The organism is Neobacillus muris (genome assembly GCF_943193175.1).
Lineage (GTDB): Bacteria > Bacillota > Bacilli > Bacillales > Cytobacillaceae > Neobacillus > Neobacillus muris.
In genome coordinates, this window is the sequence record NZ_CALPDF010000004.1 from 1 (window position 1) to 57671 (window position 57671).

General features: G+C 41.2%; 49 protein-coding genes, 1 tRNA gene, 1 rRNA gene and 1 pseudogene (1 of these 52 running past the window's edge). 15 read left to right on the forward strand and 37 right to left on the reverse strand.

All coding sequences use genetic code 11. The features are described from left to right. Positions 1-166 (reverse strand): 16S ribosomal RNA (locus NFS43_RS04035); the annotation flags it as partial. A gap of 480 nt (positions 167-646) precedes the next feature. Here NFS43_RS04035 and NFS43_RS04040 point away from each other — a divergent pair. The 4 genes from NFS43_RS04040 (at position 647) to NFS43_RS04055 (ending at position 3867) form a co-directional block, all read left to right on the forward strand. Next, positions 647-1342 carry an MgtC/SapB family protein gene (locus tag NFS43_RS04040; RefSeq protein ID WP_251549732.1) on the forward strand — a complete coding sequence of 232 codons (696 nt, stop codon included), beginning with the start codon at positions 647-649 and terminating at the stop codon, positions 1340-1342. A gap of 75 nt (positions 1343-1417) precedes the next feature. After that, positions 1418-1490, forward strand: a tRNA-Ala gene (locus tag NFS43_RS04045). Positions 1491-1995: 505 nt separating this feature from the next. Beyond that, complete coding sequence (locus tag NFS43_RS04050; protein ID WP_251549734.1) at positions 1996-2322, forward strand: DUF485 domain-containing protein; 327 nt, start codon at positions 1996-1998, stop codon at positions 2320-2322. Continuing rightward, positions 2323-3867 (forward strand): solute symporter family protein, encoded by a 1545-nt coding sequence (locus NFS43_RS04055; RefSeq protein ID WP_251549736.1) that lies wholly within the window; start codon positions 2323-2325, stop codon positions 3865-3867. A 44-nt stretch (positions 3868-3911) separates the two neighbouring features. Here the strand turns inward: NFS43_RS04055 and NFS43_RS04060 are convergent, their stop codons facing one another. Further along, a complete protein-coding gene (locus NFS43_RS04060; RefSeq protein WP_251550122.1) occupies positions 3912-5273 on the reverse strand; it encodes a DEAD/DEAH box helicase in 1362 nt (453 codons plus the stop codon). A gap of 124 nt (positions 5274-5397) precedes the next feature. On the opposite strand from NFS43_RS04060, the gene NFS43_RS04065 reads away from it, so the two are divergent. Next, positions 5398-5973 carry an RBBP9/YdeN family alpha/beta hydrolase gene (locus NFS43_RS04065; protein ID WP_251549738.1) on the forward strand — a complete coding sequence of 192 codons (576 nt, stop codon included), beginning with the start codon at positions 5398-5400 and terminating at the stop codon, positions 5971-5973. Positions 5974-6105: 132 nt separating this feature from the next. Continuing rightward, on the forward strand, positions 6106-6996 hold the full coding sequence (locus NFS43_RS04070) for a selenium metabolism-associated LysR family transcriptional regulator (protein ID WP_277613895.1): 891 nt from the start codon (positions 6106-6108) through the stop codon (positions 6994-6996). Between the two features lie 119 nt (positions 6997-7115). On the opposite strand, the gene NFS43_RS04075 is transcribed toward NFS43_RS04070, so the two are convergent. Next, positions 7116-7865 (reverse strand): glucose 1-dehydrogenase, encoded by a 750-nt coding sequence (locus NFS43_RS04075; RefSeq protein WP_251549743.1) that lies wholly within the window; start codon positions 7863-7865, stop codon positions 7116-7118. A 163-nt stretch (positions 7866-8028) separates the two neighbouring features. Here NFS43_RS04075 and NFS43_RS04080 point away from each other — a divergent pair, with 163 nt between their 5' ends. After that, positions 8029-10554, forward strand: coding sequence for an EAL domain-containing protein (locus NFS43_RS04080; RefSeq protein ID WP_251549745.1), 2526 nt, complete (start codon positions 8029-8031; stop codon positions 10552-10554). A 39-nt stretch (positions 10555-10593) separates the two neighbouring features. Here NFS43_RS04080 and thrB read toward each other — a convergent pair whose 3' ends face one another. The 5 genes from thrB to NFS43_RS04105 all read right to left on the reverse strand — a co-directional run bounded on the left by thrB (position 10594) and on the right by NFS43_RS04105 (position 15972). Continuing rightward, entirely contained in the window at positions 10594-11508 is a 915-nt protein-coding gene (thrB, locus tag NFS43_RS04085; protein WP_251549748.1) for a homoserine kinase, read from the reverse strand. Then, positions 11495-12568, reverse strand: a complete 1074-nt coding sequence (thrC, locus tag NFS43_RS04090; protein WP_251549750.1) for a threonine synthase — start codon at positions 12566-12568, stop codon at positions 11495-11497. Before thrC ends, thrB begins: the two co-directional genes overlap by 14 nt. Further along, a complete protein-coding gene (locus tag NFS43_RS04095; protein ID WP_420910293.1) occupies positions 12565-13827 on the reverse strand; it encodes a homoserine dehydrogenase in 1263 nt (420 codons plus the stop codon). Before NFS43_RS04095 ends, thrC begins: the two co-directional genes overlap by 4 nt. Positions 13828-14092: 265 nt before the next feature. Further along, entirely contained in the window at positions 14093-15217 is a 1125-nt protein-coding gene (locus NFS43_RS04100) for an HAD family hydrolase (RefSeq protein WP_251549754.1), read from the reverse strand. Between the two features lie 161 nt (positions 15218-15378). Continuing rightward, positions 15379-15972: a cell wall hydrolase gene (locus NFS43_RS04105; protein WP_420910288.1), complete on the reverse strand. Its 594-nt coding sequence runs from the start codon at positions 15970-15972 to the stop codon at positions 15379-15381. Between the two features lie 373 nt (positions 15973-16345). On the opposite strand from NFS43_RS04105, the gene NFS43_RS04110 reads away from it, so the two are divergent. Together NFS43_RS04110 and NFS43_RS04115 are read left to right on the forward strand one after the other, a co-directional pair. Next, the gene (locus tag NFS43_RS04110; RefSeq protein WP_251549756.1) at positions 16346-16792 is read left to right on the forward strand and encodes a Dps family protein; all 447 of its coding nucleotides are present in this window, start codon (positions 16346-16348) and stop codon (positions 16790-16792) included. Positions 16793-16895: 103 nt separating this feature from the next. Further along, entirely contained in the window at positions 16896-17141 is a 246-nt protein-coding gene (locus NFS43_RS04115; RefSeq protein WP_251549758.1) for a glutaredoxin family protein, read from the forward strand. 58 nt (positions 17142-17199) lie between these two features. On the opposite strand, the gene NFS43_RS04120 is transcribed toward NFS43_RS04115, so the two are convergent. From NFS43_RS04120 to NFS43_RS04135, 4 genes are all read right to left on the reverse strand, one after another. Next, a complete protein-coding gene (locus tag NFS43_RS04120) occupies positions 17200-18876 on the reverse strand; it encodes an ABC1 kinase family protein (RefSeq protein WP_251549760.1) in 1677 nt (558 codons plus the stop codon). 53 nt (positions 18877-18929) lie between these two features. After that, entirely contained in the window at positions 18930-19208 is a 279-nt protein-coding gene (locus NFS43_RS04125) for an AbrB/MazE/SpoVT family DNA-binding domain-containing protein (protein WP_251549763.1), read from the reverse strand. Positions 19209-19320: 112 nt separating this feature from the next. Next, positions 19321-19731 (reverse strand): disulfide oxidoreductase, encoded by a 411-nt coding sequence (locus NFS43_RS04130; protein WP_251549765.1) that lies wholly within the window; start codon positions 19729-19731, stop codon positions 19321-19323. A gap of 1 nt (position 19732) precedes the next feature. Further along, entirely contained in the window at positions 19733-20449 is a 717-nt protein-coding gene (locus NFS43_RS04135) for a DsbA family protein (protein WP_251549767.1), read from the reverse strand. A gap of 291 nt (positions 20450-20740) precedes the next feature. On the opposite strand from NFS43_RS04135, the gene NFS43_RS04140 reads away from it, so the two are divergent. Further along, positions 20741-22297 (forward strand): response regulator transcription factor, encoded by a 1557-nt coding sequence (locus NFS43_RS04140; RefSeq protein ID WP_251549769.1) that lies wholly within the window; start codon positions 20741-20743, stop codon positions 22295-22297. 58 nt (positions 22298-22355) lie between these two features. Here NFS43_RS04140 and NFS43_RS04145 read toward each other — a convergent pair whose 3' ends face one another. From NFS43_RS04145 to NFS43_RS04155, 3 genes are read right to left on the reverse strand one after another with little or no spacing between them, the layout of a single operon-like run. Then, on the reverse strand, positions 22356-22781 hold the full coding sequence (locus NFS43_RS04145; RefSeq protein WP_251549771.1) for a hypothetical protein: 426 nt from the start codon (positions 22779-22781) through the stop codon (positions 22356-22358). A 30-nt stretch (positions 22782-22811) separates the two neighbouring features. Continuing rightward, the gene (locus NFS43_RS04150) at positions 22812-24566 is read right to left on the reverse strand and encodes an ABC1 kinase family protein (RefSeq protein ID WP_251549772.1); all 1755 of its coding nucleotides are present in this window, start codon (positions 24564-24566) and stop codon (positions 22812-22814) included. Between the two features lie 27 nt (positions 24567-24593). Further along, positions 24594-25028 carry a hypothetical protein gene (locus NFS43_RS04155; RefSeq protein ID WP_251549774.1) on the reverse strand — a complete coding sequence of 145 codons (435 nt, stop codon included), beginning with the start codon at positions 25026-25028 and terminating at the stop codon, positions 24594-24596. Between the two features lie 229 nt (positions 25029-25257). On the opposite strand from NFS43_RS04155, the gene NFS43_RS04160 reads away from it, so the two are divergent. Continuing rightward, on the forward strand, positions 25258-26160 hold the full coding sequence (locus NFS43_RS04160; RefSeq protein ID WP_251549776.1) for a R2-like ligand-binding oxidase: 903 nt from the start codon (positions 25258-25260) through the stop codon (positions 26158-26160). A gap of 194 nt (positions 26161-26354) precedes the next feature. Here NFS43_RS04160 and NFS43_RS04165 read toward each other — a convergent pair. From NFS43_RS04165 to NFS43_RS04250, 18 genes and pseudogenes are all read right to left on the reverse strand, one after another. Beyond that, positions 26355-26909, reverse strand: a pseudogene (locus NFS43_RS04165) (aldose epimerase family protein). A gap of 111 nt (positions 26910-27020) precedes the next feature. After that, positions 27021-27683, reverse strand: coding sequence for an SGNH/GDSL hydrolase family protein (locus NFS43_RS04170; RefSeq protein WP_251549779.1), 663 nt, complete (start codon positions 27681-27683; stop codon positions 27021-27023). Positions 27684-27709: 26 nt separating this feature from the next. Further along, on the reverse strand, positions 27710-31150 hold the full coding sequence (locus NFS43_RS04175) for a glycoside hydrolase family 2 TIM barrel-domain containing protein (RefSeq protein ID WP_251549781.1): 3441 nt from the start codon (positions 31148-31150) through the stop codon (positions 27710-27712). Continuing rightward, positions 31128-31403 (reverse strand): MATE family efflux transporter, encoded by a 276-nt coding sequence (locus NFS43_RS04180; RefSeq protein WP_251549783.1) that lies wholly within the window; start codon positions 31401-31403, stop codon positions 31128-31130. Before NFS43_RS04180 ends, NFS43_RS04175 begins: the two co-directional genes overlap by 23 nt. Positions 31404-31558: 155 nt before the next feature. Then, positions 31559-33634, reverse strand: a complete 2076-nt coding sequence (locus NFS43_RS04185) for an alpha-glucuronidase family glycosyl hydrolase (protein ID WP_420910294.1) — start codon at positions 33632-33634, stop codon at positions 31559-31561. A 54-nt stretch (positions 33635-33688) separates the two neighbouring features. Further along, positions 33689-34789 (reverse strand): mannonate dehydratase, encoded by a 1101-nt coding sequence (uxuA, locus tag NFS43_RS04190; RefSeq protein WP_251550126.1) that lies wholly within the window; start codon positions 34787-34789, stop codon positions 33689-33691. Between the two features lie 160 nt (positions 34790-34949). Next, positions 34950-35660, reverse strand: coding sequence for a YesL family protein (locus NFS43_RS04195; RefSeq protein WP_251549787.1), 711 nt, complete (start codon positions 35658-35660; stop codon positions 34950-34952). A 182-nt stretch (positions 35661-35842) separates the two neighbouring features. Further along, entirely contained in the window at positions 35843-37510 is a 1668-nt protein-coding gene (locus NFS43_RS04200; protein WP_251549789.1) for an ABC transporter substrate-binding protein, read from the reverse strand. A 62-nt stretch (positions 37511-37572) separates the two neighbouring features. After that, positions 37573-38445 (reverse strand): carbohydrate ABC transporter permease, encoded by an 873-nt coding sequence (locus tag NFS43_RS04205; protein WP_251549790.1) that lies wholly within the window; start codon positions 38443-38445, stop codon positions 37573-37575. 14 nt (positions 38446-38459) lie between these two features. Continuing rightward, positions 38460-39434: an ABC transporter permease gene (locus tag NFS43_RS04210; protein ID WP_251549792.1), complete on the reverse strand. Its 975-nt coding sequence runs from the start codon at positions 39432-39434 to the stop codon at positions 38460-38462. 244 nt (positions 39435-39678) lie between these two features. Next, positions 39679-40473, reverse strand: coding sequence for a Nif3-like dinuclear metal center hexameric protein (locus NFS43_RS04215; protein WP_251549794.1), 795 nt, complete (start codon positions 40471-40473; stop codon positions 39679-39681). A gap of 140 nt (positions 40474-40613) precedes the next feature. Further along, a complete protein-coding gene (locus tag NFS43_RS04220; RefSeq protein WP_251549796.1) occupies positions 40614-41621 on the reverse strand; it encodes an endo-1,4-beta-xylanase in 1008 nt (335 codons plus the stop codon). A gap of 200 nt (positions 41622-41821) precedes the next feature. Further along, positions 41822-42973, reverse strand: coding sequence for a family 8 glycosyl hydrolase (locus NFS43_RS04225; RefSeq protein ID WP_251549798.1), 1152 nt, complete (start codon positions 42971-42973; stop codon positions 41822-41824). Positions 42974-43002: 29 nt separating this feature from the next. Then, entirely contained in the window at positions 43003-44508 is a 1506-nt protein-coding gene (locus tag NFS43_RS04230) for a GH39 family glycosyl hydrolase (RefSeq protein WP_251549801.1), read from the reverse strand. Between the two features lie 29 nt (positions 44509-44537). Beyond that, a complete protein-coding gene (gene xylB, locus NFS43_RS04235) occupies positions 44538-46037 on the reverse strand; it encodes a xylulokinase (RefSeq protein WP_251549803.1) in 1500 nt (499 codons plus the stop codon). Between the two features lie 74 nt (positions 46038-46111). Next, positions 46112-47443, reverse strand: coding sequence for a xylose isomerase (xylA, locus tag NFS43_RS04240; RefSeq protein WP_251549806.1), 1332 nt, complete (start codon positions 47441-47443; stop codon positions 46112-46114). Positions 47444-47602: 159 nt separating this feature from the next. Beyond that, positions 47603-49753 carry a glycoside hydrolase family 52 protein gene (locus NFS43_RS04245; RefSeq protein WP_251549809.1) on the reverse strand — a complete coding sequence of 717 codons (2151 nt, stop codon included), beginning with the start codon at positions 49751-49753 and terminating at the stop codon, positions 47603-47605. 67 nt (positions 49754-49820) lie between these two features. Further along, positions 49821-50816, reverse strand: a complete 996-nt coding sequence (locus tag NFS43_RS04250) for a Gfo/Idh/MocA family protein (RefSeq protein ID WP_251549811.1) — start codon at positions 50814-50816, stop codon at positions 49821-49823. A gap of 131 nt (positions 50817-50947) precedes the next feature. On the opposite strand from NFS43_RS04250, the gene NFS43_RS04255 reads away from it, so the two are divergent. Beyond that, entirely contained in the window at positions 50948-52114 is a 1167-nt protein-coding gene (locus tag NFS43_RS04255) for an ROK family protein (protein ID WP_251549813.1), read from the forward strand. A 55-nt stretch (positions 52115-52169) separates the two neighbouring features. Here NFS43_RS04255 and mgrA read toward each other — a convergent pair whose 3' ends face one another. Next, the gene (gene mgrA / locus NFS43_RS04260) at positions 52170-53126 is read right to left on the reverse strand and encodes an L-glyceraldehyde 3-phosphate reductase (RefSeq protein WP_420910289.1); all 957 of its coding nucleotides are present in this window, start codon (positions 53124-53126) and stop codon (positions 52170-52172) included. On the opposite strand from mgrA, the gene NFS43_RS04265 reads away from it, so the two are divergent. The 3 genes from NFS43_RS04265 (at position 53126) to NFS43_RS04275 (ending at position 55433) form a co-directional block, all read left to right on the forward strand. Further along, the gene (locus NFS43_RS04265) at positions 53126-53338 is read left to right on the forward strand and encodes a hypothetical protein (RefSeq protein WP_251550147.1); all 213 of its coding nucleotides are present in this window, start codon (positions 53126-53128) and stop codon (positions 53336-53338) included. The genes mgrA and NFS43_RS04265 overlap by 1 nt on opposite strands. Before the next feature lie 38 nt (positions 53339-53376). Then, on the forward strand, positions 53377-54435 hold the full coding sequence (locus NFS43_RS04270; RefSeq protein WP_251549818.1) for a lactonase family protein: 1059 nt from the start codon (positions 53377-53379) through the stop codon (positions 54433-54435). A gap of 131 nt (positions 54436-54566) precedes the next feature. Next, positions 54567-55433: a metallophosphoesterase gene (locus NFS43_RS04275; protein WP_251549819.1), complete on the forward strand. Its 867-nt coding sequence runs from the start codon at positions 54567-54569 to the stop codon at positions 55431-55433. 82 nt (positions 55434-55515) lie between these two features. Here the strand turns inward: NFS43_RS04275 and NFS43_RS04280 are convergent, their stop codons facing one another. The 3 genes in view from NFS43_RS04280 to NFS43_RS04290 are tightly spaced (at most 44 nt apart) and all read right to left on the reverse strand, a layout consistent with a single transcriptional unit that may run on beyond the window. Further along, entirely contained in the window at positions 55516-56232 is a 717-nt protein-coding gene (locus tag NFS43_RS04280; protein ID WP_251549821.1) for a metallophosphoesterase family protein, read from the reverse strand. A 17-nt stretch (positions 56233-56249) separates the two neighbouring features. Next, the gene (locus NFS43_RS04285; protein WP_251549823.1) at positions 56250-57146 is read right to left on the reverse strand and encodes a beta-1,6-N-acetylglucosaminyltransferase; all 897 of its coding nucleotides are present in this window, start codon (positions 57144-57146) and stop codon (positions 56250-56252) included. A gap of 44 nt (positions 57147-57190) precedes the next feature. Then, a protein-coding gene (locus NFS43_RS04290; RefSeq protein WP_251549826.1) for a right-handed parallel beta-helix repeat-containing protein crosses the window boundary here: on the reverse strand, positions 57191-57671 show its 3' portion. Its footprint extends 1313 nt past the window's final position; 481 of the gene's 1794 nt are visible here — the last part of the coding sequence; its start codon lies off the right edge, out of view; its stop codon occupies positions 57191-57193.

The following is a 57671-nucleotide window of genomic DNA, read 5'->3' on the forward strand; positions in this document are numbered from 1 at the left end:
GCATCGGTTTCCCGATGTTATCCCAGTCTTACAGGCAGGTTGCCCACGTGTTACTCACCCGTCCGCCGCTAATCTTCGGGAGCAAGCTCCTAAAGATCCGCTCGACTTGCATGTATTAGGCACGCCGCCAGCGTTCGTCCTGAGCCAGGATCAAACTCTCCAAGAAAGTTGATATAGCTCATAAAAAATAACGTTGGCTTCATTTCAAAAAGAAACGAATATTTTATTGTTGACGTTTTTGTTTGTTTAGTTTTCAAAGAACAATTATTGCTTGTCCAACATTTTTTGTCGTTCAAAGGCGACCTCATTAATATATCATATCGCTCGTTAGAAAGTCAATAACATTTTTAAATAATTTTTATCGTTTCTGACGTTCCAAAAGAGGACGAAAACTAATATAACACGATTAAAAAATGATTGCAATATAATTTCAAAAAAGTTTTGTAGAACAAACATTAATTTTCCCCATTTCTTCGGATCAGGAAGCAAAGCATATAATGAAATCATGATAAAAAATCATAAACAAACCTCTGTCTGTATATGAATAAGATATTATTATTTAAATTAGTTATATTGTTTCTTTCTTAGTACACTCATTTGTGTAAGAATTTAATTTAATATTGATAAAAGATAGGCGTGAGGAAATATGACAGGCATAGAAGAAAATATTTTAATTAAACTAGGGATTTCCGCTATATTCGGACTGGTTATCGGGCTGGAACGAGAATTAAAAAGGAAACCGGTTGGACTTAAGACCAGTTTGGTCATTTCAGTGGTAAGCTGCTTACTAACAATTGTCTCTATAGAGTCAGCCTATACGTTTCCTGCTCCAGAGAATGTCACCATTACGATGGATCCGCTTCGTTTAGCTGCTCAAATTATTTCGGGAATTGGTTTTTTGGGTGCAGGTGTCATCCTTAGGCGTGGTAATGACAGCATTTCAGGTTTAACGACTGCCGCCATGATTTGGGGGGCAGCGGGAATTGGCGTCGCAGTAGGAGCTGGATTTTATATAGAAGCTTTCGCCGGCGTCGCATTACTGATTATTAGTGTCGAGTTTGTCCCATTCTTAATGAAAGTCTTTGGCCCTAAACAATTGCGCGAAAAAGAAATCATGCTGCACCTGCACATTAGAGATAAAGAGCAAATTGAAAAAGCCATTTCTTATTTGATGGAAAAACAGTATATAATCCGCCGTTTAAAAATTAAAGATTTGGATAATGGCGATCATCTAGTTCAAATACTTGTGGCTGTGGATTATCGCGAAAAGCCAACAGAGGTTTATGCAGCGGTTTCCAGTCTGGATGGGGTTCAAAAAGTTGAAATCGAAAGTATCGGATAATTTGGGATTATATTTTTTAAAAATTCCTCTTGCAATCTCAAAATAATCGTTATATAATTTCGAATGTACTCAATTGGGGGCTTAGCTCAGCTGGGAGAGCGCTTGCATGGCATGCAAGAGGTCGTCGGTTCGATCCCGATAGTCTCCATAATAAAAAAACCTTTGCGGCTGCAAAGGTTTTTTTATTTTTAAGTCTCTATTATAACTGAACGGTGATTTACAGTCCTTGAAAAATAAACGGAAAAATTCCGCTTAAATTAGGAAATATGGGTATTTCCTTAAAAATAAGAGAGCATTTTCCGTTTATTGTATCGAAAACAATGAATTTTGGCTTATTTAAAGTCGTTAAGCGGAAATTCTCCGCCTATTAATTCCTATACCTACACGACAATCAACACTGAACCCTAACAGAGCCATTTTTAAAAGCCGCCTATTACCTTCCTATAAAAATTTTTCTGTTTTATTAACATTTCCTCTTGCAACCAATATCCACTTAAAACTATAATTAAAATCGTAAAATTCCAAATTTTAACAACAACAAATGAAAGGAGGGTATCTAAAAAGCCAGTATCCACATTTTCTACACTCGCGATTCTCCAGCATTTATTTTTTCTTTTTTTAATATGGGTTTATTTGAAAGGGGGAACTTCAGCATGGAAGCTGAAGAAATGAACAAAAGTTTTGAAAACGATTACAATTCTATTGTACAGTCCGCTTCGTTCCAGACATTACTCTCAGAAAAGAAAAAATTTATTATCCCTTTTACCATCTTCTTCTTTTGTTTCTACTTTGCATTGCCAATTCTAACTTCCTATTCTAAGGTGCTAAATACAAAATTTATAGGTGAAATCACTTGGGCATGGGTGTTTGCCTTTCTACAATTCATTATGACATGGGGATTATGCATGCTTTATTCTAAAAAAGCGGCAAAATTTGATGACTTAACCAAACAAATTAAATCCGAAAGGGGGATGGAATAATTGAACACCCCTGCGTTCCTCATGTTCCTTGCCATCGTATTCGTTACACTCATCATCACCTACTATGCTTCGAAAAAAACGAAAAATGCAAGCGAGTTTTACACGGCTGGCGGAGGCCTGACCGGCTGGCAAAACGGTTTAGCCATTGCCGGTGACTACATGTCGGCTGCTTCCTTTCTTGGTATCGCAGGAGCAGTTGCCTTAACAGGCTTTGACGGTTTCTTTTACAGCATCGGCTTTCTGGTGGCCTACCTCGTTGTTCTCTATTTAGTCGCTGAGCCTCTTCGGAATCTTGGAAAATACACATTTGCTGATATGATTGCTGCGCGTTTTAATGCTAAAAAAATCCGGGGTTTTGCTGCCATGAATACAGTAGCCATCTCCATCTTTTATATGATTGCACAGCTTGTCGGTGCAGGTGCGCTTATCAAATTATTATTGGGTCTGGAATATACTACATCCGTTTTAATTGTAGGGGTTTTAATGACTGTTTATGTCATTTTTGGCGGAATGCACGCAACAAGCTGGGTACAAATTATTAAAGCAATCCTGTTAATGGGAGGCACGCTGGTTATTTCCATTATTGTATTTGCCAAATTCAACTTCAGTGTTACGGATATGTTTGCCCAAATGAAGACAGCCACTCCGTTAAAGAATGCGTTTCTAAATCCGGGAGTTAAGTATAAAGATGGCATTGATACACTGTCCCTAAATATGGGGCTGGTTCTTGGAACTGCTGGTTTGCCGCATATCTTAGTCCGGTTCTTTACTGTAAAAGATGCAAAAATGGCACGTTCCTCGGTCGTATATGCTACATGGATCATCGGTATTTTTTACGTTATGACCATTTTTCTAGGCTTTGGCGCTGCGGCATTTGTTGGGACAGACAAAATTGTGGCAGCCAACCCGGCCGGCAACATGGCTGCACCACTGCTCGCGAAAGCACTGGGAGGCAATATGTTATTTGCCTTTATTTCGGCAGTTGCTTTTGCGACAATCTTAGCTGTGGTAGCCGGCCTTGTTTTAACGGCGGCTTCTGCTTTCGCCCATGATTTTTATAACGAAATCCTGAAGAAAGGCAAAGCAACAGAAAAACAGCAGGTCAATATGGCACGCTGGGCTGCGATTGGCGTTTCTGTCCTTTCGATTATCCTGGCATTAGGAGCACAAACCTTGAATGTGGCTTTCCTTGTTTCCCTTGCTTTTGCAGTGGCTGCAAGTGCTAATTTACCGGTTATCATTTATACGATTTACTGGAAGCGCTTTAATACAACTGGAGCCGTCTGGGCAATGATTATTGGATTGATTTCTTCTGTTGGTTTAGTTATTTTCAGCCCCAATGTTTTCAGTCCCGAGGCTGGTGCCGCCATATTTGTCGGAGAACCATTATTCCCATATACGACTCCTGGCATCGTTTCGATTCCGCTCGGATTTATTGCCGGATACCTAGGAACCATTTTCTCCCGCCAAAGGGCTGATGTGAAAAAATACGAGGAGGTTCTTGTAAAATCGAACACAGGAATAAGTTTATCTGATAACTCCTAAAGTAAAGAGAGGGTGACTCCATAGCAGATGTCCCCCTCTCTCATTTATTTCTTGGTTATTTTCCGATTACTTCCTAAAGTTTGCTTGCCTTTCATAGAGCTTTTTTGAGGCCGGCCTTGGGATACTTGCCCCCTTTTTCCCTCCTGTTTTTTACCCGCCGGCTTCTGATTTTTATTGTTCCTGCTTTGGAAAGCACGATTAGAGGAAGTCTGTTTTTTCTTTGCTGCAGCTTTATTTTGTGTCCTGCCGACCCCTTCGCTGTTCTCCTGACTCCCTTCACGTTCCTTTTTTGTATTTCCTAAATTCTGTTTTTGGATGGTGGTTTGGGTGGATTTTTCGATTAAATCCAATGCGGCGCGGTCAGCGGAGGAGTATAGTGTAATCGCTAACCCTCTCATTCCAGCCCTGCCTGTACGCCCAATCCGGTGAATATAGCTCTCCGCATCCTGAGGGATATCATAATTAAACACATGCGTAACTCCCTCAACATCCAGTCCTCTTGCTGCAACATCTGTCGCAATTAACAACTGGGTTTTAGCCTCTCTAAATCGCTTGATTGCCTGTTCCCTCTTTGCCTGAGACAAATCGCCATGCAGCTCGTCACAAGAATATCCTTGGGCTTTCAGCGCATCATAAAGTTTACTGACCCTCCGTTTTGTCCGGCAGAAAATCACGGCTAAAAATGGACGGTACATTTCAATTAATTCAATTAATGTGGCTTGTTTTGCCCGGTCAGTAGTGTGAATGGCAATCTGTTTAACATTTTCGGCTGGTCTTTGTACGCTTTCAATTTGAATATTTTTCGGTTCCTGCATATACCTCGTTGCTAAATTTCGTATCTCAGAAGGAAGGGTGGCTGAGAATAACATTGTCTGCCGGCTTTCAGGAGTCACCTTGATGATGTCCTCTACCTCAGCTAAAAAGCCAATATGCAGCATTTGATCCGCTTCATCCAGTACAAGAAAGGAAATTTCCGATAAATCGATTGTTCCTCTTCTAATATGGTCTAACAGCCGTCCCGGTGTCCCTACCACAATTTTCCTGCCTGCTTTCAATTTATTTAACTGCTTATCAAAATCCTGTCCCCCATAAACAGCTAAAACATTTACATCTTCCCATTTTTCAATTAATTTATTAAATTCATGTGTGATCTGAATCGCCAATTCTCTTGTGGGAGTTACGATCAGTGCTTGTACAGCATCTATATTTCGGTTTATTTTTTCTAATAGCGGAAGGACGAATGCAAATGTTTTTCCTGTACCGGTCTGTGCCTGGGCCATGATATCTTTCCCTGCCAGAATAGCAGGAATCGCCTGTTCTTGTATAGGTGTGGGGCTGGCTACTCCAAACTTTCGCAGATCCTCCGTAACTGTTTGTGAAATGCCTAAGGATAAAAAGTCTGACATGGGATCTCCAACTTTCATTATATTTTTTATTGATAAAAACTAACAATTGCCTTTTTTATTCATTAACGCTATAATTCCTATAAAACCAATTAAATTAATCGGAATTAGAAAGAAGGGATAAACGTTGATCAAGCAAAGTTTCCTCATCCTTCATGGATTAGGCGGGAGCGGACTAGACCATTGGCAAACCTGGTTAGCGCATGAACTGCAAATAAGAAATGGTGATGTTTTTTACCCTGCTTTTTCAAACTTTGATTCACCAAATAAGCAGGTTTGGCTAGAAGAACTGGATACTGTCATGAATACGATACCTAAGAATCAGCCGTTAACTGTTATTGCTCATAGCTTAGGCTGCATTCTATGGCTTCATTATACTGCCAGCCAAAATCGAAAATTGGCAAATCGTGTCATTCTTGTTGCCCCTCCTTCTCCAAACATCGTCCTTAATGCTGCAATAACTTTCTACCCAGTTCCGTTAAGTGGCACAAATCTAACACGCACCGCTGAAGATACCTTATTTGTCCATTCAACCAATGATCCTTATTGCAGTATGGAAGATGCAAAGTGCTTTAAAAAATTAGGTCTTCCTTCCATGATTTTTCCTCAATCGGGCCATATCAATACTGAATCTGGACATGGAAAATGGCCGTGGATCCTGCAACAATGTCTGGCAGAAGATAGTCAGACTGTTATTATATAACATTTTAGCTGAAGAGTAAGGGAAACCTTGCTCTTTTTTGATTGTTATTTCTAATCATTGCATGTATGATTATTTCATCGATTTTAGCGATAGTGATCAATCCATTTTATCTATAATGAGAGGGGAAAGACATTGGATTTACACCAACTTTACGTGTTCACGAAAGTAGTGGAGCATAAAAGCTTTTCAAAAGCAGCAGAAGATATTTACTTGAGCCAATCAACGGTGAGTTCGCATATACAAGCATTAGAAAAAACATTGGAAACCAAACTGTTTGACCGGATTGGCAGAGAACCCGTTTTAACCCCCCAAGGAGAAAGGCTCTATCAATGGGCCCTCAAATTATTGTATATTAAAGACCAAGCATTATTTGATTTAAAAAAAGGAATGACAGACCTTCGGGGTATCATTCGAATTGCGGCAAGCTCTGTTCCAGGACAATTTATGATTCCCAAAATGGTCAAACAGTTTCGGGAAAAGTATCCCTCTGCTATCTTTCATATCGACCAATCTTCATCGAAATTAGCTGTTGAAAAAGTGCTTAAAGGCACAGCAGATTTAGGTGTTATTGGTGAAAAATTCGAAAGCGACAAACTTAACTATATCCCATTATTGAAAGAAAAGCTCGTTCTCATTACATCCAGCCAAACAAATTTGCCAGACGAAGTGAATATGAACGATATTCTGCAGTACCCGTTTATCATGAGGAATTCCGATTCGGGGACAAACGCCTTGTTGGAAAAATTATTAAGGAAAAACGGCATTAAGAAAGAGCAAATGAATATCATTGCCTACACAGATTCATCCCAAAGTCTCATGCAATTTGTCATGGAGGGTATCGGAATCTCCATCATATCTGAATTAGCGGCAAAGAGCTATACAAACTTAAATCTGCTAAAACTGCACAACATCAGTGGGTTTGATGAAGAAAGATTCTTTTATCTTGTCTATAACACTGAGAAAACTCATTCTATGATTGCCAAGTTATTCATCGACACCGCATCAAATCAAAATAATGCATAAGAAAAGCAGAAGCTCCCTGGTCAGCGCCGTATGGTCGCCTCCAAAAAGCTGACGCTTTCAAAGTCTTTAACTTTATGCTTATCTAAAAATAAAAAACCCAACATCGTTGGGCATCCCTTTTATTCATCATACATCATTTTTCTGGTCATTCCGCCGTCAATCACTAAATTAATCCCTGTGACAAAATTATTATCCGGTGCGGTTAAATACAGGCAGGCTTGGGCAATGTCATTCGGCTTCCCCACCCTCTTTGAAAAATGCTGCTCATGGTCGGCGTCTGTCAGCTTTGTATAGTCTCCCGTATGGATCCAACCCGGTGAAATGGCATTAACCGTAATCCGATCCTCACTTAATGTGGCAGCCAATGCATGGGTAATCGCCACAATCCCCCCCTTAGCTGCCGCATAGCTTTCCGAGTTCGGTTCAGACATGATCGCCCTTGTGGAAGCAATATTTACAATCGAACCTCCTGCTGGATTCCCGCGCATAAGCTTTGCCGCTTCTCTCGAACAAAGGAACACGCTTCTTAAGTTGGTTTGGATGACATCGTCCCATTGCTCAACGGTCAATTCATAAAATGGAAAGAATCCGCCTTTCCCTGCATTGTTAATTAAAATGTCGACTGTTCCGAAGCGCTGTTTTACCTCCTTAAATAAAAGAACAATGTCCTGTTCCCTTCGGACATCTGTTTTGATGAATACTGAATCTCCTCCAAGCTCCTTAATTTGGCGCCGGGTTTTTTCTCCTGCGTCAGCATCTATATCGGCAATGACGACCTTTCCTCCACTATAGGCAAAAGCTTCCGCTATCCCGCGGCCAATTCCATTTCCTGCCCCTGTTACCACGATGACCTTACCTGTAAATTTCATCTTTCACGCTCCTTAAAGGTAATGACATAAATATAGATTCATTTTATCAAGGCTAGGATTGGAATAAAAGGCTGCCCCCTAGAAAAAACTAAAGAGTAATGTAGCCCGTCGATTCCTCTTGCCTTTAGCTGGGATTAATTCGGTATATTGGAGTGTGGATTCATTGTCCATTAAGAAAAAGCTCCCGCTTATTTTTTGCCTGATCGTTTTTTTTATATTAGTGGTAAACAATGCGATTCATTATGTTCGATCCAAGAGTCAACTATTAAAATACAATAATCAAGAAATTTCCATCATCATCAAGGAAGTTTCCCTGGAAGTTGAGAATACCAGAAATGGGGCACTTTTTGTTGAGGACATTCTTGCCAGGGACTTGCGAACGGCAGCAATTGCCGCTAAACAGTTTCTTCCGGCGGACTATCATGATGTCACAAATGAACAACTGAAGCAGCTAGCAAAAGAAACAGGAGTTGCGCATATTACCTTGTTAGCAAAAACTGAGGATGACATCATAGGCGTCAAATCCTCCGACCCTGAGGAAATCAATATGGGAACAAAAGATTGGGGATACTGGTTTGATGCCTATCAACAGCTTTTCCAATTAACTCCCGTATCAGTTGGCGAGGGGTTGACCCTGCCCCATTATTGGTCCGGCCCGATTGAAGTGGCCTCTTCTAATCCTGACCATATAGATAAATGGGGTTATTACTATGATGGAACGACGAACTATATTATTGACCCTTACTTTCGGGATAAAGTATTAGAGTATGAAAAAAAGTTCGGACCCATGAAGATTATCGAGGATTTTACAAGTCAACGTGAAATTCTCGAGCTATCCGTTTTTAATCCACAAAAGTTTGGAAAGAAAAAAGAAGTCGTTCATCTAAACGGGAATACCTATACCCGGATTTCAGCAGAACCCATATGGTATGGCACTTATAATTACACAAATAGTAATCAGGATGCAAGCTATATAGCCAAAGCAATCCAAACAAAAAAACAGCAAAGCTATATTGCTGACCTCAATAATAAAAGTGTCATGAAGACCTTTGTTCCGGTCTTCCCGGCCAATCAAGAACCCTATGTCATTGGCCTTGTGTATAACTATGGATTAATTAAACAGGAACTCGCCCAAGAATTAAAGGAGCATATTTTGCTTTCCATTGCCATTATGATCATCGTACTGATCATCAGCTTTGTGTTTTCTCAATCAATCACAAAGCCGATTGGATATATTGTTGATCAGGTAAATGATATTGCTAAGGGCAATTTTGGAAAAAAACTAGTAGTTAAGCGAAAAGATGAATTAGGGCGGCTCGCTGATAACGTGAATGCACTCTCTAGTGATTTACAAAATTATGTAAACGACATTGAGCAAAGCCGCAAGGTCATTGAATATCAAGCCTATCATGATTCACTGACCGGTCTGACGAATCGAAGATTTTTCCATGAACGTTTGGATTCCATGATCAACGGTCGCACCCCCAAAAAAGAACGGCTATCGATTATTTTTATTGACATCGATCGGTTTAAGCAGGTCAATGATACTTTTGGCCATAACAAAGGGGATGAAATCCTAAAAGTGATAGCAGACCGGCTGAGGGAATGTTTCCCTGATAGCAATCATCCGCTTATCACTAGGCAGGGCGGCGATGAATTTCTGCTTTTATTCATCCAATATAGCTTAGAGGAAACAAAGGCAGCAGCCGAACAAATTATCAATAAATTACGGCACCCCTACTGCATTGGCGGGAACGAGATTTTTCTAGGAGCGAGCTGCGGCATCAGTCTATATCCAGAACACAACCAAGACCTTGATACGCTTATCTCTTATGCCGACATGGCTATGTATGAGGCTAAGAAAGCAGGTGGAAACAGGGCGGTTGTCTATTCCAACCAACTATTAAAAGCGAATCTTAAAAGAACCCAAATCGAGTCACGATTAAGAAAGGCATTAGAATTTAAAAAATTGGAGGTATTCTTTCAGCCTCTCATGAATGCTGCCTCCCAATCCATATACGGGGCCGAAGCCTTAATCAGGTGGAATGATGAGGAACTAGGGCTGGTATCTCCAGAAATATTTATTCCCATTGCGGAGGAGGCGGGCTTAATTCAGCCATTATGGCAGTTTGTGATGAAGCAGGCCTGCCGCCAGGTAAGTCAATGGAATAAGGGCCTAACCCGTCCATTAACGGTTTCGGTCAATTTTTCGGCACGCCAATTCGAGGATGCAGGCCTTATGGTCCAGCAAGTAAAGGAGATTTTATCAGAATGCCAGCTTTCGCCGCATCAATTTGAAATAGAAATTACTGAAAGTATACTCATGAATTATTCAAAGGAGATCTTGGAATCATTGTCTACGTTTCAAGCTTTAGGGATTTCGATTTCAATTGACGATTTTGGAACCGGTTTTTCTTCTTTAAGTTATTTGAAAAATCTCCCTATTTCTACTTTAAAGATTGATAAATCCTTTATACAGGATATACAAGAGAATTTGGCCAATTCAGAAATTGTGGAGGCGATCATTAATTTAGCAAAAAGTCTTCGTTTGAATGTGATTGCCGAAGGGGTAGAAAAGGAACATCAGAAAGAATTCCTGCTTTCAAAAAATTGCTGGCAAATGCAGGGGTATTTGTTTAGCAAGCCGCTAAACAAGGATGAATTTGAAGAGTTTTTAAAAAAAGGATAACCAGTTTAAGAAGCTGGTTATCCTTTTTTAGGCTGCTCATTAGCCAACGATGCTGTCTATTTTTACACAGCTCCCGTGTGGGGCTATATTTAGGTGCTTTACCATCATATCTGGAAATTCTTTTTGCAAGGATTGAGCGAGCTGCTTTCCGTTTCCCTTTTCCGTGAAGCAGATAATCGTTGGGCCGGCTCCGCTTAGTGCAGCTCCAAAAGCACCATTGTCCTTAGCTGCTTTTTCAATTTCCTGATAGTTCCGTATAAGCGGTTTACGGTATGGCTGATGGAATAAATCGCTGCTCATCATCTTTCCAGCCGTTTCCCAATCTTGGCTGAGCAGAGCGGCAACAAGCAGATTGCCTGCTGCGGAAGCCTGAACCGCCTCTTCTCTTGAAAAGGACTTTGGCAGCACTTCGCGTGCATCCTTAGTAAACAGAACCTCGTTAGGGATTACCACAGCCAAATCAAAGTTAAGATTGGCAAAGGAAAGCATATCGACTTCATTTTGCTGATAACAGCCAATCACGAGTCCACCCAGCAGGGAGGCGCCAACATTATCTGGATGCCCCTCCCACTCTGTTGCCAGCTGCAGTTTCTCCTGCTTGGATAACTCGAGTCTGCCAATGGCATCTGCCAGTTCAATTCCTGCAATAATCGCAGAAGCACTCGAACCTAAACCACGAGCCAAAGGAATCTCACTGTCGATGGCTACCTTGCATGGCGGTAAAACTTTTCCATACCTTTTGGCAGTCGAAATGGCAACCTGTCCGATGAAATGCTTTTCATCAGCAGGAAATTCCTGCAATTCATCATTAAGGGCCGAAAACGCCCAGTGGCTGCTTTGTTCCACCTCTAATGTCAAAAACAAATCCACCGCCAATCCCACCGAATCAAATCCAGGACCAAGATTGGCCGTGCTTGCCGGTACTTTTATGATAAAGCGATTATTTAGCGGCATGGAGCATGACTCCCCTAATATGATCCGCAACAGCCCCTTCATCATTCGGCAATTGGACGGGCTTAACCAAACTGCTTTGGATCGCTGTATCTGGATCTTTTAGGCCATTGCCAGTGAGAACAGCCACAATTTTTGTTCCTTTTTTGATTTTTCCATTTTGAAGGGCTTTATACACTCCAGCAATCGAGGCACAAGAAGCCGGTTCGGCAAAAACACCTTCAGACGAAGCCAGTTTTTTATAGGCAGCAACAATTTCCTCATCAGTGAGTTCATCAAATTGCCCATTCGATTCCTCGACGGCAGCTACTGCCAAATTCCAGCTTGCCGGATTGCCAATTCGGATCGCTGTCGCAATCGTTTCTGGATTCTCAAATACTCGCTTATGGACAAGGGCGGCAGCACCGGCAGCTTCAAAGCCAAACATTCTTGGCAATCCTGTCCCTAATTTATCTGCATACTCTTTAAACCCTTTCCAATAGGCACTGATATTCCCTGCATTTCCAACCGGAATGGCCAAGACCTCCGGTGCTTCGCCTAATTGGTCACATACTTCGAACGCAGCCGTTTTTTGCCCTTCAAGCCGGAAGGGATTGACTGAATTGACAAGGGTAATTGGCTCCGTTTCACTGATATTACGGACCATTTGTAACGCTTGGTCGAAATTGCCCTCAATGGAGATGATTTCTGCACCATACATCATCGCCTGAGCCAGCTTTCCTAGAGCAATTTTTCCTTCTGGAATCACGATGATGCATTTTATGCCGGCACGCGCGGCATAGGCGGCGGCGGAAGCTGACGTATTTCCGGTCGAAGCGCAAATGACCGTTTTACTTCCTTCTTCTATGGCTTTTGCCACAGCCATGACCATCCCGCGGTCCTTAAAGGAACCCGTTGGATTGGCTCCTTCAACTTTCACATATAGTTCAACATCCCACTCCTTGGAAAGCTGTTCCAGCTTGATTAATGGAGTGTTTCCTTCATTTAAAGTTAATTTAGGAGTTTCTTGATTGATTGGTAAATACTCTTTATATGCTTCTAATAATCCTGGCCATCTTTTCATGATTTTCTCACAACCCTATACGCACTTTTTACTTCCTTCACTGCTGATAAATCATATAATTCTTGGATAATTCGATCATAACTTGTCAATGACGCTTCATGGGTGACTAATACAATTTCCGATGTTTCATTTTTCTTAATCGGCAGCTGTAAAATCTTTTCAAAGCTGACTCCATTCTTAGCAAAAATACTGGTAATATCAGCAAACACACCAATTTCATCCTGAACATGGATCCGAAGAAAATACTTGGAGTATTTTTCGCCATCGCCTTTTAGCTGTTTTGGAAATTGGGGTGTAACCGCACTCTTGCCGTTTACACCAAGCCGTAAATTTTTTATGACAGCGGCAAGGTCCGAAACAACCGAAGTGGCAGTCGGGAGGCTGCCGGCGCCGGGGCCGTAGAACATGGTCTCGCCAACGGCTTCCCCATATACATAAACGGCATTATACTCATTTTGCACAGAGGCAAGCGGATGGCTATTCGATAAGAATGTCGGTGCCACGCTTACTTCTACTTTATCCCCATCCCGATGCGCATAGCCGATCAGTTTCATGGTATAATCCAACTGTTTTCCATAATTGATGTCTTCTTCGGACACATTCGAAATGCCAGTCACTAGCACATCTTCTAAATCAATATGCATTGAAAAGCCTAAAGTGGCTAAAATGGCCATCTTCCTGGCTGCATCGAGACCTTCCACATCTGCCGTTGGGTCAGACTCAGCAAAGCCCAGCTCCTGCGCTTCCTTCAGAACTTCCTCATAGGACCGGCCCTCATTCGTCATTTTGGTTAAAATATAGTTGGTTGTTCCGTTAACAATACCCATCATTTGGGTAATTCGGTCTGAGGCAAGTCCATCTACTAAACTCCTTAAAATCGGAATTCCTCCAGCCACACTGGCTTCATAAAATAAATCACAGCCATATTCTGAAGCGACAGTCAATAGCTCGGATCCATGCAAAGCCATCAAATCCTTATTTGCTGTTACAACATGCTTGCCTTGACGAAGGGCAGTTATCAGATAATCTTTTGTATCTTCAACGCCGCCCATTACCTCAATGATGACGTCAATCTCCTCGTCAAAAAGGATTTCATCAGCGTTGTCCGTCAACGATTCAGTTTCAAGGCTAATCGGTCTTAGTTTATTCAAATCCCGCACAAGGATTTTTTTGATCACCACCGGACAGCCCACTTGATGCATTAATTTATCCTGATTTCTCTTGATGATTTGCACGACACCAGAACCAACGGTGCCCATACCCAATAACCCAATCGAGATTGCTTTCACATACTTCCCCTCCTGTCGATGTCCTCACAGGGTAAACATTTGTATTTGTATTGTAGACATTATATGACTCTCTTCGTTTTTTTACAATAGAAAAATTTTTCAGTCTTCTAAATTGTAAACGTTTAACCCTGCGTCACTCAAGGAATTTTTTATAAATAAAAAATTTTTGATAAAGACAGAAAATAAGCAATATAAGAATGGCCGGAACAAATTTCTCTGGTTCCAGCCAATAGGTTTATACAATATCCTTTAAATGAATAACAGAATCCAAAATAAAATCCGCCTGATGCTCTTCAAATTCCTTCCTGGCCGCCTTTCCAGAAAGACCGGTTAACACAGCAGCAAATTTTGCTCCCAAGCTTCTGGCAGCCAGCAGGTCTGCCAATGAATCACCGACAATCAACACCTGTTCGGCCCCTGCCATTGGCAATGACAGACTTACACATTCTTCTGCAGATATTGCCTTTTTATGAATAGCCATGATGTATGTAAATGGATGCGGTTTGGACAGGGACATTTTTTCAGCCAGACAGTTTTCTGCTGCCAATACATCATCTGCCGTTACTATTCGCTTCACATCAAAATATTTCAACCAATCTAAATGCCTGAACGGCTGAATCGTCTCCAATTCTGGGCGCCCCGTGCCAATACCTATTTGGTACTGGGCATGAACAAGATATTGAAACAGATCAGCTATTTCACTCTGGGGGGCCAAAGTAGTTTCGTTTGCTAAAAATCCCTGTTTCCCTGTTTGGACAGAAGGCCTTCCGGTAGAAGCCAGAACATGCTCATCCCCCACATACCATTCCTGGCAGACATGCTCACAGACTGACCAAAGTTCCCCCTTGCTGAAAGCATGGGTCTTCATCCCGAGTTTCTCATTCGCCAGCTCGTTTAAGTACTCCAGCATTTCTTGTTTTACGGCAGATGACCCTTGGAAGTCTTTTCTAAAAGTTGAAAAATCCATTTTGACAGGATAATTGTTCAATATCCTCCCAATGTCTAATAGTGTTTCTCGAGTAATCGGGGTTTGCAGCCATTGGCTGATTCTTTCATTTTCCACGTCTTTTATTTGTGCTAATAAATGGATTAGCTGGTGGCTGAAAACTAAATAAATCATATCCCAGTTGGCATTTAGGCCGCGTGATTTTTGAAACTTAAGAATGCGGTCCTCCTCAAATACCCGATTTCTTATTTGCTTGATTTCAAATTCAGAATAATCCGGTTTGAATAATTCGGGTGAAAGGCCTAAATAGTTATAACTAATCAACATCTCCCAGACGGACAAAGCCGAAGCATCAAAATAATGCTCCTCACTTAACAAGACTCCATCCACATCAAATAAAATCGTTTTAACCAATGATGACAACCTCATTTCCGTACCACTTTTGTACGTTATCGTAACATATCAAACGTTAGGATAGGAAGGATATTTTCCCGATTGAACATAAAAAAGCGGAAAATTCCAATCAGGAATCTCCCGCTTTTTTCATATAAACCTTTTATTTGGAGATAATAAAATTATCTTGCGAAAACATGATTGCCAATTCTGACTGTCACTTGGCGTGATAGGATCCATGAGCTTGTCGAGATTTTCGGATTATAGAAAAATAGTGAACCATTTCCTTTACCCATTAGCGCTATAGCTTCATTAACGGCTTTTTTAGATTCAGCATCTGCAGGCTGATTAATCTGGCCATTGGCAACAGGCGTAAAGGCATAATATCCATTAGAAATTTGATAAATCACTTCACGGACAGTATTGGGGAAATCAGGACTCTTTACCCGGTTTAAAATAACCGCCGCAACGGCTACTTTCCCTGCATAAGGTTCCCCGACTGCTTCAGCCCGGACAAGACGTGCCATAAGGTCTTCATCTGCTGCTGAAATAGGTGAGTTTGGCAGTGTAATAGTTTGCCCTGCAATAAGGGGTTTATTGTTATTTGCATTCATTAAGCTATTAATGGGGATACCGAATCCTTTTGCTATTTTCCAATAGGTTTCACCATATTGTACGGTATGGGCTGTTGCAGCCTCTGTTTGATTGGTTAAAGTAAATGCTGAAATAGAAATCATTAGTCCAGCGGCTACTATTAGTTTTTTTAATTTGTTCATGTATAGAACCTCCTAGTAGTCGTTTTGTTTGACAACTATAAGGCTATCAAATGTAATCTCTCTATTCATGGGACAAAATTTGCCAGATTGCTATAATCCTTGCTGGCAAACTATTAAAACCGAATCAGTAAAATTTATCCATTCTGAAATCAGCATCAAATCTATCCATTATTGGAAAAACCATGTTGTTCTTTTACAAAAAGTTTCAATAGTGTAACACGGTTTGACCTGAGCCAATAAGACTGCAAATGATGGGAGAGAACAAGTCATCAAGACAGTTTTCACGAAATTGACAACAAATCCCCCAAATCCGGCAGGAATATCGCAAAATAAATGGGTAAAATATATATGTACAATAAAGGAGGCTATTAAAATGAACACTCAGTTAGTGAATGTACTTAACAAGCAAATCGCAAACTGGTCGGTGCTGTATATTAAGTTACATAACTATCACTGGTATGTGAAGGGCGATCAATTCTTCACTTTACATGCAAAATTTGAAGAACTTTATAACGAAGCAGGCCTGCACGTAGACGAATTGGCGGAGCGCCTGCTGGCTGTTGGCGGACAGCCTGTAGCCACAATGAAAGCATGTTTGGAACTTTCCTCTATTGAAGAAGCTGCCGGTACTGAAACAGCGCAGGAAATGGTGCAGTCCGTTGTTAATGACTTCTCCCTTATCATTGGTGAACTGAAAGAAGGAATGAGCTTTACTGATGAAATCAATGATGAAACAACTGGGGATATGCTTTTGGCCATCCATTCTGCTTTAGAAAAGCATGTTTGGATGCTAAAAGCCTTTCTGGGAAAAACAGTTTAAATTCCTAAGTCCAACGAACTTCAACGTTGGACTTTTTTTATTGATATGATTACAATATTCCCAAACAGATCGGTCCATTGAATGAAAGAAATTAGGAGGAGCAATGTCTAAACCTGAAGTTATAGTTTATAGCAGCACGGGCTGCACCTACTGTGAACAAGTAAAAGCCTACTTAAAGGGGCATGGGGTAGGATTTGAGGAGCGGAATGTGTCCTTAAATAAGGATGATCTCAGCTACTTAAAGGAACGGAAAATTTGTGCGACACCTGCTACATTTATCAACGGCTCCTTGGTTCTAGGCTTTCAAGAAAAAAAGCTAAATAGGCTGCTCGAAATCTCCGAAAATTAGCAGCGTAGCGTATGTAAAAAGGCTGAGCCAGCAGTTTGGTTCAGCCTTTTTACATTATTTAATGGTCCGTGGTAAACGGCGGTTTTGGATGCGGTCTCCTCCGTTTGACTTCAGATTTTCGAATCGCTTGAAAAAGCGTGATAACTCCCCCAGCCGTCATCATGGTAAGTCCTGGGTTATGGTACAGCTGCAAAATTTGCGAACCTGCAATGAATAGCCCGGTTCCGAATATTGCAAGGATAATTTTGTTGGTTTGCCGGGACTGGCGCATCATCAGTTTCCGTTCATACGCCTTTGATGGCTGGAAACGAATGTCTCCTGATTCAAACTGATCTACTAATTGCACCATTTTCCGTGCGATTGGGATCATTTTTACTATCGTTTCTTTTGCTTGATTCAAAATGGTATCTTTTGCCGGATTGATCGTTTCACTTGCAATTACATCTTCCACAAACGGCTTCGTACTTGTAATTACATCAAACTCACTATCAAGTCCATTGCAAATGCTAATAACGGTCATAACTGCCTTGCCCAAAAAAGTCATCCGGGACGGAATTTGAAAAGGCTGCTCGTATAGAAATTCCCGCATGCCTTCTAAAAACGCTTCATTATTGATCTCTTCAAAATGAAATTGGCCTGCTGAAAATCCCGAAAGAATGACACGAACACTTTTCTTTAATGCGGACATATCAGCATGTTTACGCAAGAAGCCAAGCTGGGCTAATGCTTCCACGATTCCCCCGGCATCTTTCAGGTAAATATCCAGAGCTAATTTCACCATATTTGCCCGCATCCCATCCGAAACAGTTCCCACCATTCCAAAATCAATGAAGCAAAGAGTCCCATCCTGTTTTACTAACAAATTCCCGGGGTGCGGGTCGGCATGGAAAAATCCATCCTCTAAAAATTGTTTCAAATACGCGATGAAAAGAATCGATGCCAGCTTTTTCTTATCGACAGCAGTGGCTTTCAATTTGTGTATTTCATTAATTTTCACCCCGTCAATGTATTCCATCACCAAAACCTTACTAGTGGTCAGCTCCCAATAAACAGAGGGTACTGCCACACCGGGGAAATCCTGAAACGAGGTTTGAAACCTTTGTAAATTTTTTGCTTCGGTAAGATAGTTTAGTTCATCTGTGATGACTTCCTCAAACTCATCATATACATCTTTTAAATCAACAAATTTCCCGATTTTGGTCAATCGTCTGGCGAGAGACGTTAACACCTTCAAGGCCGCTAAATCCAATGTAACAATTTCTTCAATCCCTGGGCGCATGACCTTAACAGCTGCCTTGTCCCCGTTCGTTAAGATGGCTTTATGAACCTGCCCTAAAGAGGCGGCTGCAACAGGCGTTTCGTCAAAATGTGCAAATACTTCCGTTACCTTGCCGGAAAGCTCTTGTTCCAATCTGTTGATGACCAATTCTCCAGAAACCGGGGCAGCAGCATCCTGCAGCTCAGATAAAATATCGGTGTATTCCTTCGGTAAAATATCCACCCGGGAGCTGACGAATTGGCCGAGCTTGATAATCAGGCCGCCAAGTTCTTCTGCTGTTCTGATAAACTTTCTAGCCTGAGAAGAATAAAGATCTTTAGCCTTTTTAGCTGCTGTTTCTTTAGACAGATGTTTTTTGGTTTTACCCAGCCACCATAACTGGATAAAAAAACTGATAAACATAAAAAAGATAGTTCGAAATCGTTTGTTTCCCATTAGACGGGCCAATTCACGCATCCTTGTCCACTCCTTTTATCGCTTACACAGGACAAGCCTGCGTGCTGCCATTGTTAATCCTCTTGTTCCTTGTCTTCCTCTGCCTCAGTCTCGGTTTTCTCAAAGATGTCGCGCGCCATTTTCTCAAACCGCTTTGATTTGTTAAAGAAGAAATTTGCGAATTTATTGACGATTTCTGATTTAACAAGGATGACGGTGCCTTTTCTTTCATCACCAAATACCACAAATTTTTCTCCTGCTTTAATGCCTAATTCTTCTCTTGCTTCCGCTGGAATGACAACCTGGCCCCTTTCGCCCATGCTGGTTGTCCCGAAAATCTTTCCATGATTCATCATGGTTCATCACCTCACTTGTATGATAATTCCTACTTTTCATACGAACCATACATTTCACACAATATACATATGACATTATTGTGTCATAGAAAAAGAGGATGACCATGAGTCACCCTCTTTTATGAGTGCGTGCCAAGACTGCCAAACTAATTGTGATAATTGTGAAAGCGGCAAAAGCAAGTATCGGGATGGTAATAAAGCCGAGCCAATTGATATAATCCTGGGAACACGGAACTCCTGATGTGCACATTTCAAATTGCCGTAAATAAGGAATTTTTTGCAGAAGTGTATGGTAACCGGAAATCATCATGCCAATGATGGACAACGGCAGCACATACCGATAAATCCCTGTATCATTCCGATAGGCAGCAATACCAAGTATGATTGCTAATGGATACATAAAGATTCGCTGGTACCAGCAAAGAGTGCACGGGATAAAATGCATGACTTCACTAAAGTACAAACTGCCTAATGTTGCAGCAATTGAAGCAATCCAAGCTAGAAGTAAAGATTTATTCATGTTATTTCTCCTTAGCTGCTGATTCAACCATTTCTTTTAAATCGTCAATGGTTTGGCCAGTAAACTTCTCTCCGTTGACAAACAAGGTAGGCGTTCCTGTTACATTAAGCTCCTTAGCTAAATCCATATCCTTTTTCCAGGCATCCGTTGATTTTTCTGCGTTAAAATGTTTGACCACCTTGTCCACTTCTTCGTCACTGGCCACTTCCTTTAACGTATCCGTTAAAAATTGTTCCGTAAAGTAATCCATTTTTTCATATTTGGTATCTTCCGGCTGTTTTTCATAAAGAAGCTCGTGGAATTTCCAAAACGTTTCATTCCCCAGCTCATGAAAAACGGATTCAGCAAATTTAGCTGAACGTTCCGAATCGACATTAATAAACGAATCATTCATAAAATACAGTTTTGCTTTGCCGGTATCAACCAGCTCTTTTTGTATAACTGGAATGGCTGTTTCAGCTAAACTTTTGCAGGCAGGGCATTTATAATCCCCAAACTCGAGGATGGAGACGGGGGCTGACTTATCCCCTAAAAATGGCTGACTGCTATAATCAATTTCCGATGCTTCTTGGTCTGACTCTTGTTCTTGCTTGTCCGAAAGATTGCCGAAAAGAATTAAGGCTAAGACCCCAACTGCAATCAAACCAATAACCCAAAAAATAAATTTCGAAGACGAACCATTGTTTTCCTTCTTCACACTGTTCTTTCGATTTGCCATAATCAGACTCCTTCTATCATAAACTATTGGAAAATGGAATAACCTTGTATTCTGTATCCAGTTAGTTTAAATATCACTTATCCTGCAAAATATTGCAAATAAAAGGTTCTTATCCATTTTAGAACACTTCAGTCAGGAAAAAAGCACCAGTTTTTTCCCCCTTAGTTCTAGTATAGATCTACCATTTAGCTTTCCTTCATTGCATAAAATTACAATCAACTTGACTGAAATTATCCAATCAACTATCCTTAAGTTTAATGGGAATATTCTGAAAATAATATAATTAAGGGAGTGGCAGGTTTGGTTGTTTCCATTAAAGATCAAATGAATCAGCTAATCCGGCTGGCTGGTTTAGAGATTTATAACCATCGAAAAGAGATTAGGCAGGAGTGGGAGGACCTGATAAACGGGCTCAACCGCCGAAGAACGATGATTGACGTTAGCTCTGAGGAACAGCGGATTCTCCTCCAATTTAATCAGTTATTTTGGAGCTTAATCCCCAAATTTAATACAGAAGAGGATATAAATGAAGTCCTTCGCCAGCTCCAATCAGATTGGGAAACCATTAACCGCAGCATACTTCAGCCGCATAAACTAATGCTTCTGATCACTTTGTTGGAGCAGCTGGCTCAAAAAACAATTAACGTGCATGGAAAAAATGACATCCATGTCCATCAATCAATTCAACAATTCTTCTCGCTGGTCCTCCAGCACCTGCTTGTTGAAAGCAGCAGCCATTATCTTACAATTGAAGACTTTTTCAACAAAATGATTGATACGGAAGACAGCCCCTTCCTTTGGTTTGCAAAAATACTTAGTACAGACAAAGGAATTTTAATCAGTCGTTTCGTGGCCAATTTACGTTTGGAAATTGATGAAACCTATCAAAAAATGGTCGCCTCGCTTCAAGGCCCATCCATCGAACTGTTATCAGAAGCTATTCTGCGATTATTATCCGATTCATTGCCAGAAGCTGACCTGGAAGTTGTCCCAGTGGCATCTGATAAGGAAAGCTATATATACTGCCTTACAAAATCGGAAAGCGAAAAATTCAAACCAGTCCTTTCCCTATTGCTCCATATGTTCGAAGAGAATGAAAAGATATCCGAGGTTCTTGAAATTAAGAATGATTGGAAAGACTCCCTAATATTATTTGATGAGTGGATTATGCTTGCCCGTAATTTTCAAGAAGCAATCGAAAATGTTGTAAGCGGATTCACAAAATACCTTCCCTTTGAGCGGGCCGCCTTGTTTTATTATACAAAAACAGAGACCGGCGAAGATATTGGTTTGGGTGTTATGGGGCACAAAATTGCAACGAAGGAAATTCGCAGTATCCGTGAAAACCTGGTTAACTTGCCGCAAATAACAAAAACGCTGCTGCATATCCAGCCATTATATCTTCCCAATGCAGAGGCTGTGCTGCCAAAGCGGTTTGTCCAGCAATTCCGTTTAGAGTCATTGGTGATTGTTCCGATTTATAGCGCCTTTACCCAGCAAATCCTTGGCGCTGTCTTTTTAGACCAGGGAGAAGGAGAAAAATTCGCCATATCGACTGCCATGCTGTCTGTCATCACGAAATTTGGCCAGCATGCCGGAGAAATCCTCGCGAAATATTCCACAGCTAAAGAAAATATTTGGTCTGTAACGAACAAAACGCTGCTTTCAAATCGGGAAATTGAAATTCTCAAATTAATGGCTGAAGGGAAAACGATCGATGAAGCAGCTGAGCTGTTATTTTTAAGCAAATACACCGTCCGTGATTATATTACCATCATCAAGAAAAAGCTCAATGCCCAAAATCGGACTCAAGCGATTGCCGAGGCGATTCGGCAGGGATTTATTTGATCAATAGGGCTGACTTATAAGGGGACTGCCCCCTTATAAGTCAGCCCCTTTTCCAAAATTACGAAGAACTGTTCATTGGATTTTGCTGTACATGTTCCAAAATAGTTTGCAGCTTCTCCTCTATCGCTGCCATCCGGTATTCGAGCTTTTCTAATCTTTGGATTTCTCCGGAATTGTCATGGCCAGCCGCGATTTGGCCGTTAACTGACCGCACACTGATCAGTTCCTCCCACCGGTCTTTCATATCGTATTTAGTTTTTAACAGCCACATGACCATATCCTTTGTTGAAAAATCGTCCAGAAATACGTCCATAATGGCATCCTTAAAGGTTTCCCGTTTCCCCTGAGCGCCGTGATCTTTTCCATAGAGCAAATGTTTTTCTATGATTTGATTAATTTGGGGATTATTAGGTCCTCCGCTTTGCGCATAGAATGCTTTGATTCGCTCGTTCATCGTCTTTTTCTCTTCATCCTGATTATGCATACCGGACCTCCCTTCGCAAAGTATTTTAGGTTAAAAAAGGGATCGTGATTTTCGGGTCCTCCATATTCGCCACAGTAGGAAAATCGATAAAAATCCCCCGGCGATCAGCCCGATACTGGCAATGGATTGTTTGTTCAGCCCCCATATCTTTATTTCCGGCATATTGCTCATCATTAAGCCGACTGCAATCAAAAGCGCTGAAACCAGCATCGCCAACGCTAGCCGGTTAACCATTTGGCTGGCGATGTTGGCCGTTTGCTTTTCCAGCTTTACATGTGCTGTCATCCGAAAATCATTATAGTATAAATGCTCTAAAACTTTATTGATTCTTCTTGGCACCGTTCCGGCCAGTTTGACAATTTCCGTAATCCAGGCGGCATTCGCCCGGTAATTAAACCTTCTGCCGACTACTCCCTTCATAACGGCAGCATCCGCCGATTCCACCACATGGTGATAGGAAACCTCAGGGCAAATCCATCTTGCCGTTCCTTCTGTTGCGGAAAATGCTTTGGCCCATAGAGCGAGACCGTTAGGGATTTTGCAGTAATTCATCATGCCTATATTAATAATCTCAAGCACCAGCCTCCCCCAGTTATACTTGTCGGCCTGGTTACTGTTCACATAATTTAAAAACATCGCCCGATATTGGTCTCTTAATTTGACCGTATCTGTATAGATGGTTGGAATGACAACATCCATCGCACATTCCGCTGCGTCCTCTGCCTGATTTAACCTTGTATGCATCAAAAAGCGGAAAATAGCCTGGGTATGCATCGTATCCATTTTTCCGACCATTCCAAAATCAATCGGCACTGCTTTTCTCGTTTTCTTGCAAATTAAAATATTAGAGCCATGGGCATCTGCATGATAATTGCCATTCATGAATGACTCGATATAATAATGGGCCAAATCAAGCATAATCATCATGCGTTCTTCAAAGGTATAAAAATCAACCGGAAAATCCTTGATCGTCCAGCCATCGATAAATTCCATCACTAATACATTTTGGGTTGCATGATACACTTCTGGGACACGGAGCCACTCAAACCGGTCACCAGCGGCTTTTTCATGCTCCTTCATCGTCCTTGCCTCTCTCTCTAAATTCAATTCATTCATCGAACCGCTATAGTAGTCATTGACAAGTTCAATCAAGTCAAGCGAAGCGGCAACTTCCACTGGAAGCTTTTTCTGCAGGCGGCCGGCCCATTTCTTGATGATGGAAATATCGGTTTGAAATAATTTTTCAACGGTTGGGCGCAGCACCTTTACGGCGGCCTCCTGACCCGTCCGCAATTTTGCCCGATAAACCTGTGCGAGAGAAGCTGAACCGATTGGCTCAGGGTCTACCCAATCAAATATGGACAAACCGCCATGAAGATCGGTCTCTATGATATATTTAATGAAATCGAAATCAATTGGAGGCACTTTATCGAGCAGCTGCTCCAGCTCCAGTGTAATTTCCTCAGGCAGCACATCATTTCTGGTAACAAGCACCTGTCCAAGCTTAATAAAGGCCGGACCTAATTCTTCAAAGGCCAGCCGCAGCCGGCGCCCGATTCTCCGCAGCTTTTCGCTTTCTTCATGGGACCGTGATGCATTGCGCAAATAGCGGAATGCGTTTGAATCCTTTATCAAATACCCCAAACCATGCTTGGTAATGACACTGACAATTTTCCTCTGGCGTTTATCCTTTGTTATGGCAGCCCGCTCCATTTGAATCTTGTCCCGAACTCTATCCATCTCTGATTCTAGCAGCTCTGCTTTTTTCACTTCCGCAAATGCCATGATTATGGCCTCCTTTCCAAAGCCTTCTTAACCTATTACCAGCTCATTTCTGCCCGTATTCAGCAAGTATTCACGATATTTTGGATACCAGATTTTTAATTGTGGGACTACCTTTAAAGCCTTTGATAGCGGGCCCTTTGATTCTATTTGTTTTCGGGCAAGCGCTGGGGTCAATTCTATCTCCCCCAGCCAGAACTTATGGCCAATATCGACATCCATCTCAAAAATTAGTTCAGGGTTCAGATCCGTTTCGCCAAAAACGACATCAATCCCGCCATCATCGCTTTCCATCCAAGTCATCTTTGCCTCTGGCTTATGATAAATGTATTGGACAAGTGCATTATGAGTATCTGATTTCATATAAGATCTCATAATCGATTTCGCTTCTTCTGAGCCCTTGACTAGCTTAAAAAATTCATCATAAATCTCATATAATTCATCCGCTGATTGAAATACTGGCATTTCTATTTCCTCCTAAATATCTTTTTAATTCTGGCACCTGTTAGAATTAATATCCATATCACTATTTTAATTTTCAGACAATTATAGATAAATAACGTAAAAATTCGGGTAGGCAACCCGATACTAGACGGGGATCCCCATTTAAAAACCGATTCTTTACGGATTTTGCAAACCCTTTCAAAGCATTATAGTAAGACCATAATCATGTATGCAGAATGGAGGCAATGGAATGGAAATGAAGGGTTTAAAAAAAAGCCATGAACAATTTCAATCTTCTTCAGACAAGCTATTAGACTGGGACCACCCCATGTATAAGCTATATGAAAAAGCTAAAAAATTCGGCGGCTGGAATCCAAAGGATATCGATTTTTCTGTTGACCGTGAGAACTTCGCTAAGGCCTCCCCAAAAGAGCAGGCGCTTATTGCCCAACTTGTGGCCATGTTTGGTGCCGGGGAAGAAGCGGTCACACTAGACTTTCTGCCAGTTATGTACACAATGGCCAATGAAGGGCGCTTAGAGGACACAATCTACTTAACCACATTTTTATATGAAGAAGCCAAGCATACGGAATTTTTTGCGAGATGGCGCCAGGAGGTTGGACTGACCGAGGATTTGACGAAATATCACTCTGATAACTATAAAAAGGTATTTTATGAAAAATTGCCTGAAGCCATGAATGCCTTATATACGGATAATTCTCCTCAAGCTCAAATCCGGGCGCTCACTACGTATCATATGGTAGTGGAAGGCATGCTTGCTGAATCCGGTTATCATTCGTTCCGGCTTGGATTCCAGGCAAGCGGGCTGATACCAGGAATCATTGCAGGAATTAAAAATTTAAGCCGGGATGAGGGCCGTCACATTGGCTTCGGAACCTACAGCATCCAACGGTTGATTGCACAGGACCCTAAACTATATGATGTGTTTTCACAGACAATGGATGATCTTTTGCCTTATGCAATCGGATTGATTAATGATACATTGGAAATAACAGAAGGCGAGCATATGTATGGAGTGGATTGGTCACAAATGACGGATTATGCGGTATCCCAATACACACGCCGGGAAGCAGCCATTTCCCGCGCCATGAAGCATTGGGATGAATATAAGGAAATTGAGGAAGATGCATGAAACGTGCTATTTATGTGCGGCAGTTGAAGTGGCTATTCGACAGTTTGGGTGAATTATCCGACAGTAAAAGTCGTTTACGACAGTTACAGTGGTTTATCCAACAGTTAATGAAGTTTATCCGACTGTAAAATACGCTTATCCGACAGTTAATGAGGTTTATCCGACTGTAAAATACGCTTATCCGACAGTTAGTTTCACTTAGCCGATAACTTGTATAAAAGGGTGCCTAAAACTTTAGGACACCCTCCAATCATGTTTATATGGAAAAACTTTTTTAGCGAAACACCAAACCGGTATTTGGTGACAGTTGAATATTCTTCTCCCTCGTTTAAGATGACAGAAGGAAAATCAGAATGATGGACGGCATCGGGAAGGCACTGGGTCTCCAAGCAAATTCCCAAATGCTTTTTCAGTTGAATTCCCCTTACCTCTCCCTTTTCCCCTAAAGAATTGCCTGAATAAACGGCCACTCCAGCCTCATCGGTTTCCACTGTTAATGTTCTTCCGCTTTCAGGATCAGATAACACAATTTCAGCATCATGATTGGTTTTTTACAAAAACGGATGGTCATAACCATTCCCCACAAGCTGATTTCGCGGGTGGCTGGATGTCACACCTGTTTGAATGAGCCGGCCCGTCCTAAAATCAAAAGGAGTTTCATCAACATCCAAAAGTGTTCCGGTAGGCAAAAGCTCATCATTCAACTCCAAAAATTGGTCGCTTTTGATTGTTAACGAATGATTTAAAATATATTGAGATTTCTATTCCATTATCGTTTGCCAATGTGTAGGAATAAACCGATTTTTAATCTATTTGTCCAAATTTTTCTTGAATGGCCTTCATATCGATCTTCCTTTCCTTCAGTCCTTTAATCGCTCCCAATTAAAGCCGATTGCATTTAAAAATGACTTTGCCAGTATCATATGGCCTGCAGTGGATGGGTGCACACGGTCCCAAGCCAGCGCAGCAGGATAAAGATGGTTTAATATATGTTTGAATGCCGATTGAGTATCCACCACTGGACTATTAGTTTCTTCAGCAATCTTCCTGACAATCTGGCCATATTGATCCATTGTCCGGCGCATTGGATCCTGCTCGTTGCTTTCTAAATAAAACGGAGTCATGAGGACAAGTCCCTTGACGAAAGGCTTGGTCTCAGTAACCAGCTTTCGAAGCGTTTCCTCGTATTCCTCCAAGTAAACATGCTTTTCTTTAATGAAGGGGATATCATATTGACGCCATACATCATTGATCCCAATCATGATTGACAGCCAATCGGGCTTTTGGTCAATAACGTCCTCCTGCCATCTTCCCTTTAAATGCCGAACCGTATGGCCGCTTATCCCCTTATTGACCACCCGGATTCCCAGCTCTGGATAAGCGGCTTGCAAAAAGGCATCGACTAATGACACATATCCTTTTCCCAATCCCCCAAACGAGCCTTCTCCTTCTGGTTTAGTACGCTCACAATCCGTTATGGAATCACCAATAAATAATAGTTTTTGTCCTTTTTCAATTTGCATTTTTTGGCCTCCTTTTGATTTTCCAATCATAAATGAGAGTGGCTGACCTCCTGCCGTTTGAAACAAAACCAGCCAAAATCAAAGTTGCTTCCCGGCAGGAAGATAAAGGTCACCTTATTCATTCCTGTGATTTTTTCCAATTCGAATACCCGCTCTTCATATCCTTGCGACTGTGTAAATTCGATGATTTGATTGCTGTCACCATTATCATTGCCAAATCGGATATGAATGGTATTTTTATCAATCGGCGAACGTCCATAAATCAGCAGTTTTGTTGTTCCTTCACTCGTAAAATCCATCTGTTCAAAATCGAGAGAAACATTATTTCCAATGCCTTCAACGAAATTCTCTTTAATCGTAAACGTATCCCCATAAATGCGGTCACAATCCGCAGCACTATTTTGTGCAAAGGCCCGGTTCTGTTTTTCAAATGAAAATCCTTTGATATGGACCTTCTTTTGAAGGACAAAACATATTGACGTGATCCCTTGAAGCCGTTTTGTCAGGCGATAAGTCTCTTCTTGATAGACATTCCATTGGGATGGTTTCTGATAAATGACATCTGCCAATAATTCACTTCCGTCTTCATCCGGCATCCCTTCCCAAATTTGTAAAGAATACTCTTCACTTGATAGGGCAAAAATCGGGATGGTTATCATATCGGAGCCATACGATCCGAAATCAATATCCCGGAATCCAACCTGGGTTTCCCCGTCCCTCGCAGTTGCAACTCCTCTTTCATTTCCGTTTGTCACTTCACCTTTGCTATAATCATAGAGTCCCGCAGAGATAAAACCATAAGGATCTTTATATGCCGTACCAAGTCCCTCAACTTTAAATTCCAGTTCAGAAATGAGCTTTGTCTTATCCGTGCCATTTTTGCTCGTACAGCGTACGCGAAAATCGCCATCCCCTAAAGCAATGACCTTCGCTTCATGCCCGAACGGTTCCACTCTGGCTATTGACGAAGCAATGCCGCCATCCGTCACAACACTCCACTCGACTTCTTGATAGCTCGTATTCTCAGGCCATAATTTTGCGCGGACCACCATCTCTTGATTTGATTGATTAAACCATTGTCCTGAATCGCTGATAATTTCAATCTTGCGAAGCGGGATTTCCTCCATGCTTCCCATCACAACCGGCATGTCCTGATTCTCCATCAGTGCGGAAATTCCTGCCATATCTCCATTCTCTGCCGGAAGTGACTCTAATTCTATGACCTGACCGTTTAACCCTTTGGAATTTACTTCTATTTTAATCTTTCCAGGCTGCAGGGCCGCTCCAATAATCGCCATCAGCTTGCCGCTGAATAATCTTCTGCTCGTCCCTTTATATGGATCATAATCGGTGCTGTCCCCATTATCCAGGCCAAGAAGGCGGCCGGCTCCAGTCACTTGAACCTGCACTCGATTATTCGCATTCTCAACTGGATTTCCCTTCTCGTCCACTGTGGTTATTTCGACAAAAATTAAGTCTTTACCATCCGCAATAAGTTTTTCTTTATCGGCAGCCAAACGAATTTTCTTCGCATCGCCAAAGGATTTTTTACTATCTGAAGCGATCATTTTGCCCGTTTCATCATAGGCAATGGCTTTTACTTCCCCTTCTTGATAAGGAATTTGCCACCAGCCGACAAGCTCGGTTCCATGTTCATGGTCGATATCATGGGTGCCAATGGTGACGCCGTTAAACTGCAATTCAATTTTAGGGGCATTCGAGCATACCCGTACATCAATCATTTGACCCGGACTAAAATCCCAGAAAGGGAAAATATGCACCATTGGCTTCGTTTTATAATCGGTCCATTCTGCTTGATAAATGTAATAGGAATCCTTCTTAAATGTTGCTGTATCAATTTGGCCTAAATAGGCGTTCTTCGTATGATAGGGTGTGGGTTCCCCAATATAATCGAAACCCGTCCAGATAAATTGGCCCAGGGAGAAGGGCGTATCCCGATCAGCAATAATGCAGGCCTCTGTTGACTTTGCCCCCCAGCTCGTCGAACTGTTTCCAAGGGCCGAGCATTGCTCGTCATCATCGGCAAGGATGGATTTATGAAACGGAAAATGATAGATCCCCCTGCTTTGCACCACAGAGGCCGTTTCACTGCCATATATCATCCAATCTGGATGTTTCTCATGATGTTTTTGATAGTATTTTTCTGCATAATTGTATCCTGCCACTCTCACGATATCAGCACATTTTTGCGCATTTTCCCATGGCATATAATTTGATCCGATGGTTACGCTGGCATTTCCTTTCGGATCATACTTCCGGACCTCATTCAGGAGCATGCGTGTAACCTCCTGCCCCCGTTCATCTGCATGAGTATCATAAATTTCATTCCCGATGCTCCACATCAGTAAACTCGGATGGTTCCGATCGCGCATGACCCAGCTTTTTACATCCTTGGCGGCCCAGTCTTTAAAAAATCTTGCATAATCATAGGGAGTTTTCGGCCGTTCCCACATATCAAAAGCCTCCGAAATGATAAGAAATCCCATTTCATCCGCAAGGTCCATCAATTCTTTTGCCGGCATGTTGTGAGCAGTTCTGATCGCGTTGACGCCCATTTCTTTCAATATGGCAAATCTTCTTTTCAAAGCAGTTTTATTGAATGCAGACCCTAAGGCACCCAAATCATGATGTTCACAAACCCCATTTAATTTCATCTTCCTGCCATTAAGCGCAAGACCCTCCTGCGGGTCAAGATCAATGGTACGAAACCCGAGATTCTGGGATATGGTTTCTATTATTTCACCTGTTGCAGCCAGCGTTAATTGTGAAATGATCTGATAAAGATTTGGTTCGTCCGTGCTCCAAAGATACGGATTTACGATCCATAATGATTGGCTATTCATGCTAAGAGTATTTCCGGCGGTTACCTGCTGTGTTGCATCGGCAATAATCTGCCCCTTATATAGGACCTTATGGGAAAGCAAAACGTCGGCATGAATGCTAAGCTCTGTGTCCACTTCTACCTGCCAGCTTTCACCTATCTTTTTCGTATTTATATAAATTCCATTTGTAACAATATGATTCCTGCTTCTCGCCTTTAGCCACACATTGCGATAAATGCCGGCACCCGAGTACCATCTGCTATTTGGGCTTTGATGGACCACTTTTACAAGAATTTCATTTTCCCCTTTGATGAGCATATCAGTGATCTCATGTTCAAAGGCGGAATAACCATATTTCCATTCACCTGCAAACTGCCCATTTACATAAAGGGAGGAATCCATGTAGACTCCGTCAAAATTCAAAAGGATCTGCTCCGCATCTTTTGAATAGGAAAATCTTTTTCGATACCAGCCGATACTGTTTTCATAAAGATCCAAGGTATTATAGATCAACCAATCGTGGGGCAGATCAACAGGCCCGAATTTTAAATTCTTATAATCTGCCATTTCAAGGCTGCTTTTGGCAAATTCCCAGCCATCATTAAAAAGGATTTTCTTGTTCATGTATAAGGTATTCTCCCTTCTGCTTTATAAGGACAACAGCAGTGCCTGTCGTGACAAAATTGAAAATAAGGATACAGAAAAATACAAGTTGGTTTGCCACACCTACCACCGCAACCGCATTATCAGATATATGGGACAACATAATGGTATCTGTGCTGTCCATAATAATTTGAAGAAACAATTCGATGAAAATCGGCCAAGTAATGGTAAGAAGCCTCATTTCGGGATTTCCGGATGGATTTGTCTTTTTCATGTGTAACTCCTCTAGTGCATGTTAAAAAGGACGCCCCCAAAGGGTCTGACCTCGCCTAACCACTCAATATTTTGCCATCTCGTAACGCGATTAGCGAATATTGCAGGTTATTGGGCCTGACACCTTGCCTGGGGACGTCCTCCTTATCGTATCTCTTAATAGATTTTTCTATTTAACTCATCCTGAATGCCGGATTTTCTATAAAAATAGGTATTGATGATGTCACGCCATTCCTTGGCATGCTCAGCCTGTTCTTGTAATCTCTTTAAAATATCCTCGTACCGCTCACCGTCAATCTTATCCTTTAATTCTGTCCAGTTTTGGACTAACCTTTTAGCTTGTTCCACCCCTTCAAAATGGGTATTGTAAATATGCTGAATGACTGTTTCGCCTGATTTCAAAACATGCGTATACGGGACATGGTGGAAAAATAGCAGCAATTCATCTGGACATGTTTCCAGCGATTCGTACATCGCTTCATTTTCTTTAAAATATTGGGATGTATATCCTGTTCCTGTCTTAACTGTCCTATCTACGCCAATCCCATGGCAATCGGCGAAATGATAAGTGCCCCAGACGGAATATTCATAGCCATCGACATTCGGGCCATAATGATGATGTGGGTTCACCATCCAGCCTACGCCAAGCGGGGATGTATAATTTTCATAGATCCGCCAAGAATCGAGAAGCATTTGGCTGACAGTCTCCATTACTGCTTCATCATGCCCAAAAGTCTGCTCAATCCATTCGGACGTGATAGCCTCTGCAGAAAGGTCAGGATTCCAAGTCAACCGGCCATATCCATAAAGATTTGCCTGTGCCAATGTATGTCCAGTCCAATTATAGTCATTGCCAATATTCGATACGGCTGCGATTCCGCTAAATTTATTATTAAATAAAGAGCCATCAACCACCCGTTTTACTGGGGAACCTTCCCCTTTTGCGTAAGTCTCAAAATCAAGGACTTCCTTCCATTGTGGAACTAAATAACACAAATGCCGCTGCTGCCCCGTGTATTCCTGAGCAATTTGAAACTCGAGCATTTGGTTTGTTTTTTCCATCGCCCCAAATAATGGAGAAACGGCTTCACGAACTTGGAAGTCCATCGGCCCGTTTTTAATTTGTAAAATGACATTGGTATGAAATTGCCCATCCAACGGTTTAAAGTGGTCATATGCTGCTCTTGCCCTGTCAGTAGAACGGTCACGCCAATCCTGCAAGCAGTTATAGACAAAGCAGCGCCAAATGACGATGCCGCCAAATGGTTCAAGTGCCTCGGCAAGCATATTCGATCCATCAGCATGATTACGGTTATAAGTAAACGGTCCTGGACGGTGCTCCGAATCCGCTTTCACCAAGAATCCTCCGAAATCTGGAATATACTGATAAATTTCCTTCGCCTTAGTTTTCCACCATTCACGCACACTAGGATCAAGCGGGTCAGCTGTCGTCAAATCCCCTAGGGAAATCGGACTCGCATAATTAATGCTTAAGAATGTTTTGATTCCATAGGCTCTGAAAATGCCTGCTGTTTCCGCAACTTTCGGAAGGAATTCGCTAGTGATAAGATTTGTCTCCACCTTATGAACGTTTACATTATTGATGGAAACTCCATTAATGCCAACAGACGCTAACAGTCTTGCATAGTCCTCAATTCTGTTCCACTCATTTGTAAATTGATTGTCTTTGTAAAAAATGGATAGGCCAGCATAGCCGCGTTCAATACTGTTATCCATATTATCCCAATGGTTAATCATCCGCAATTGGTTTTTCGGGTTTTCAAGAATGTCCAGCTTTTTTATATTCTCTCTATTTTGCAGCAATCTTAATAGATGGAAAGAAGCATATAAAACCCCGGCATCCTTTTTCCCTACAAGGTAAATATGTTTTTGTCCAGCTTCTTCTACAGCTTTTATGACATAGCCATCATCATTTAGCTGATTAAAATCAACAATGATCCTGCCGCCCAGCGACTCCATTGTCGCTAACACAAGACCAGATGGGGAGGTGGTTTCAGCAAAAATGTCCGGTTCACTGCCGATCATCGAAGAAATCCCCCGCAATAGCTCTTTTTGTGCCGAATCCATTACCAATGACACTGTTAAAATCTCAAGATTTCCGCACCAATTGCGATATTCCTCAACAAGAGCCGCATCCTCAATCTTGTGATATTGAAGCCAACAGGCGTAACTTTCTTTATGTTCTGCTCTATGCCTATCAGTTGTGTTCATTAAAGTTCCTTCTGCTAAACTAGTCATGATTCATCCTCCATCAAGCAGATAATATTAAAAAGTTTTAAGTTCCAGATTGTTACTAGATGTTTTGGCTTTGGATAATTCGAGTGAATCCCAAATTCCCAATAAATACATAATTCCAAGTGCCCGGTCATACAAGCCATAACCAGGACGGCATTGTTCATCCCATATATGCCTTCCATGGTCTGGCCTGATATATCCTGTAAATCCGGCTTCATGGTAGGCTGCCATTACCCCAGCCACATCAACCGAACCATCCTGCTGCCAGTGGGAGGTTTCGATAAAATCACCATTTTCATAGACTTTCACATTGCGGACATGGGCAAATGGAATCCGCTCGGCAAATTCCTTCACCATTTCTACTAAATTATTGCCAGGATTGGAACCTAACGATCCAGTACATAGTGTTACACCATTGTATGGGCTTTCAACAAGCTTTAAAATCCTTCGTATATTTTCCTGATTGGTCACAATTCGAGGGAGACCAAAAATGGAAAATGGAGGATCATCTGGATGGATAGCCATTTTAATGTCATTTTCTGCAGCGACAGGAACAATCTCCTTTAAGAAATATTCCAGATTGTTAAATAAATCTTCTTCAGTGACGCCCTTATAGGCTTCAAATAATTTCGAGAGATTTTCCAAGCGTTCCGGTTCCCAGCCAGGCATTGTATAGTCAGGATTTTTAGCAATTTTATCCACCAATTCCATCGGGTCGATGTTATCAACCTTTGCCTTTTCAAAGAAAAGGGCTGTTGAACCATCTTCATGTTCCTTATACAAATCCGTTCTCAACCAGTCAAACACAGGCATAAAATTATAGCAGATTACCTTTACTCCAACTTTTGCAAGCTTTTCAATAGTCCGTTTATAATTTTCGATGTATTGATCTCTTGTTGGGAGTCCAAGCTTAATATCTTCATGAACATTGACGCTTTCGACAACATCAATATTAAATCCATATTGTTCTGCCTGCTGTTTCACCTCAAGAATTTTGTCCATCGGCCATTCTTCCCCAGCCTGCCTATCATGCAGGGCCCAAACAATGGTTTCAACCCCGGGAATTTGTTTGATTTGTCTTAAGCTAACAGAGTCATTGCCTTCTCCGTACCATCTAAACCCCATCTTCATCAGCTGTTCCCTCGCTTTATTAAAATTTATCATCTATCAAAATTATACCACTTTTTATAAGTTTGTTGTCTAAACAAACAAAGATTTTTTTATTTATATGAGGAGTGCCGGAAGAAGTTCCTAGAAACGACTTCCAGCGTTTGCCCCATCCTTCATTTTTTCAAACTGTTTTCTGCTTTAATCCATCTTCAGGCTTACAAAAATTCTGCTGGATGTCCTCAAGTAAATCTTTGCTGTTTACCAGAAAAACATACCCGATAAGACTGGCGGCCAAAACAACCAGAAAATCGGTAGTGACTGCTGATAGAAACAGCGTAATAATGACAATGCCTATATTTCCAAAAGTCACTTTTCGTTTTTTAAAGCTATAGTAAACCGATAGTTTCCAAAGGTCTTTTGTTCGAAACACAAAACCGGCGTTGATTAAAAAAGCATTTAACGTTAAGACCAATAACACAATAATGGCTACTAAAAATACAACCGATAATATAAGGTAAAGGATTGAACCTTTAGAATTGAAGTAATGCAAGTCTACTAAAAGAATAAAAAGGACGGCGAGAAATGGAAGCCAAAATTTAAGAGTGTCCTTAAAGTTTATTTTATATCCGTAAAAAAAGTCCCTTAACGGAGAAAGTTCCTTTTCACGGATTAATTTCCCAAGTGAATAAAACAATGCCGAGATCGCAGGACCCGTCGGAATAAGAGCCAAAAAATAGATTGTGAGATTCGAGATGCTTGGCTGTAAAGCCATGAAAAAAAACAAAAATAGGATATTGCTAAAAACAAAATAGATATTCGTCATTAATAGCCCATAAATCAGATTGGCTATGCCAAAGAATTTTCCCTCGCCAAACATGTTAGTTTGCTTCATTTCCATCTTCCTTTAATCATTTAGTTTTTGTCTTGCATCTAGATGTATTTAGAACTTTTCTGTATTTTGATTAAAGTTTAGTAGTTATCCAGCTTCATGTAAAGAGCTGGTGCTGCCCGATATGAAAACTGCCTGCAACTGTATTCATTCCATCATTGCAGGCAGTCCATTATTCAACGAGCTTATTTCTTCATTTTCTTTTCATAATCTTCATGGGCTTTATTAATCATATCGATATATTTATCCATGCCTTTAGCATTTAATTCATCGACATACTTATCCCATTCAGAGAGTGAACGAGAGCCTAAAATAAACTTGGCAGTATTTTCTCGTACCGTATCCACTAATGGTGTAACAAGAAGTGTGGCTTGTTCTTGGTCCATTGCTTCCATTGGATATGGAGGAGCTACAGGCAGCGCTTTCTTTTTAGCCATTTCGTTTTGGAATTTAATTTCCTCTTCACTCATGGTTGATTGAAGTAATTCAGTTGTTCCGCCATATGCAAATGTTCCAGTTCCAAATCCATAGTCTACACGTAAATCCTTCGTTCCAGCTGGATTTAGGCCAAGATAGTTAACATCTGGCATAAGAGTGTATTTGCCGTTTTCCTTCTTATATGTGGTGCCTTCAACACCCCATTTAGCCAATTCTTCGCCTTCGTCGCTATACCATAACCAGTCAACGAATTGCAGCAAGGCAATAAAGTTTGGATCATCTTTCGCTTTAGCATTGATCACGATTCCGTTTTCCAATCTGGAACCAGACATTACTTGTCCATTAGGTCCGCCAGGTACGGCAATTTTTGCGATTGAGTAGTTGCCCTTGCCAAGGTTTTGGTCCATTGCAGTACGCATTACTTCTAGCTCTTGAGCATTTGTGCTGATGACAAATGATTTTCCTGTGACAAATTTTTCTTTTGCCTGATCATCACTTTGGGATAGACTTTCTTTATCCATCAAACCTTCTTTAATAAGTTTGTTAAAATAGGTAAGCATTTCTTTGTATTCTTTTGTAGCTCCAGCAAATTCAAACTTCTCTTTATCTTCGTTATACGTAACATAGTTCTGTGTGCCAAATCCACCTACAGTCCCGAATGTAGGGGCTGCGTAGTTTAACAATGCGCCTAATGCTCCGCCATTTCCTGAAGTGCTCCAGCGATCAGAGAATGGTGTAATATCAGGATAAGCTTCCTTTAATTTTTTCAAAGCTGCTTCGAATTCATCCCATGTTTTTGGAACGGCAATATTATTCTTTTCAAAAATATCTGTTCTAATTGCTAATGTGTAATCAGGCCATACTTCTTCATGTAATCCTGGAAGCAGATAATATTTTCCATCAGCTTGTCTTAAATTATCAATTTCAGGCTGCAGATTCCATTTTTTTACTTTATCTAAAAAGTTTGGCATGTATTTCACGTAATCACTAATTGGCAAAATAGCGCCAGAAGCAACGTATGGAGTTTCTTGACCAGGATATGTCTTAGGGATAATTAATGGGGCATCCCCAGAACTAATCAATAAACTTCTTTTTTGGTTGTAATCACTCATTGGAACAATGGTAAGATCTAGAGATACATTGGTTCTCTTGGTAATTTCTGACCATAATAGCCAATCCTTTTTATAAGCATACCATGAAGCATCATTGTACATTGATGTAAAAGTAAGCGGTTTTGTTGCTTTAAATGTTTTGCCAACTGCGTAATCTTTCATCGCCGCTCCCTGAACTTCAGAAGAAGACTTGGAAGAGGATTCAGACGAGCTCGTGCTTTTGTCACTGCACGCTGTCAAAAAACTGGTGGCAGCGGTTACAATCGCAACTAGAAAAGCCAGCTTTTTAAAGATTTTTGCCATTGCATTTTCCCCCATTTTGGTGTTTTTATAATGAACTTATTAAAAAATAAGTTACATCCAGATTATTGTTTAACAGATCCAAGCATGATGCCGGTAACAAAATGTTTTTGAACAAACGGATATACCATTAAAATTGGCAGCACGGTCAATACCATCGTCACTGCCTTGATATTGGCTGCAATTTGAGTCAAATCATCAGCTGAAGTGGCCCCGGCCGATTGGCCTGATGATGCTCCTGCAAGCAGGTTTCTTAAATAAATCGTCACTGGAAACAATTCTTGCTTATCCAAATATAGAAACGCTGAGAACCATGAATTCCAGCTCCCAACCGCATAGAACAATACCATTGTTGCCAAAATCGGTTTGGAGAGCGGCAATATGATCGTCAAAAGTGTTCTGTAAGTAGAGGACCCGTCAATCGATGCAGCTTCTTCAAGCTCCTCCGGCAAAGACTCGAAAAACGTTTTCATTATGATCATATTAAAAATACTGATAGCCCCAGGAATAACAATCGCCCAAATGGTGTTTGTCCACCCAAGTGATTTTATAAGGATATAGTTCGGAATTAATCCTCCATTAAAAAACATGGTGAAAATTGCAAAAGATGTAAAAAACTTACGGCCAATAAGGCGCTTCTTTGACAAAACATAAGCAAACATGGTTGTCATAACCACAGAAATCAAGGTGGCTACAATCGTGTATACAACTGTATTCTTGTAATTGATCCAGAAGGTTTTGTCATGGATAATCGTTTTATAGGTATCAACATTAAACCCTTTTGGTATTAGGTTAACTTTTCCTGCTGCAATTTCAGCCTGTCCACTAAATGACTGGGCAACCACATTCAAAAAGGGAAATAATGTTACGTATACTACGAGTAACAATATAATGACATTAATAACTTTAAAAATCTTGTACTGTAAGGATTCCTTCATCATTCCATCCTCCCTTACCACAATCCATTGTCAGTAAATTTCTTAGATAGATAATTGGCAGAAAAGACTAGAATCAAACCAATTATGGACTCAAATAAACCAATTGCAGTGGCATAACTAAAGTTGCTGGATTGCAAACCTACCCGGTAAAGATATGTAGATATTACATCCGAAGTTGCATAGTTTAGCGGGTTATAGATTAATAAGATTTTTTCGAATCCCACTGCCAGCAAGTTTCCGATATTCAATATCAACAGGGTAACAATTGTTGGAAGTATGCCAGGAATCGTAATATGGATGGTTTGTTTCCAACGGTTAGCTCCATCTATCTTAGCTGCCTCATATAATGAATCATCTATATTGGTAAGTGCCGCCAAATAAAGGATTGTCCCCCAACCCATGGTTTGCCAAACCTCTGAGATAACATAAACTGGTCTGAACCAGTTTTGGTCTTGCATAAATAGGATCGGTTTCCCGCCAAAAAATTGAATGAGCGAGTTTATGGCACCATTGCCGGCAGTGATTTGCAAAATCATTCCACTGATAATAACCACTGACAAAAAGTGCGGCAAATAGGAAGTAGTTTGCACAAATTTTTTGAACTTTTGTGATGTTAATTCGTTTAATAATAACGCAATAATTATTGGTGCTGGGAAAACAAATAGTAAGGTTATGCTGCTCAGTAAAAGAGTGTTTTTAAATACATGCCAGAAATTCGCATCATGGATAAACATTTCAAAGTAATGAAGTCCTACCCACTCTTCACCAAAAATACTTCCTCCAGGCATAAACCTTCTAAAAGCAATAATATTGCCAAGCATAGGAACATACTTGAAAATCACCAAGTAAATAATTGGTAATATAAGCAGGGAGTATAGCTGCCAATCCTTCCTGATCAAATTAAGATTTCGAATCAACCGATTTCCCTTTACTTCTGGTATGCCAATCTCTTGCGGGGTTTTCTTCGAAACCTCTGCGACTGGTTCCATTTGGATCGCCTCCTTGAGTGCTGTTATATGGTAAAATTATCACATCAACTTGATTAACTGGACGACCTTTTTGAGATCAAAATAGTATATTTGATTTTTTTAAGCTTGATAGATAGTTTGTTTATCCTACAAACTATCTATTATCATTTTAACACAGCTTTCAACTATTGCAACCGTTTTCACATGAAATCCTTAATTATTTTTTTCATTTTACAGCTGTCAGTTATATTACCTTTATGAAAAATTAGATTACTTGAAATATAGGCTTTTCTGGAACATAACTTACAGGAAGATCCGAATAGATCGTTTTGATCCATTCTGCCAGAGCCTTCATGCCTGACTCTTCACTTTCTGCATGGCCGATCATGATCAAGGCCTTTTGTTTTCCTTGGTATACTGCATCTCTCACATACTCTGGTGTCTCCCACTCCGGACCTTCCCCGGCAATAATCATATCAAGATTTTCCTTTTCAAACAGGGGGATCGCTAATGCGCCGCCTCCTCTGTAGCCTGCCAGCAGCCCTATTCGTGTACACGTGATAGACAAATCGCCGGCAGCCCGGACATAACTGATACCTAGCTTTTCCTTAATATATCCGGCAATTTCCCTTCCTGTCATCGAAGGTATAGCGAGGATAGTTGCAGCAGGCTGGTGTTCCTCAACAAATGATGACCAGCCCAAAGCCTGAATCAATCCGGCGGTGATCCCGTCAGGACGGTATCGGTGAATATAGTCATGCAATCGAAAAATCGCTATGCCGGATTCTTCAATCAATCTGCGTTTTTCGATATATACAGAATTATTTTCCAAAGAATCTTTCTGGTCATGATGGCTGAAAAATTCGCCTTCATGGGTGATCAGCAGATTTGCCCCCATGGCTATTGCCTGCTTGATCACTAGATGCGTAGGCATGAACGCAACCGCAATACCTTTGACCTCCGCATCGGGATTCCCCCACTTGAGTGTGTCCACTGTCTTTTGCAGATGGCCCGCTGGTTCCATTAATGTACCGATAACTTGTTGAATAGTCACTGCCATTGATTACATTCCTTCCACAGGAATTTTTATTTCTCTCTTTCTTGCAAAACCAATCAAGTCAAAACCTGTATTAAAATACCTCAGTACTTTACCAACGCTTTAAACGCTTTCAAATATTGACTTAATTACTATCGAAACGTCTAAAACCGTGCTACCCTCCAAAAAGAGTCCTTAGTATGGTGATTTTGATCAAAAAGGAATGGCCAATTTTTACGGCCCTTTACAGGGAAATCATTCAACCAAGTATAATCATCCGCAGCACCCCAGAAGGTTACTGCCGAGATAACCTCACGATATTCCCGGATCAGCTGAAACAATTGCTCATATCGTTCTGCTTGCTGTTCAAGCATTGCTGAAGTCGGCTCAGTCAAGTCCGTCCTTCTGTCATCATGTTGAAAAACAGAAATATCCAGTTCTGTCAATTGCAGTTGCAATCCGAGAGAGGCATATCTTTCAATCGCTGTGCGGATATCCGCCAAGCTGGGATTTGTCAGATTCCAGTGTGCTTGGAGACCAATCCCATGAATGGGTGTACCTTTGTCCACTAACGATTTGACAAGCTGATAAACTTTTTCGCGTTTTTCAGGAACGGACTCGTTATAGTCATTGTAAAATAGCAGTGCATCAGGGTCGGCCAAATGTGCGTATTCAAATGCTTTTTCAATATAATCTTCACCGATAATTTCCAGCCATTTAGTCTTTCTGTACAAATCCGGCCCCTCATCGGCCACTGCCTCATTGACAACATCCCAGCCATAAATTTGCCCTTTATATCGGTGCATGACGGCCTCTATATGTTCCTTCATTCGTAGCAGCAACTGTTCTCTTGCAGCGGGTGAGCCATTGGAATTCTGGAAGAACCATTCTGGTGTCTGATTGTGCCATACCAATGTATGACCCCGCATTTTCAGCCCGTTTTTCTTTGCGAATGATACTAAATGATCAGCTTTTTCAAAAGTAAATTGACCTTCGATTGGCTGTACTTCTGCAGGCTTCATATCATTTTCAGCTGTAATGCTATTAAAATGTTTTTCTAAAACTTCCTGCTGTGATTCTATTGTTTTGAGATTTACTGCGGCGCCAATGTCAAAAAAATGGGCATATTTTTCTTTCAGGGAAGGGATCTCCTCCCCAATTTCTGTTATCATGGAACCACTCCTTTTATAAAGGTAACAATAATAGTTTGTTTATTTAACCAATAAACAAACTATAGTCCTATCATATTAAATTTTTCGCTGATTTACAATCAAGGTTTGTTAAAAAATCCATTTTTCTATTATGAAATAAAAAGTACAAGAGAAATGCCCCTCTGCCAATCGGCAAAAGGGGCATTTCTTTTTGCATATTCTTATTTCGGCATCCAAATCTTGTAGTTTCCGCTTAGCGCAAGCAGACTGAAAAAATACAGGCAGTTATCATAGTACCGCCTTCCCCCGGTCCTTACAGTTGTGTTCCAAAACAATTCTACCCATTTTAACTGGTCTGGACCATCTGCAGCTAATGATGCCATTGCATTGGCGGCAAGCAGGCCCACTGGATGAAGCGATTTTTCATCAAAAGATTCGCCGGAAATGGCATAACGGCGATAATCGGCAGGATCCTTATCAGAAAAAAACTCCTGAAGCTTGTTAGCCTCTTGTATTTCCCATTCATCCCTTCTAAACCACTCATAATCAAGACCAATATTGCCGGCTACACGATACGCATCACTGAAGAAGTGCCCATAGCCTTTTTCGTTATTGGGCGTACCGTCATAGTAAGCATATTCAGGTGCAAGTCCTGTTTCAGGATGACAGGAAATTTTTAAGTATTCCATGCTGGCCCTGCTTGCTTCCTTCCAAAATTGCCTGTCTTCCTCATTTGCCCATAGTGCAAATAATTCATAAAAATGCGGCAAGTGATAGGATGGGTCGGTGAACTCACAATTGGGTATAAATCTAATTAATTTATTTTCTGGATTCCACATGGGAAAACCAACGCCGTCCTCCCCTTTATGGAGACAGGTATGAAGGATATTCCGGGCTTGGACACTGTAATTGAAAGGCACAGGACCATCCCCCCAGCGGTGGGAAGCAAAAAATAAGGCCATCGCGAAGAATTCCTCACCATCCGGCGCTGGACCATAGGCTCTTTTTGTACCATCTACATTGCAAGACCAGGCAAAGTAGCCGGCGTTCTCACCTGTTGTCATGTACATATACTTCATCGTCCAGTTCCAGAGCCGGTCAAACACTTCCTTGTTATCCATTTGCACGGCCATCATCATTCCATATGACATGCCCTCTGTTCTGACATCCAGGTTTCCCGTATCCAGCATGTATCCTAAATCTTCGCCAACTGGATAATAGATTCTGGTATCCTCATCACCGTTAAAAAGCTGCTCCCAATTCTCCCTGATTCGGCTGATGATTTCTTCATCCGTTTTGCCAATTTCTTTAAAGAGATTACGATAGGTCCCTGTGTAAAAAGACCCTTCCTGCGTTTCTGCCAGCTTTTCCATTTCGGCCTCCCATTGATCCAATTTCGATATTAGTAAGAAGTTATTAAGCTATCATCGAGTCCGATATATGTGTCTGTTTCATCCTTAACGGGGCTGATTTCAATCAAAGTGACTTCATTTTTTGTTAAAACAGCATTCAGAGTAACTTTGCCATTTTTCGACTTCACTCTGGAAGTTCGGACTAACGGCTGGGCTGTCTGTCTTAATGTCTCGACTGCAGATCTATCAGGGAATCTTGGACGCCCCATCTCTTGCCAGGTCCGCCATGGGTTGGCATGGTCTTCATCCACTGTTTGCCGTTTAATAAACACCGAATCTTCGGATATTGGAAGTTCTATCTCCACTTCCTTTTCAAATCCCGCACCTTTTGCCATCACCAAATTCCATGCAACGAGGGCAATCGTGCCATCCTTCCTTCGAGTGATTAAGCAATTTTCATCACGATATAACTGCTCTTCTCCAAGTTGATGAAAGAAAGAGAAGAGATGGAAAGTCGGCTTTGGTATACCGTTTAAAGCGATTAAGCCAAAACCCCCATGGAATTGGGCTTTCGGAACGCCCGCCTCCTCAAATACATCGCTGAATGTCCAATAGGAGAACGAGTCAGCAAAATCTGCTCCCTCGCTTAGAATCCGGGCCAGGTAGGCGGCATTTAATACTGTATCATGGACCGGATTGGTCGGGCTGTAGGATGTATTGTATTCCGTTATATGAAATGGCAAATTCGGGATCGGTGATTCATCAATTAAACCGCGAACGGTCTCAAATTCACCCAGCATTTTTGTGTTTTCATCCAATTCTTGATAATAATAATCAAAGGTTACTTTGTTTGGCTGCCTGGACGTATATGCATGCCTTGATACAAAATCCACCGGCACCTTTTCTTGATGGCAGAATTCAAGGAATTCCACAATCCATTCATCTGCTCCGCCGCAAATGGCCGGGCCGCCTACTTGAAGTCCAGGATGAACAGATTTAACCGCATTAGCAGTAATCTTATATAATGTAAAGTATTCTTGTTTGTCAGCATCTTTCCAGAAGTTTACTAGATTAGGCTCATTCCAGATTTCAAATGGCCATTTTAAAACCTCATCCAATCCGTATCGCTCGATAAAATGGGAAACCGCCGCTTTTACTAAATCAGACCATTTCTCATAATCCTTTGGAGGTGTAACGTTTCCCTTCCAGTCAAAAATGGTCTGGTCTCCGGAAGCCAAAAGCTCTGGCATAAAGCCAATCTCAATAAAGGGGCGAATCCCTAACTCCAAGAAGGAATCGAAAATACGGTCAATATAAGTAAAGTTGTAAAAGGGACGAATTTCTCCGTCTACTTCCATCTCGCGATAAATGCCAATATCGGCATGCAATAAGCCGTGACCGCGAATATATTCGAAACCAATTGCATCCTTGGCCATTTTTAAGTGCTCCAAGTATTCCTTCTGCAGGGCAAGGCCAAGCCTGCCTGTTCCAACACAAAATTTCCAATTCTTCTTGAATGCAGCCTGTGAATTTTCACTAACAACTATTTTAGACATCATGATCCTCCAAATAGAGTAAGAAGCTTTTACTTTCTAAATTCTGATAATTGATCATTAAGAAGCTTTGTTTGTGCATATACTTGCTGATAAATGGCAAAAAGCTTTTTATAGGTTTCTACATTTTCCTTAATAGGATAGTAGGTTTTAGAAGTTTTAATAAATTCCTTCGCGCATTCTTTTAATGAAGGGAACCAGCCGCAGCCATATGCTGCCAGCATGGCCGCCCCCATTCCGGGTCCTTGTTCACTTGTAAGTTTTTCGATTTTTGCATCGAAAATATCTGCCTGCATTTGCAGCCATGTTTCATTTTTGGCACCGCCGCCAATAGAAACGATGGTATCAATGGCTTTGCCATTTTTTCTGAAAATCTCAATTGATTCATTTAATGAGAACGTAATCCCTTCCAAAACTGCCCTGGCAAAATGCTTACGCTCATGTGAGGCATCAATGCCCACAAAGCTGCCGCGAATATTGGAATCGGCATGGGGCGTTCTTTCTCCAACAATGTAAGGGGTAAACAGCAGCCCGTTACTGCCGGCAGGCACAGAACCGACACCTTCTAAAAACTGGTCAAACGCTTCCTGATTGGCAAAGGTTTCTTTAAACCAGCTTAAACTAAAACCCGCAGCAAGGGTGACCCCCATCGTATAATAAGCATTTTCCTCACCATGGTTAAAATAGTGGACCTTCCCCTCAAAGTCGAGGTCGCTTCTTTCCTCATAGGAAAGGACAACACCAGAGGTTCCAATGCTGCTTAACGTTTTCCCCTCTGATAAAATGCCTGAACCGATGGCACCACAGGCATTGTCCGCACCGCCGGCAAACACCTTAGTCGCTTCCGATAATCCTGTTGTGCGGGCAAACTCAGCTGTAATCGTCCCAACACATGCATGGGACTCAATTAAAGGAGGGCAAAAATCCGCCGAAATGCCGAACACCTTCAAAATTTCTTCGCTCCATTCCCGCTTTGCCACGTTTAGCATTAATGTACCGGCAGCATCCGAATATTCCATATGGATATTGCCGGTCATCCGATAACGCAGATAATCCTTTGGAAGCATGAACACATGCGCCCGTTCAAAAATGTCAGGCTCCTGCTCTTTTACCCAAAGAATTTTTGGCAAAGTAAACCCTTCCAATGCAGGATTTTTCGTAACGTCCAATAAACGTTTTTTGCCGACAGCATCATAAATTTCCTGGCATTGATTAGTCGTTCTTGTGTCATTCCAAAGAATCGCATTTCTTAATACGTTATTTCCTTCGTCCAATAAGACAAGGCCATGCATCTGTCCAGAAAAGCTGATTCCCTCAATATCCCTGATATCGCCATCAAATTGCTGAACCAGTTCTGCCAATCCCTCGGTTGTCTTTTCCACCCATTCTTCCGGATCTTGCTCACTATATCCTGATTTTTCGATAATTAATGGATATGGCTTGGATACTTCCTGGCATACTTCTCCCAATTGATTCACAAGCAGTATCTTTACTGCGCTTGTTCCCAGATCGACACCAATTACGTATTTCATCTCTATCATCCTTTTCTATAAAAAAGGAGGCTGCCGGAGGAGCCTCATTTTAAGTTTATTATTTTAAGAGACTATTAAACACCAACAGTTGATAGCGTTTCAAGCATGTATTGGTTAATTAATGCCTTTAATCTTTCTGTTCTGCCTGATTGATTTTTAATTTCTGTTAATTGAAGAGCATAGGCTTCCAATTCACGGAAGTTCGTTCTGCCTTCCACGATATCCAGGCCGATTCCCTTCGTGTAGCTGCTGTAGCGCTCTTCGATAAAGCTATCAAGAACTTTGTCTTCAATAAGCTTGTTGGCAACTTTTAGTCCAATTGCATATGCGTCCATACCTGCAATATGTGCATGGAACAGATCTTCTGGTTCAAACGAGCCCCTTCTTACCTTTGCATCGAAGTTTAATCCGCCGCTGCCTAAGCCGCCGTTTTTCAAAATTTCATACATGGCTAGTATATTGGTGTATAAGTCTGTCGGGAATTCATCTGTGTCCCATCCAAGCAAAACATCACCTTGGTTAGCATCCACAGAACCAAGCATTCCGTTAATGCGGGCTACACGAAGCTCGTGCTCAAACGTATGACCAGCAAGAGTCGCATGGTTAGCTTCAATATTAAACTTGAAGTAGTCTGTTAAATCATATTTCTGCAAGAATGCCAGTCCAGTAGCCACGTCGAAATCATATTGGTGCTTAGTAGGCTCTTTTGGCTTCGGCTCAATTAGGAATGGAACATTTAGGCCGATTTCTTTGGCATAGTCTACAGCCATGTGGAAGAAACGGGCCAAATTATCCTGCTCAAGCTTCATGTCCGTGTTAAGCAGTGTTTCATAGCCTTCGCGGCCGCCCCAGAATACATAGTTTTGGGCTCCAAGTTCTTTCGCAACCTCTAATGCTTTTTTCACCTTTGCAGCAGAGTAAGCAAAAACATCAGCATTGCAAGAAGTTGCAGCACCATGAACATAGCGTGGATTTGTAAACATATTGGCGGTGTTCCAGAGCAATTTTGCTTTGCTTGTCTTCATGTATTCTTTAATCATTACCACAATTGCATCCTGGTTAGCATTTGTCTCACTTAAAGTGCTGCCTTCTGGAGCGATGTCTACATCATGGAAAGCAAAGAATGGAACATTTAATTTCTCAAAAAGTTCAAATGCTGCCTCCACTCGTGCTTTAGCTAAATCAAGTCCAGTTAAGTGATTCCAAGGGCGAATGGCGGTACCGACGCCAAATGGATCTGTTCCATCTGCAGTAAATGTGTGCCAGTAAGCAACTGAAAAACGGAGCCACTCTTCCATTGTTTTTCCATTTATTAATTCTTGCGGATTGTAATACTTAAATGATAAAGGATTTTTCGATGAAGCTCCTTCATACTGAATTTGATTAACGTTTTCGAAATATGCCATGAGTAAGTTCCTCCTAAACTTTTTGTTAACGCTTTCAGTATATCACCCTTTTCTTAGTTTGTATAGCAAATAAACTAAGTTTTTATTGATATTTTAATAGGCATTACTTTTTAACTAATAAAGGCTGCCCAGATATTAGCCGGACAGCCATAATCCTTTTTATGCATTTAGTGAGACTTTTTCTAACGGTGATGTTTTCAGGCTCTCTTCCAGCCACAAAATACTGGTTACGCCGCGTGGATAATACTTGCTTCCTGTGATCTCGCCAGAAATAATTTGGTCGCTCCAGCTCCAAATCGATAAGACCGGATGGGTCAACCATTTTACGTGGGCAGCATCCGCACTTGCTCCCTTCTCATCCCACTTCCAGCCAAGAATATGGCGGGCAATAAATTGGCACAAATAAATTTTGCTTAACCATGAATTATTGCTGGTGGATGAAATTTTCCATCCCCCATCTTCAAATAAACAAACCCCATCAACTAATACTGTTTCAAGGTGCTGTTTCAACGCTTGGATATAAGAGCCAAAACGGCCGTTGGGATCAAGGGCATCATGATTATTTGTATAATATGGGAAGATGAGGCCTTCTATAGCTGGGATAATTTTTGAATCATTGCCTTCTTTAATTACTGCTGGAATATAACCCTCAGGCGTTACATGGCTGACGATTGTCTTCGCACATTTTTCAGCTTGGTCTCCGGCTAATTTTGCCTGCTCCGCTAATCCTTGTTCTGAAAAAATTTTTTCCAAAGCAACATAGGAAGCCCATGTTTTCCCTGCGAGATAAATATTATTTCTAGCCTGGCCAAGCGAAACATCCAAACTGTCATAAGTAGTAATCTCAGCACCGCCCATGACGCGGGAAGAGTCAAGGCCCATTATTCCATTCCGCTTGTCCGCTTTCGGATGATCGCGATTCACTAAGCTTTCCAAACAACGGACTAGAGTTTCCATGTTTTCCGTTAACCACTGGGTATCTCCAGTCTGCTCCACATACACCGCCGCACACAATATCCAATTTACCAGCTGCTCATGGGTCATATGAGAAAAACATCCTTCAATTCCATATACCTCATAGGTGGAATAATGCGGACGGGAAATGGTATTGGCAACTCCCATATCATGTGTAAAACTTATTCCGCCCGGATATTCCTTTTCATCTCCTGGAAAACGGACACGATCGTTATAGCTAAACCGTTTTACGAACATATCCAGTTCGTTTTTCACTGTCCATGGATTCATTTTTAATTCAAAAAATAGCTGGTCAACGGTTAAATCGAAGGTATTCATCATTCGATATTCCCCTTCATTTACCACCCAGAAAGGCTCTCCATCCACATCAAGCATTTGCGTGCATCCATAATAGCTGCGAATGGAATGCGCTAACATAAACTTCTGGTCCTCAGACAGATGGGAATCACTGATCAACTGATTTGCCGCTTTTGAACGGTCCATAAACGAATCAGCATGATCAAGCGCAAAAGCAGCTACCGATTCGATATTTGGAAAATAGTTCGTATAATAATAGGAAGCATCCATCCCCGCAGTCACGATACCTCCGCGATGGAAGCAAACAGCAAATTTATACGACCGCTTCTCCCCTGCCGGAACATCCATGATCAATGCCCCAATTTTCCCTAACCCAAATGTCCAGTTTTCTTTAAGGGTAGTGGTTAAAATATTCTCCAAGGAAAAGTGTAAAGCAGATGTTACATCAGGATCATTGGCCGCAATAGCAGTCAGGCGGCCTTGCCCCACCCCCGCCAAACCGGCGCAGGTATCATCAAGGCGGCGCATCGATGTGTAAGGATCGGTACCTTGATAACCAAAAAAGGCGCGCCTGCTTTTGGTGCCTTTCCTATTATCAATCGTCAGCTCAGCCCAAACGGCCGGCACTAAGGCTTGCTTCAATTCCTCATCGGAGGCAGAAGCAGGGTCCGGAACAGATGCGGCTTGGGAAAAAATTGTAAAGGTTAAATCGCCTGCTTTCCAAGTATCCGTCCCTAATTGGAAATTCCTCTCGATTTCCTCTTTGGCATAAGGAAAAATAATTTGCGGCTTATCGGGTTCTGGATCCATATTTTCGATATCATAGCGTTTGCTTTCATCCTCGATGATTTCAAAAAACGGAAGCGCCTCATAAATTCCATCACGGTCTCGAGACTCTACACCCACATAGACATTTTGCCTTGGGGGACGTCCCAGTTCTAAATCCAATCCGCCGCCGTTTCCGCTAAATCCAAGTGTAAAGCTTGAAAAAGCGCCTATCGGTGCATGGTGCGCATTGTAGAAGATATTTTTTGCCATCTGTATCCCTCGCATTCTAGAATGATGAAACTATATAATTTTCGCCTTGCTTACTAATGTGAATCCTTTATCCATTTACCCTTACTGTTGATTGCTGTTCGATAGATTGATAGCAGGCATCAATGATACGCATATTTTGTATCGTATTTTCTATTGAATAAAAAGGCTCGAAGTCTTCTAAAATAGCTCGGGAGAAATGTTCGATTTGGTTTTTATATTGATCTCCAACTATTTTTTCCATCCGAAACCCTTGCCCTGAGTGTACGATAATCAGTCCTTCTCCATCAGTTGCATCCGGGCGGAATGCTCTAGGAACCTTTAAATGCCCCTTCGTCCCGACTATCTCATACTCATGCCGGAAATCCATGTCCATGCTGCATTCAATAACTGCATTTACGCCATTCTCAAGTCTTAGATGGACAATGGCGGAAGTATCCACTCCGGATTGCCGATCTTTTTCAGCAAATACCTTAACCTGAGCAGGCTCTGATTTGAGGATATTTCTGATGGAATGGATTCCATAGCAGCCGATGTCATAAATGCTGCCGCCTCCCATTTCTTTCCTCATCCTAATATTGGAATCTCTATTTTCCAAGAAAAACGAAAAGCTGGCTCTCATGTACTTGAGCTCTCCGATTTCACCCGATTCAATAATGTCTCGAACTCGCTGGTGCTGCGGATGAAATTGATACATGAATGCTTCCATAAACTTAACCTGATTTCTACCGCAAATGTCAGCTATTTCCTTGGACTCTTCGGCCGTTAGTGATGCTGGCTTTTCACATAGGATATGCTTTCCATACTTAGCCGCCTGGATCACCCACTCTTTATGCAAATGATTCGGAAGAGGAATGTAAACGGATTCAATTTCTTCGCTTTGAAGAAGACTCTCGTAGCTTTCATAGTATTTCGGAATGGAAAATTTCGTTAAAAGATCCTTCGATTGAATTCCCCTGCTTGCAATCCCAACAATTTCAGCATTCGATGAACGTAAAATGGCCGGGATCACCTGTGTAAGAGCAATATTCGCTGTACCCAAAACTCCCCAACGGACTTTTTTCATATTACAATCGCACCTTCTTTCCATCTTATATAAATTAAGGTAATTATAGCACAATCTTATAAGTTTGTATATTCAACAAACTAAGTATATGGTAAAATATGAATAACAATTAATAAGAGGGGATTTTTAATGTGCCATTTATTACATGGAACCAGCAGGTTGTGAAAAAGAATAATAAATTACTTGTTTTGCAAATGATTATTGACAAAGAGCCTATATCACGTGCCGATATTGCTCAAGTTACAGGATTAAATAAGGCTACCGTTTCTTCTTTAGTCAATGAGTTATTAGAAGAAGAGCTTATTTTTGAATCAGGCCCTGGAGAATCCAGCGGCGGACGGCGGCCAGTGCTGCTCCATTTCAATAAAGTTGCCGGATTCGCCATTGGCATTGATATTGGGGTCAATTATATTTTAGGGATTTTAACAGATTTAAAAGGAGAAATCCTGTTTGAGCAAAATCAATTCATTCAAGATACCTCCTATCCCACTGTCATGGAACTTGTTCAAAAGATGATCAACAGCCTTATAGATGGGATGCCTGAATGTAGATATGGGGCTGTCGGAATTGGAATTGGCGTTCCCGGAATCGTCGATAAAGAAGGCATTACGTTACTTGCACCCAATTTAGGCTGGAAAAATATTAATTTTAAATCAGAGCTGGAGAACGAATTTCAACTCCCCGTCATCATTGAAAATGAGGCAAATGCGGGAGCTTACGGTGAAAAGCGATTTGGTGCAGGCCAAAGTGTCCAAAATATCGTTTATGTTAGTGCAGGAATTGGAATTGGTGTCGGGATCATCTTGAACGGGGAGCTGTATCAAGGCAAAAACGGTTTCTCTGGAGAAATGGGCCATATGATTATTAAAGTGGACGGAAAACAATGCAGTTGTGGAAGCAGAGGCTGTTGGGAGGCATATGCTTCAGAACATGCATTACTCAAAATGGCTGACAAAGATGAAACCTTGGAATCTTTAATTGATTTGGCTGAAGAACACGACCAAAATGTCTTGAGCCTGATCGAAGAAATTGGCAGCTATTTGGGATATGGGATTAGTAACATCATCAATACATTTAATCCCGACCAAGTCATAATTGGCAACCGCTTGGCTAAAGCAAAAAACTGGCTGGAACAGCCCATACGAAAAACAATCGAAGCCCATACGCTGCCCTTTCACCAAAAGGAAACTGAATTGCACTTTTCCAAATTGACAAAGTATCCCACTGCATTAGGCGTATCGGCTTTTGTTGTTGAAAATTTTATCAACGGGGAAGTCAGACAAGAAATTGTGCTTTAATTGCGATTCACGAATCGCGGGGCTGTCCAAAAGCAAATTGGGCAGCCCCTTTATTTTAACCGTTGAGAATCGCATCAATATTTGCTAATTCCACATCGGAAAAATCCAGCTTGTTTAACGCCCCCACATTATCTTCAATCTGGCTGACTTTACTTGCACCAATTAGGACAGAGGTGACCCTGCCGCCGCGCAAGACCCAGGCAAGAGCCATTTGCGACAGACTCTGGCCGCGGTCCGCTGCTATATCATTTAATTTTTTCATCCGCTCCACCACATCTGGCGTAATTTGCTCCTTGCTCAAAAATCTGGATGAGCCTGCGGCACGGGAATCAGCTGGAATCCCTGATATGTACTTATCGGTCAACAGACCTTGTGACAAAGGACTAAAAGCAATCGTACCAACTCCGTTTTCCTGCAGCACATCCTGCAGCCCATCCTCGATCCAGCGATTTAGCATTGAATACCTTGGCTGATGAATGACCAGCGGTGTGCCCAATTGATTCAAGATTCTCACTGCTTCAGCTGTTTGCTCTGCACTGTAATTAGATATTCCAACATACAATGCTTTCCCCTGACGGACAATGCTGTCTAACGCACCCATGGTTTCCTCCAGCGGAGTATTCGGGTCTGGACGATGGTGATAGAAAAAATCGACATACTCCAAGCCCATACGTTTTAGACTTTGATCAAGGCTAGAGACCAAGTATTTTTTAGAACCCCAGTCCCCATATGGACCAGGCCACATATAGTAGCCTGCCTTGGTAGAGATAATCATTTCATCCCTATACGGAGCAAAGTCGGTTTTTAACATTTTCCCAAACATTTCCTCAGCTGATCCAGCAGGAGGACCGTAATTGTTGGCTAAATCAAAGTGGGTAATCCCCGAATCAAAAGCTTTTCTTAACAAGGTCCGGCCATTTTCAAATGGGTCGGTTCCGCCGAAATTATGCCATAATCCAAGAGAAATGGCCGGCAGCAGCAGGCCTGACCGGCCAGAGCGATTATATTTCATTGAATCGTATCGATTTTCAGCTGCTTGATAAATCAATTGACATCCCTCACTTTATACAAATGGAAGCCGGTTCAAGATTAAACTTGAGACAGGAGCCAGCTTCTGATCGTAACCTATCTTACCAGCAAACAGAAGAAAATGGAAATAAATGCGGATGGAGTCCATTACAAGGCGAATCAAATGAAAATAATACTCTGTTTGGGTTATCATAAATACGATGCTTACCTATAAACTGCAAGGAGAATGAATGATGGCAGAAAACGAAAAGTACATAGGTTTTATTGGAACTTATACAAAAGGAGAAAGTAAGGGGATCTATTCTTTCACCTTAAATCCTGCGGAAAAAACGTTGACCGATATTAAAGCAGCGGCAGCACTGGAGAATCCGACTTATTTGAATATCAGTAAAGACAACCGCTGCCTTTATTCAGTCGCCAAACAAGGAGAAAATGGCGGAGTTGCCGCTTTTTCCATCCAACCAGGAGGGGAACTGCAGGAAATGAATCGGGTCATGGATGCCGGTTCACCACCTTGTTATGTCAGTATCGACAGCAGCAATAAATTTGCCTTCAGCGCCAATTACCATAAGGGTACTGTTGAATCTTATTCAGTAAGCCAAGAGGATGGCTCCATTCAAGCTGCTGTTTCCGTGATTAAGCACGAAGGGCGGGGGCCGGACCCACGCCAGGAAAAAGCCCATACCCATTATGCCGATGTCACTCCAGATGAGAAATATGTTGTCGTTTGTGAGTTGGGAATTGATGCGGTGATTACCTACAAGGCAGGGGAGGATGGGAGATTGGAAAAAGTAAGCCTGCTGCCGGTTAAGGCTGGAAGCGGCCCTCGCCACATCACCTTCCATCCAAACGGAAAATTTGCCTATGTGATGACAGAGTTCAGCTCAGAAGTGATTGTGCTATCTTATAATGAAGAAAACGGACATTTTACGGAGCAGCAATATATTTCAACTCTTCCTGAGGATTTCACGGAGAACAATCAGGGCAGTGCGATTCATATTTCTTCTGATGGCCGATATGTTTATGCAGGCAATCGCGGGCATAATAGTATCGCAGTATTTAGTGTGGATCAGGGGACAGGGGAGCTCACCTTTGTCGAGCATACTTCAACAGAAGGCGATTGGCCGAGGGATTTCTCATTAGATCCTACTGAAAAATTTATGGTCGCCTCCAATCAGGAGTCAAACAATCTTGTCCTGTTTGCCAGAGATGAATTTTCCGGTCGTCTCTCCTTAGTCCAGTCTGATATCAAAGTGCCAAATCCGGTTTGCGTGAAGTTTTTGCATAGTTGAAATGAAAAGCAGGATAAGCAGAATTGCTTATCCTTTATTTGTGTATTCCATCCCATTCTTTTATAATGTTCTTAAAAGAGAACGACATTCAATCAAACAGCATACTTTATGCAGCTTGAAAGGAGTAATAAATGAATGAAATAAATCGGACTACTCATCGTATTACTCGCCGCACTTTTATTAAACATTGTGGAAAAATCTATTTTGGACTGGTTACGACCTCCATTATGGGAGCCTATTCCTATAAAATAGAACGATTTTGGTATGAAGTTAAGCATATCCATTTAAAGGTAAAAAGACTTCCTGAATCGTTTAATGGCTGGAGAATTGTACAATTCAGCGACATTCATTTTGGTTTTTTTTATGGAATTAACGATTTCAAACCGGTAGTAAAAATGATTAATAGCTTAAATCCAGATATTATTTTCTTTACTGGTGATCTGATTGAGGCCGGAAATATGAAGCCCGAACGGTATTGGTCATTATTGCAGGAGTTAAGGGCTTTACGCGGAGGAAAGTGGGCAGTTATCGGAAATCATGACATGTCCATTAAAGATCGTGTTGCTCGTGTGTTACAGCACTCTGAGTTTACGGTTCTAGATAATAGCCATCGTTTTGTTGAATCTGGCCAACACCGACTATATATTGCAGGCATTGATGATGTAATGTATGGATTACCAAATATTCAAAAGGCAGTTGAAGGGATTTCGGAAGAGGCATGTGTGTTCTTGCTTGTACATGAACCTGACATAGCGGATGAAAGCAGCAAATATTCTATAGGCGCCCAGTTCTCGGGGCATTCACATGGGGGGCAGATTCGTTTTCCATTCTTCGGACCTCTTATAAAACAAGGACTGGCAAATAATTATAATGATGGACTCTATCATGTTGGTGAAAGCAAAATGCCCTTATACGTCAATCGTGGCATTGGGACAACACATTTACCCTTCCGCTGGTTTTGCAGACCAGAAATAACGGTTTTTCATTTATCTTCTTAAATGGCAATGAACTTATGAAAGAGCGGGAAACCAATACCCCACTCTTTCATACTTTTAAACCATGATATTCTTTTGCAGCATTTTAATTAGAGGCACTTTTGAGCAGATTACAAATTTGCTCTCTATTTGGATAGTTCGATTCAAGAAGCTTTTCTATCGTTTTGTTCACGTCATAATTAACTCTGACAATCGTCGTTTGCCAGCTTTCGTCACTTACTTCAAGCAAACCATAAGATGATTTTCTTACACCATCAAACGGCAATCCAACACTGCCAATATTCATGATACATTTTCCGTTGATAAACCTAATATAAGGCTTATGAATGTGGGCATAAATGTATAGATCCGCCTGATTTTTCATCATTTTTCCCATTAAACTTTCATCGGCTTCAAAGGGATAAACAATGTCGAATAGATTATCAGGAGTTGCATGAAATGCTTGAACTTTTATATGGCCAAATTCAGCCTCTAAAGCAGACGGTAGATTCTGCAAATAGTCTAAACTGTCTTGATCTAACTGAGAGACTGTCCAATCGCGTTCCCTATTCATTATTTCTAGAGACTGTTCTGGTACCTCACCAGGTTTTACACCACGAACAACCCATTCATCCGCATTCCCTTTAATGACATCGGTATCCAATTGCCTCACCAATTCGATAGATCGTTTAGGTTCAGGTCCTCTAAAACATAAATCGCCAAGGACATAAATTTTGTCCACTTCTTTTTTTTCAATATCTTTCAACACCGCTTCTAACGCTGCTGCATTTCCATGTATATCGGAAATAAAAGCAATCTTCATATACAACCACCTCTTTCCTACATCCTCACTTGCTCAGAAAAATAATCAATAACTAATTGGTCTATACTTTCATCAAACTTTCTTGCAAAATATTCATTTGATTTTTTTATTATCTCTACATGTTCCATTGTTAAGGTAATAGGATTATTTCGGGTTTTTATTGACTCGCCAAATTTTATATACATTAAATTGTCATTAACTACATTTTCTTTATATTTTGAATTCATGATTAAGGTTTGAAAAAAGAATTCATCTGGTACTAAACTATCCTTGTAAGCATCATAGTACCATTGATTTTTATCTAAAAAGTTTAAAAGATATTTAGCTGCATTTAGAGGGATGCAAAACCAATTGGAACCATTATATATGGAATAATCCTTAGGTAAGGAATTCCTGTTTGGCTTGATATTCCAGCCCAAGCTATATAAAGCTGCCATGCCTCTTCTTAAAAGCCGTAATGGATGATAAGGCTGCACGTACAATCTTCTAGCCCATTCTGGCCATTTTAAATCTACAAAAGAGGCATGAGGCTCCCTTCTCTTAACACGATAAGCATTCATAAAAATTTTGTTTTTATTTTTTCCAAGGAATTCTCCAAATCCATTTTTGACCAATAAGTCCTGGCCGCTGCGAAAACATATAAAGTCGTAATTAATTCCAGATGCTAAAACTTCTTTTAAAAGGAGTAGGGTTGCATCAACCTGAGTGATGTCGCCCCATTTTACATCAATCCTCTGTTTTAAAATTTTCACATTTGGACTTTTAATTATTTGGTTTTTCAACTCATCCTGTTTTTTATCAATATGAACAAAAACATCTGCGTGTTCTTCATAAATTAGCTGCTTAATAAACTTATTTACTTGGCATGGGTTTTTATGAATTTGCAGAATATAGGCGACCTTCGCAACAGTCATATCCAAATTATCCCCTTTAATTAAATAATATTATTCTTTTACTACTATTTAAGTATTTCATTTCTATTATTAATATCATTCGTTTTTAATTTTAGGGTTGCATTATATAATGTATTTTCTTCTATCACATAGGCTGGAGCACCAATCCCCCCATTAATGGTATCTATTCCAACCCGGTTAATATTGGTCGATAGCTTATTCTCTTTGATAGCAGCTCCTAATATTTTTGTCTGATCCCGCTCAGAAGCATCACGGCCTATTTGAATAATTGGACTTTCCTCACCCTTGTCTGTTTTGATATCGAATGTATTATTTAGCACTTTTATATTTTTTGCTTCCAGTGCTAAAATTGCAGGACCATTTGAGCTTTTTTCATTTTTAAAAGTGGACTGTTGAATGGTCACATTTGTCTTTTGGTTATAAGTGTAGAGAGTAGAATTTTTAAATTCGCAATGATTCAGCACATATTTTCCTGGACTGCTAAGTTCAAATTCTCCTCCACTTGCAGAACAATCATTATAAGAA

Coding starts and splice junctions, on each gene's coding strand:
- NFS43_RS04040 (WP_251549732.1), top strand. CDS start 647: ATGACAGGCATAGAAGAAAATATTTTAATTAAACTAGGGATTTCCGCT.
- NFS43_RS04050 (WP_251549734.1), top strand. CDS start 1,996: ATGGAAGCTGAAGAAATGAACAAAAGTTTTGAAAACGATTACAATTCT.
- NFS43_RS04060 (WP_251550122.1), bottom strand. CDS start 5,273: ATGTCAGACTTTTTATCCTTAGGCATTTCACAAACAGTTACGGAGGAT.
- NFS43_RS04075 (WP_251549743.1), bottom strand. CDS start 7,865: ATGAAATTTACAGGTAAGGTCATCGTGGTAACAGGGGCAGGAAATGGA.
- thrB (WP_251549748.1), bottom strand. CDS start 11,508: ATGCCGCTAAATAATCGCTTTATCATAAAAGTACCGGCAAGCACGGCC.
- thrC (WP_251549750.1), bottom strand. CDS start 12,568: ATGAAAAGATGGCCAGGATTATTAGAAGCATATAAAGAGTATTTACCA.
- NFS43_RS04095 (WP_420910293.1), bottom strand. CDS start 13,827: ATGGGCACCGTTGGTTCTGGTGTCGTGCAAATCATCAAGAGAAATCAG.
- NFS43_RS04105 (WP_420910288.1), bottom strand. CDS start 15,972: ATGAACAAATTAAAAAAACTAATAGTAGCCGCTGGACTAATGATTTCT.
- NFS43_RS04110 (WP_251549756.1), top strand. CDS start 16,346: ATGAACACTCAGTTAGTGAATGTACTTAACAAGCAAATCGCAAACTGG.
- NFS43_RS04115 (WP_251549758.1), top strand. CDS start 16,896: ATGTCTAAACCTGAAGTTATAGTTTATAGCAGCACGGGCTGCACCTAC.
- NFS43_RS04120 (WP_251549760.1), bottom strand. CDS start 18,876: ATGCGTGAATTGGCCCGTCTAATGGGAAACAAACGATTTCGAACTATC.
- NFS43_RS04125 (WP_251549763.1), bottom strand. CDS start 19,208: ATGAATCATGGAAAGATTTTCGGGACAACCAGCATGGGCGAAAGGGGC.
- NFS43_RS04130 (WP_251549765.1), bottom strand. CDS start 19,731: ATGAATAAATCTTTACTTCTAGCTTGGATTGCTTCAATTGCTGCAACA.
- NFS43_RS04135 (WP_251549767.1), bottom strand. CDS start 20,449: ATGGCAAATCGAAAGAACAGTGTGAAGAAGGAAAACAATGGTTCGTCT.
- NFS43_RS04145 (WP_251549771.1), bottom strand. CDS start 22,781: ATGCATAATCAGGATGAAGAGAAAAAGACGATGAACGAGCGAATCAAA.
- NFS43_RS04150 (WP_251549772.1), bottom strand. CDS start 24,566: ATGGCATTTGCGGAAGTGAAAAAAGCAGAGCTGCTAGAATCAGAGATG.
- NFS43_RS04155 (WP_251549774.1), bottom strand. CDS start 25,028: ATGCCAGTATTTCAATCAGCGGATGAATTATATGAGATTTATGATGAA.
- NFS43_RS04160 (WP_251549776.1), top strand. CDS start 25,258: ATGGAAATGAAGGGTTTAAAAAAAAGCCATGAACAATTTCAATCTTCT.
- NFS43_RS04170 (WP_251549779.1), bottom strand. CDS start 27,683: ATGCAAATTGAAAAAGGACAAAAACTATTATTTATTGGTGATTCCATA.
- NFS43_RS04175 (WP_251549781.1), bottom strand. CDS start 31,150: ATGAACAAGAAAATCCTTTTTAATGATGGCTGGGAATTTGCCAAAAGC.
- NFS43_RS04180 (WP_251549783.1), bottom strand. CDS start 31,403: ATGAAAAAGACAAATCCATCCGGAAATCCCGAAATGAGGCTTCTTACC.
- NFS43_RS04185 (WP_420910294.1), bottom strand. CDS start 33,634: ATGAACACAACTGATAGGCATAGAGCAGAACATAAAGAAAGTTACGCC.
- uxuA (WP_251550126.1), bottom strand. CDS start 34,789: ATGAAGATGGGGTTTAGATGGTACGGAGAAGGCAATGACTCTGTTAGC.
- NFS43_RS04195 (WP_251549787.1), bottom strand. CDS start 35,660: ATGAAGCAAACTAACATGTTTGGCGAGGGAAAATTCTTTGGCATAGCC.
- NFS43_RS04200 (WP_251549789.1), bottom strand. CDS start 37,510: ATGGCAAAAATCTTTAAAAAGCTGGCTTTTCTAGTTGCGATTGTAACC.
- NFS43_RS04205 (WP_251549790.1), bottom strand. CDS start 38,445: ATGAAGGAATCCTTACAGTACAAGATTTTTAAAGTTATTAATGTCATT.
- NFS43_RS04210 (WP_251549792.1), bottom strand. CDS start 39,434: ATGGAACCAGTCGCAGAGGTTTCGAAGAAAACCCCGCAAGAGATTGGC.
- NFS43_RS04215 (WP_251549794.1), bottom strand. CDS start 40,473: ATGGCAGTGACTATTCAACAAGTTATCGGTACATTAATGGAACCAGCG.
- NFS43_RS04220 (WP_251549796.1), bottom strand. CDS start 41,621: ATGATAACAGAAATTGGGGAGGAGATCCCTTCCCTGAAAGAAAAATAT.
- NFS43_RS04225 (WP_251549798.1), bottom strand. CDS start 42,973: ATGGAAAAGCTGGCAGAAACGCAGGAAGGGTCTTTTTACACAGGGACC.
- NFS43_RS04230 (WP_251549801.1), bottom strand. CDS start 44,508: ATGTCTAAAATAGTTGTTAGTGAAAATTCACAGGCTGCATTCAAGAAG.
- xylB (WP_251549803.1), bottom strand. CDS start 46,037: ATGAAATACGTAATTGGTGTCGATCTGGGAACAAGCGCAGTAAAGATA.
- xylA (WP_251549806.1), bottom strand. CDS start 47,443: ATGGCATATTTCGAAAACGTTAATCAAATTCAGTATGAAGGAGCTTCA.
- NFS43_RS04245 (WP_251549809.1), bottom strand. CDS start 49,753: ATGGCAAAAAATATCTTCTACAATGCGCACCATGCACCGATAGGCGCT.
- NFS43_RS04250 (WP_251549811.1), bottom strand. CDS start 50,816: ATGAAAAAAGTCCGTTGGGGAGTTTTGGGTACAGCGAATATTGCTCTT.
- mgrA (WP_420910289.1), bottom strand. CDS start 53,126: ATGAAATATAATCGCTCTGGCCGGTCAGGCCTGCTGCTGCCGGCCATT.
- NFS43_RS04270 (WP_251549818.1), top strand. CDS start 53,377: ATGGCAGAAAACGAAAAGTACATAGGTTTTATTGGAACTTATACAAAA.
- NFS43_RS04275 (WP_251549819.1), top strand. CDS start 54,567: ATGAATGAAATAAATCGGACTACTCATCGTATTACTCGCCGCACTTTT.
- NFS43_RS04280 (WP_251549821.1), bottom strand. CDS start 56,232: ATGAAGATTGCTTTTATTTCCGATATACATGGAAATGCAGCAGCGTTA.
- NFS43_RS04285 (WP_251549823.1), bottom strand. CDS start 57,146: ATGACTGTTGCGAAGGTCGCCTATATTCTGCAAATTCATAAAAACCCA.